The 57,671-nt window shown below is 69.4% G+C and carries 47 protein-coding genes, 4 pseudogenes and 1 riboswitch (1 of these 52 cut by a window edge); of the genes and pseudogenes, 15 read left to right on the top strand and 36 right to left on the bottom strand.

The features are described from left to right. From V1460_RS15860 to V1460_RS15850, 3 genes are all read right to left on the bottom strand, one after another. Window positions 1-847, bottom strand: the 5' portion of a protein-coding gene (locus V1460_RS15860) for a DUF2993 domain-containing protein (protein ID WP_338674361.1). The gene continues 410 nt to the left of window position 1, outside the view; only the first 847 of its 1,257 coding nucleotides appear in the window; its start codon is at window positions 845-847; its stop codon lies beyond the left edge, outside the window. Window positions 848-929: 82 nt separating this feature from the next. Then, complete coding sequence (locus tag V1460_RS15855) at window positions 930-2,303, bottom strand: deoxyribodipyrimidine photo-lyase (RefSeq protein ID WP_338674360.1); 1,374 nt, start codon at window positions 2,301-2,303, stop codon at window positions 930-932. Continuing rightward, entirely contained in the window at window positions 2,300-3,895 is a 1,596-nt protein-coding gene (locus V1460_RS15850) for an SDR family oxidoreductase (protein ID WP_338674359.1), read from the bottom strand. Before V1460_RS15850 ends, V1460_RS15855 begins: the two co-directional genes overlap by 4 nt. 169 nt (window positions 3,896-4,064) lie before the next feature. Here V1460_RS15850 and V1460_RS15845 point away from each other — a divergent pair, with 169 nt between their 5' ends. After that, complete coding sequence (locus V1460_RS15845; RefSeq protein ID WP_338674358.1) at window positions 4,065-5,615, top strand: phosphatase PAP2 family protein; 1,551 nt, start codon at window positions 4,065-4,067, stop codon at window positions 5,613-5,615. A gap of 17 nt (window positions 5,616-5,632) precedes the next feature. On the opposite strand, the gene V1460_RS15840 is transcribed toward V1460_RS15845, so the two are convergent. Further along, the gene (locus V1460_RS15840) at window positions 5,633-6,025 is read right to left on the bottom strand and encodes a DUF2267 domain-containing protein (protein ID WP_338674357.1); all 393 of its coding nucleotides are present in this window, start codon (window positions 6,023-6,025) and stop codon (window positions 5,633-5,635) included. A 205-nt stretch (window positions 6,026-6,230) separates the two neighbouring features. Between V1460_RS15840 and V1460_RS15835 the strand changes: the two genes are divergently transcribed. Continuing rightward, window positions 6,231-7,064 (top strand): metallophosphoesterase, encoded by an 834-nt coding sequence (locus tag V1460_RS15835; RefSeq protein WP_338674356.1) that lies wholly within the window; start codon window positions 6,231-6,233, stop codon window positions 7,062-7,064. Between the two features lie 227 nt (window positions 7,065-7,291). After that, on the top strand, window positions 7,292-8,407 hold the full coding sequence (locus V1460_RS15830; protein WP_338674355.1) for a mechanosensitive ion channel family protein: 1,116 nt from the start codon (window positions 7,292-7,294) through the stop codon (window positions 8,405-8,407). Window positions 8,408-8,510: 103 nt separating this feature from the next. Here the strand turns inward: V1460_RS15830 and V1460_RS15825 are convergent, their stop codons facing one another. Then, complete coding sequence (locus tag V1460_RS15825; protein ID WP_338674354.1) at window positions 8,511-10,553, bottom strand: DUF1996 domain-containing protein; 2,043 nt, start codon at window positions 10,551-10,553, stop codon at window positions 8,511-8,513. Window positions 10,554-10,834: 281 nt separating this feature from the next. On the opposite strand from V1460_RS15825, the gene V1460_RS15820 reads away from it, so the two are divergent. After that, window positions 10,835-12,259: an IS1380 family transposase gene (locus tag V1460_RS15820; RefSeq protein ID WP_338672180.1), complete on the top strand. Its 1,425-nt coding sequence runs from the start codon at window positions 10,835-10,837 to the stop codon at window positions 12,257-12,259. Between the two features lie 138 nt (window positions 12,260-12,397). Here the strand turns inward: V1460_RS15820 and V1460_RS15815 are convergent, their stop codons facing one another. After that, complete coding sequence (locus V1460_RS15815) at window positions 12,398-12,628, bottom strand: trypsin-like serine protease (protein WP_407077464.1); 231 nt, start codon at window positions 12,626-12,628, stop codon at window positions 12,398-12,400. Between the two features lie 67 nt (window positions 12,629-12,695). Next, a pseudogene (locus tag V1460_RS15810) lies at window positions 12,696-13,093 on the bottom strand (transposase); the annotation flags it as partial. Between the two features lie 11 nt (window positions 13,094-13,104). Here V1460_RS15810 and V1460_RS15805 point away from each other — a divergent pair. From V1460_RS15805 to V1460_RS15795, 3 genes and pseudogenes are all read left to right on the top strand, one after another. After that, window positions 13,105-13,379, top strand: a pseudogene (locus V1460_RS15805) (IS6 family transposase); the annotation flags it as partial. 272 nt (window positions 13,380-13,651) lie between these two features. Then, a complete protein-coding gene (locus V1460_RS15800; RefSeq protein ID WP_338674352.1) occupies window positions 13,652-15,019 on the top strand; it encodes an APC family permease in 1,368 nt (455 codons plus the stop codon). Between the two features lie 425 nt (window positions 15,020-15,444). After that, window positions 15,445-17,067 carry a pyridoxal-dependent decarboxylase gene (locus tag V1460_RS15795; RefSeq protein ID WP_338674351.1) on the top strand — a complete coding sequence of 541 codons (1,623 nt, stop codon included), beginning with the start codon at window positions 15,445-15,447 and terminating at the stop codon, window positions 17,065-17,067. A gap of 642 nt (window positions 17,068-17,709) precedes the next feature. Here V1460_RS15795 and V1460_RS15790 read toward each other — a convergent pair. From V1460_RS15790 to V1460_RS15760, 7 genes and pseudogenes are all read right to left on the bottom strand, one after another. Further along, window positions 17,710-18,006 carry a hypothetical protein gene (locus V1460_RS15790; RefSeq protein WP_338678393.1) on the bottom strand — a complete coding sequence of 99 codons (297 nt, stop codon included), beginning with the start codon at window positions 18,004-18,006 and terminating at the stop codon, window positions 17,710-17,712. Between the two features lie 55 nt (window positions 18,007-18,061). Further along, window positions 18,062-18,247: pseudogene (locus tag V1460_RS15785) on the bottom strand (transposase family protein); the annotation flags it as partial. Window positions 18,248-18,313: 66 nt separating this feature from the next. Continuing rightward, the gene (locus V1460_RS15780; protein ID WP_338678065.1) at window positions 18,314-18,745 is read right to left on the bottom strand and encodes a transposase; all 432 of its coding nucleotides are present in this window, start codon (window positions 18,743-18,745) and stop codon (window positions 18,314-18,316) included. Window positions 18,746-19,349: 604 nt separating this feature from the next. Beyond that, the gene (locus tag V1460_RS15775; protein WP_338674350.1) at window positions 19,350-21,056 is read right to left on the bottom strand and encodes a transposase; all 1,707 of its coding nucleotides are present in this window, start codon (window positions 21,054-21,056) and stop codon (window positions 19,350-19,352) included. Between the two features lie 624 nt (window positions 21,057-21,680). Then, window positions 21,681-21,836 (bottom strand): DUF6131 family protein, encoded by a 156-nt coding sequence (locus V1460_RS15770; protein WP_338678064.1) that lies wholly within the window; start codon window positions 21,834-21,836, stop codon window positions 21,681-21,683. A gap of 148 nt (window positions 21,837-21,984) precedes the next feature. Then, window positions 21,985-22,179: pseudogene (locus V1460_RS15765) on the bottom strand (cyclase); the annotation flags it as partial. Window positions 22,180-22,276: 97 nt separating this feature from the next. After that, window positions 22,277-22,708 carry a transposase gene (locus tag V1460_RS15760; RefSeq protein ID WP_338674349.1) on the bottom strand — a complete coding sequence of 144 codons (432 nt, stop codon included), beginning with the start codon at window positions 22,706-22,708 and terminating at the stop codon, window positions 22,277-22,279. A 445-nt stretch (window positions 22,709-23,153) separates the two neighbouring features. Between V1460_RS15760 and V1460_RS15755 the strand changes: the two genes are divergently transcribed. Further along, the gene (locus V1460_RS15755) at window positions 23,154-23,567 is read left to right on the top strand and encodes a TIGR03618 family F420-dependent PPOX class oxidoreductase (RefSeq protein WP_338678063.1); all 414 of its coding nucleotides are present in this window, start codon (window positions 23,154-23,156) and stop codon (window positions 23,565-23,567) included. On the opposite strand, the gene V1460_RS15750 is transcribed toward V1460_RS15755, so the two are convergent. The 8 genes from V1460_RS15750 to V1460_RS15715 all read right to left on the bottom strand — a co-directional run bounded on the left by V1460_RS15750 (window position 23,527) and on the right by V1460_RS15715 (window position 35,198). Further along, window positions 23,527-23,838, bottom strand: coding sequence for a hypothetical protein (locus V1460_RS15750; RefSeq protein ID WP_338674348.1), 312 nt, complete (start codon window positions 23,836-23,838; stop codon window positions 23,527-23,529). The genes V1460_RS15755 and V1460_RS15750 overlap by 41 nt on opposite strands. Before the next feature lie 105 nt (window positions 23,839-23,943). Next, window positions 23,944-24,951: an NADP-dependent oxidoreductase gene (locus tag V1460_RS15745; protein WP_338674347.1), complete on the bottom strand. Its 1,008-nt coding sequence runs from the start codon at window positions 24,949-24,951 to the stop codon at window positions 23,944-23,946. 162 nt (window positions 24,952-25,113) lie between these two features. Next, window positions 25,114-28,491 carry a pyruvate carboxylase gene (locus V1460_RS15740; protein ID WP_338674346.1) on the bottom strand — a complete coding sequence of 1,126 codons (3,378 nt, stop codon included), beginning with the start codon at window positions 28,489-28,491 and terminating at the stop codon, window positions 25,114-25,116. 589 nt (window positions 28,492-29,080) lie between these two features. Continuing rightward, entirely contained in the window at window positions 29,081-30,253 is a 1,173-nt protein-coding gene (locus V1460_RS15735) for a glycosyltransferase (protein WP_338674345.1), read from the bottom strand. Window positions 30,254-30,261: 8 nt separating this feature from the next. Beyond that, window positions 30,262-30,834, bottom strand: coding sequence for a peptidylprolyl isomerase (locus V1460_RS15730; protein WP_338674344.1), 573 nt, complete (start codon window positions 30,832-30,834; stop codon window positions 30,262-30,264). A gap of 621 nt (window positions 30,835-31,455) precedes the next feature. After that, entirely contained in the window at window positions 31,456-33,699 is a 2,244-nt protein-coding gene (locus tag V1460_RS15725) for a glycosyltransferase family 39 protein (protein WP_338674343.1), read from the bottom strand. After that, on the bottom strand, window positions 33,696-34,007 hold the full coding sequence (locus V1460_RS36325; RefSeq protein WP_407077463.1) for a hypothetical protein: 312 nt from the start codon (window positions 34,005-34,007) through the stop codon (window positions 33,696-33,698). The genes V1460_RS15725 and V1460_RS36325 overlap by 4 nt, the downstream gene beginning before the upstream one ends. Before the next feature lie 231 nt (window positions 34,008-34,238). Continuing rightward, on the bottom strand, window positions 34,239-35,198 hold the full coding sequence (locus V1460_RS15715; protein ID WP_338674342.1) for a UTP--glucose-1-phosphate uridylyltransferase: 960 nt from the start codon (window positions 35,196-35,198) through the stop codon (window positions 34,239-34,241). A gap of 120 nt (window positions 35,199-35,318) precedes the next feature. Between V1460_RS15715 and V1460_RS15710 the strand changes: the two genes are divergently transcribed. From V1460_RS15710 to V1460_RS15700, 3 genes are all read left to right on the top strand, one after another. Next, window positions 35,319-35,708: a hypothetical protein gene (locus tag V1460_RS15710; RefSeq protein ID WP_338674341.1), complete on the top strand. Its 390-nt coding sequence runs from the start codon at window positions 35,319-35,321 to the stop codon at window positions 35,706-35,708. A gap of 21 nt (window positions 35,709-35,729) precedes the next feature. Continuing rightward, window positions 35,730-36,788 (top strand): hypothetical protein, encoded by a 1,059-nt coding sequence (locus V1460_RS15705; protein WP_338674340.1) that lies wholly within the window; start codon window positions 35,730-35,732, stop codon window positions 36,786-36,788. A gap of 230 nt (window positions 36,789-37,018) precedes the next feature. After that, complete coding sequence (locus tag V1460_RS15700; RefSeq protein WP_338674339.1) at window positions 37,019-37,444, top strand: chaplin; 426 nt, start codon at window positions 37,019-37,021, stop codon at window positions 37,442-37,444. Window positions 37,445-37,627: 183 nt separating this feature from the next. Here V1460_RS15700 and V1460_RS15695 read toward each other — a convergent pair whose 3' ends face one another. Together V1460_RS15695 and V1460_RS15690 are read right to left on the bottom strand one after the other, a co-directional pair. Next, window positions 37,628-38,791, bottom strand: a complete 1,164-nt coding sequence (locus V1460_RS15695; protein WP_338674338.1) for a GDSL-type esterase/lipase family protein — start codon at window positions 38,789-38,791, stop codon at window positions 37,628-37,630. 448 nt (window positions 38,792-39,239) lie between these two features. Continuing rightward, window positions 39,240-39,776, bottom strand: a complete 537-nt coding sequence (locus V1460_RS15690) for a hypothetical protein (protein ID WP_338674337.1) — start codon at window positions 39,774-39,776, stop codon at window positions 39,240-39,242. Between the two features lie 281 nt (window positions 39,777-40,057). On the opposite strand from V1460_RS15690, the gene V1460_RS15685 reads away from it, so the two are divergent. Further along, window positions 40,058-40,576: a DUF1990 domain-containing protein gene (locus tag V1460_RS15685; RefSeq protein ID WP_338674336.1), complete on the top strand. Its 519-nt coding sequence runs from the start codon at window positions 40,058-40,060 to the stop codon at window positions 40,574-40,576. 393 nt (window positions 40,577-40,969) lie between these two features. Here the strand turns inward: V1460_RS15685 and V1460_RS15680 are convergent, their stop codons facing one another. The 4 genes from V1460_RS15680 to V1460_RS15665 all read right to left on the bottom strand — a co-directional run bounded on the left by V1460_RS15680 (window position 40,970) and on the right by V1460_RS15665 (window position 46,516). Beyond that, the gene (locus V1460_RS15680; protein ID WP_338674335.1) at window positions 40,970-43,825 is read right to left on the bottom strand and encodes a type 2 lanthipeptide synthetase LanM family protein; all 2,856 of its coding nucleotides are present in this window, start codon (window positions 43,823-43,825) and stop codon (window positions 40,970-40,972) included. Between the two features lie 100 nt (window positions 43,826-43,925). Then, entirely contained in the window at window positions 43,926-44,126 is a 201-nt protein-coding gene (locus V1460_RS15675) for a DUF6229 family protein (RefSeq protein WP_338674334.1), read from the bottom strand. An 870-nt stretch (window positions 44,127-44,996) separates the two neighbouring features. After that, window positions 44,997-46,031 carry an ABC transporter substrate-binding protein gene (locus V1460_RS15670; RefSeq protein WP_338674333.1) on the bottom strand — a complete coding sequence of 345 codons (1,035 nt, stop codon included), beginning with the start codon at window positions 46,029-46,031 and terminating at the stop codon, window positions 44,997-44,999. Window positions 46,032-46,126: 95 nt separating this feature from the next. Beyond that, window positions 46,127-46,516 (bottom strand): (2Fe-2S) ferredoxin domain-containing protein, encoded by a 390-nt coding sequence (locus V1460_RS15665; protein WP_338674332.1) that lies wholly within the window; start codon window positions 46,514-46,516, stop codon window positions 46,127-46,129. Window positions 46,517-46,555: 39 nt separating this feature from the next. Next, a riboswitch (cobalamin riboswitch) is annotated at window positions 46,556-46,758 on the bottom strand. Window positions 46,759-47,095: 337 nt separating this feature from the next. Here V1460_RS15665 and V1460_RS15660 point away from each other — a divergent pair. Next, window positions 47,096-49,030 (top strand): glycoside hydrolase family 15 protein, encoded by a 1,935-nt coding sequence (locus tag V1460_RS15660; protein WP_338674331.1) that lies wholly within the window; start codon window positions 47,096-47,098, stop codon window positions 49,028-49,030. A 190-nt stretch (window positions 49,031-49,220) separates the two neighbouring features. Here the strand turns inward: V1460_RS15660 and V1460_RS15655 are convergent, their stop codons facing one another. Then, window positions 49,221-49,526, bottom strand: a complete 306-nt coding sequence (locus tag V1460_RS15655; RefSeq protein ID WP_338674330.1) for a hypothetical protein — start codon at window positions 49,524-49,526, stop codon at window positions 49,221-49,223. Window positions 49,527-49,775: 249 nt separating this feature from the next. On the opposite strand from V1460_RS15655, the gene V1460_RS15650 reads away from it, so the two are divergent. Then, window positions 49,776-52,235, top strand: a complete 2,460-nt coding sequence (locus tag V1460_RS15650) for a SpoIIE family protein phosphatase (protein ID WP_338674329.1) — start codon at window positions 49,776-49,778, stop codon at window positions 52,233-52,235. Between the two features lie 89 nt (window positions 52,236-52,324). Here the strand turns inward: V1460_RS15650 and V1460_RS15645 are convergent, their stop codons facing one another. The 6 genes from V1460_RS15645 to V1460_RS15620 all read right to left on the bottom strand — a co-directional run bounded on the left by V1460_RS15645 (window position 52,325) and on the right by V1460_RS15620 (window position 56,831). Continuing rightward, window positions 52,325-53,575 carry a DUF6545 domain-containing protein gene (locus tag V1460_RS15645; protein WP_338674328.1) on the bottom strand — a complete coding sequence of 417 codons (1,251 nt, stop codon included), beginning with the start codon at window positions 53,573-53,575 and terminating at the stop codon, window positions 52,325-52,327. Window positions 53,576-53,643: 68 nt separating this feature from the next. Continuing rightward, window positions 53,644-53,970 (bottom strand): hypothetical protein, encoded by a 327-nt coding sequence (locus V1460_RS15640; RefSeq protein ID WP_338674327.1) that lies wholly within the window; start codon window positions 53,968-53,970, stop codon window positions 53,644-53,646. A gap of 391 nt (window positions 53,971-54,361) precedes the next feature. Then, window positions 54,362-54,541, bottom strand: a complete 180-nt coding sequence (locus tag V1460_RS15635) for a DUF6480 family protein (RefSeq protein ID WP_338674326.1) — start codon at window positions 54,539-54,541, stop codon at window positions 54,362-54,364. A gap of 758 nt (window positions 54,542-55,299) precedes the next feature. Continuing rightward, on the bottom strand, window positions 55,300-55,824 hold the full coding sequence (locus V1460_RS15630; RefSeq protein ID WP_338674325.1) for a MepB family protein: 525 nt from the start codon (window positions 55,822-55,824) through the stop codon (window positions 55,300-55,302). 343 nt (window positions 55,825-56,167) lie between these two features. Beyond that, window positions 56,168-56,347, bottom strand: a complete 180-nt coding sequence (locus V1460_RS15625; protein WP_338674324.1) for a hypothetical protein — start codon at window positions 56,345-56,347, stop codon at window positions 56,168-56,170. 31 nt (window positions 56,348-56,378) lie between these two features. Then, the gene (locus tag V1460_RS15620) at window positions 56,379-56,831 is read right to left on the bottom strand and encodes a GNAT family N-acetyltransferase (protein ID WP_338674323.1); all 453 of its coding nucleotides are present in this window, start codon (window positions 56,829-56,831) and stop codon (window positions 56,379-56,381) included. Between the two features lie 99 nt (window positions 56,832-56,930). On the opposite strand from V1460_RS15620, the gene V1460_RS15615 reads away from it, so the two are divergent. After that, window positions 56,931-57,248, top strand: coding sequence for a hypothetical protein (locus V1460_RS15615; RefSeq protein ID WP_338674322.1), 318 nt, complete (start codon window positions 56,931-56,933; stop codon window positions 57,246-57,248). A gap of 122 nt (window positions 57,249-57,370) precedes the next feature. Here V1460_RS15615 and V1460_RS15610 read toward each other — a convergent pair whose 3' ends face one another. Continuing rightward, window positions 57,371-57,601 carry a hypothetical protein gene (locus V1460_RS15610; protein ID WP_338674321.1) on the bottom strand — a complete coding sequence of 77 codons (231 nt, stop codon included), beginning with the start codon at window positions 57,599-57,601 and terminating at the stop codon, window positions 57,371-57,373. Window positions 57,602-57,671 lie beyond the last annotated feature (70 nt).

The raw sequence follows: 57,671 nt of genomic DNA, 5'->3' as shown, positions 1-57,671 counted from the left end.
CGGCCTCCCGGCTGACGCGCTGCGCCGCCTCGGCGTGCAGCCTCAGTCCTGAACGCTCCGGATCCTTGCCCGGGCGGTAGGTGAAGAGACCGGGCACATCGAGGCTCATGTCCTTCACCGTGGTGGACACGGCCCGGTCCCCGTCCTGCCGGACGTACGCCCGCGCCCGCAGACTCACCTCCCGCCCGGCAACCGGAAGTGATCCGGCGATCCGGATACCGCCGGATCCGGTCTCGGTGAACTTCACCTGTGATGCGCCGAGTTCGCGGTTCAGATCGTCGAACGAGAGCAGCACGTCGCCGTCCATCCGGTTGACCACCGCGCCTTCGACCGCGGTCGGCAGGTCCCCGACGATACGGATGTCCTCCGCGGTGGCGTGCACCTCGGCGATCGAGATCTTGTCGGCCGCCACGTCCGGGACGGTCACGTCGGCCCTGTCGATCCGCTGACGCAGAACCTGGGTCAGAAAGGGAAAACCCTGGATGTCGACCTCGGGCCGGGCACCCCCGCCGAGCGACTGCCGGATCTTCTCAGCCGCCTTGTCCTCGGCGTACGCCACCGACAGCCGGTCTCCGGCGAGGAGGAGCGTACTCGCCACCACAACGGCGACGGCGAGCCTGAACACCACGGGCAGGCCGGCGAGCCGACTGCGGCCCCGGTGGTTCGGGGGCGTCCACTCCTCCTCGTCGCCCTCGTGCGGGCGGATACCCGGTGTGGCGGAGAGAGCAGGGCCACGACGCGGCGAGTAGTCGCCGGGCCCACCCGACTCGGGCTCCGGATCAGCGAGTTGAGCGAGCTCTTCGTATGGGTTGCGGTGCTGTGCGGTGATGCGTGTGGGGGGTCGCATCAGCTCATCCCATCATGCGCACCACCCTCGAACGCAAATTCGCCTGATGTGGGTTCACTGCGTCGCACGCCCGGCTCAGGGCTCATTCGATACCGCGGCCGTGGCGGAAGCGCTCCAGTCCCTCCTCCAGGGTGACCATCCGCTCGGGATACGCATAGCGGGCCCGCTCACGTTCCGGCAGCTTCCAAGGCTCGTGCACGGCAGGCCCTTCGATTCCGTCGAGTTCGGGCACCCAGCGACGCACATAGGCACCGTCGGGATCATGGCGCCTGGCCTGACGCACCGGGTTGAGCACCCTGTTGGGGCGAGTGTCGGTGCCGGTACCCGCCACCCACTGCCAGTTGAGCTGGTTGTTCGCCAGATCACCGTCGACGAGCAGGTCGAGGAAGTGCGCCGCGCCGACGCGCCAGTCCACGTACAGGGTCTTGGTGAGAAAGCTCGCGGTGAGCAGCCTGCCGCGGTTGTGCATCCAGCCTTCGTGGCACAGCTGGCGCATGGCCGCGTCGACAACCGGGTAGCCGGTACGCCCCTCCTTCCAGGCCTGCGTGTCCTCCTCGGCACGACCGTCGGTGCGCCAGCGGTCGTGCCGGGGTCGGTAGTCATGGGCCGCGGTGCGTGGTCGCGCGTCGAGCACCTGTTGGTGGAAGTCCCGCCAGCACACCTGACGCACGAAGGCTTCCGCCCCTTCGCCCGCCCCAGAGCGCGCCCGGTGTACGACCTCGGCCGGTGAGAGCGTGCCGAAGTGCAGGTGCGGCGAGAGGTGCGAGGTCGCGTCGTCGGCGAGGTCGTCATGGATCGCTGCGTACCGCGAGATCCCACTCCGCAGCCATGCGTTCAGGAGTGCGCGCCCCTCCGTCTCCCCGCCGCGGGCCAAGCCCGGCGAGACACCCGTGACGTCCGCACGCGAGGGAACGCTCTCCGAGCCCACGGCTTCGGGCACCCGCACCGACCGGGGCGCGCCGATGGTGCCCCGGATGTCCTGCTGCGACCAACGGCGGAAGTACGGCGTGAAGACGGCGAAGTGGTCGGATCCCGCCGGTGCGACGGCACCCGCGCCCAGCGCGCTGACGACCGCGTCATGGACGCGCAGCCGCCGCCCCTGCCGCTCCAGGGCCTGGCGCAACCGGGACTCGCGGGCGTGGGCGTATCCACTGGGTCCGGACGCCATGTGCACCTCATCGGCCCCGGCTTCGCGCGCCACCGCGCACACTTCTTCGGCCACGTCCCCCGAGCGCACCACGAGCCGTCCGCCGCGCTCGCGCAGCCCGCGATCGAGGTCGGTGAGGCAGTCGGCGAGAAACGCCCTCCGGTTGGGGGCGCTGAAGGGCAGGTTCCCGATGTCGCGGTCACGCACGAACAGCGGCACCACCTCGTCGCACGACGAGAGCGCGGAGCGCATCGGCGGGTGGTCGTGCAGGCGCAGATCGGCGGTGTAGAGGACGACCGCTGTGGTCATGGAGTCACCTCCTGGTCGGTGCCCGTGAAGCGGGTACCGGATTCGTCGGCACGTACGGCGGCCCTGGCGATGTTTCGGGCCATTCCACCGAACACAACGGCGTGGAACGGGGAAACGCTCCACCAGTACATATGCCCGAGCAGACCGCGCGGGTGGAACAGCGCCCGCTGCCGGTAGCGTGACCGCCCGGCCCTGCCGGCCCCGTCCGTTCCACCCACCCCGTCCCCCTCCGCCGGGTCTTCTGGCTCGGCGTACATTTCGAGCCATGCGAGACCCGGCAACCGCATCTCGGCCCGCAGCCGCAGCAGCCGGCCCGGCTCGATCGCCTCGACCCGCCAGAAGTCCAGGGAATCGCCGACCCGCAGGTGCGCCGCGTCCCTTCGGCCGCGGCGCAGACCGTCCCCACCGGCCAGCCGGTCCAGCCAGCCGCGTACGGCCCAGGCGAGCGGGAAGGAGTACCAACCGTTGTCGCCGCCGATACCCTCGATGACCCGCCACAGTGCCTGCGGGGATGCGTCGACGGCGAGCGCGCGGCGGTCGCTGTAGAGGCTCCCGCCTGCCCAGTCGGGGTCGGTGGGCAGGGGGTCGCTCGGGGCGCCCGGCAGCGCGGCGGACGACCAGCGGGTGGCGACCTGCGCCTCCCGCACCCGCCGCAGGGCCAGGGCGAGGGCCCGGTCGAAACCGATCGGGCTGCCGGGCGGATCGGGGACGTATCGAGCGATGTCGTGCTCACCGCAGACGACCTCATGGCGCAGTGACTCGGCCAGCGGACGAGCGAGTGACGGCGGTACCGGGGTGACCAGGCCGATCCAGTGGCTGGAGAGCCGCGGGGTGAGCATCGGCACCCGCAGGATCAGCCGCCGGGGCAGCGCGGCCACCGCCGCGTACCTCCGCATCATCTCCTCGTACGTGACGACGTCCGGACCGCCGATGTCGAACGCGCGGTTGGTCTCGTCCGGCATCCGCGCGCTGCCCACGAGATAGCGCAGCACGTCCCGGACGGCGATCGGCTGGATCCGGGTGCTCACCCAGCTCGGGGTGACCATGACCGGCAGTCGTTCGGTGAGGTAGCGCAGCATTTCGAACGAGGCGGAGCCCGAGCCGATGATGACCGCTGCGCGCAGCACGGTCGCGGGTACCCGGGCCCTGAGGAAGATCTCCCCGACTTCGGCGCGGGACCGCAGATGGGGTGAGAGCCCCGCCGCGGGTACGTCCACCGGGGTCAGCCCGCCCAGGTAGACGATGCGCCGTACACCGGCGGCGGCGGCGCGCTCCGCGAAGAGCGTGGCCGCCTCCCGGTCCGTCTCCTCGAAACCGCGTCCGGTACGCAGGGCGTGCACAAGGTAGTAGGCCACGTCCACACTGTCGAGTGCCCTGCCGACCGCGTCCGCGTCGGTCACGTCCCCGCGGACGACTTCCACGCTGCCCGCCCAACGGTGGTCGCGCAGTTTGTCCGGGGACCTCGCCATACAGCGCACCCGGTAACCGGCCGCCAGCAGCTCGGGCACCAACCGGCCTCCGATATAGCCCGTGGCGCCTGTCACCAGGCAGCGCGGGCTCCGCTCATCCAGGTGTTCCTCGCGGCTGTTCATCGCTGTCTCCGTCCTTCCTCGCGCTGCTCGCGGTCCCTGCCGTCCTTCCGTGCCTCCCCGGCCCCTTCCCATTCCTTCGGGATGTGCGCGTGCGGGCATGAACGCCCGTGAGCAGGCGTGACGGGTGAAGAGGCGTAGTGGAAACGCGGCGGCTGGGTATGGGGAGCCCATGAACACACTCCGGGTGGGAAGAATTCGACAGCGCCTGCACGCCAGGGATGCGGCCCTGTTCGGCAGGGTCGCCTCCCGACGCTGGCCGGGCGCTGAGCCGGTGCTGCCGCGGCTGAGCACCAGCGCCAACCACGGGCTGCTGTGGTTCGGGATCGGCGCCGGCATCTGGGCCCTCGGCGGAGTGCGGGGGCGCCGGGCCGCCGTACGCGGGGTCGCCTCCCTCGCGCTGGCATCGGGCACCGTAAACACCCTGGCCAAGGGGGCGGTGCGGCGAGCCAGACCGCTGCTGGACGACGTCCCGATCATCCGGCATCTGCCGAACCAGCCGGTGACCAGCTCCTTCCCCTCCGGGCACGCCGCCTCCGCCGCCGCGTTCGCGACCGGTGTCGCCATGGAGTCGCGCGGCTGGGGCGCGGCGATCGCCCCGGTCGCCGCTTCGGTGGCCTTCTCGCGCGTCTACACTGGTGTCCACTTCCCCAGCGATGTACTGGTGGGCACCGCACTGGGGGTGGGAGCGGCGTACGCGGTGCGGGGGATCGTGCCGTCCCGTTCGCAGCTCCCGGCTCCAGCCAGGCCCCGGGCCGACGCCCCGGCCCTTCCCGAAGGCAAGGGCCTCACCGTGGTCGTCAATCCGTCCTCCGGGGCACAGCCGCAGCTGATCGACCCGGTGCGCCAGCTCCAGACGGCGCTGCCGCAGGCGCGTGTGGTGGTCTACGACCCCGAGGCCGGCGCGTTGCCCGATGTGCTCGCCGAGGCGGCGAAGGCCGCGGCCGAGTCCGGCGGCGCCCTCGGCGTGTGCGGCGGAGACGGCACGGTGAACGCGGCGGCCGCATGTGCGCTCCGCTTCGACGTCCCCCTCGCCGTACTGCCCGGCGGTACCTTCAACCACTTCGCCGCCGATCTGGGGGCCGACACGATCGCGGTCGCCTGTGCCGCCGTGGAAGCGGGCAGCGCGGTGCGGGCCGATGTGGGCCGGATCAGAGTGCTCGCCGGTGCGGAGGCAGGGCGAGGTGCCGAAGAGCGGCGCCCGAACCGGCCGGATGCGAACGAGCCGCGCTACTTCCTCAACACCTTCAGCATCGGGGTCTACCCGGAGCTGGTGCGCGTCCGGGAGCACTGGTCGCCACGCGTCGGCGGACCGGCGGCAGCCCTGATCGCCGTACTCCAGGTGCTGCGTACGGCCCGCCCGCTGCGCGCCAAGGTCAACGGGAGGGCCAGGTCCGTCTGGCTGCTGTTCGCCGGAAACGGGGCCTACCAGAGTTTCGGTATGGCCCCGACTCGGCGACATGACCTGTCCGACGGCCTGTTCGATGTCCGTATCGCGCACGGCGGGCGGTGCGCCCGCACCCGGCTGCTGGCCACCGCCGTCGCCGGCGGGCTCGCCCGCACCCGGCTGTACGCCTCGGCGCGGCCGCGCCGGCTGGTGATTTCCGGTCTGCCCGATGGCACGAGCATGGCGTTTGACGGCGAGGTCGTGCCCGCCCCGTCCTCGCTGCTGCTCGACAAGCTGGACGAGGCCTTGACGGTGTACCGCCCTGTGGTGGACTGAGCGTTGCCGCCGGTTGGTCAGACCGGTTCCATCCGGCCGAACAACCCGGCGTGACCGGGCGGAAGCTGGGTGAGGATACGCCGCAGCAGGGCGTCGTCGGCGGTCTCGGCGACGACGCCCAGCACGGCGGTCACCGCACGCCGGGCTTCGCCGAAGTCCCCGCGGTCACGTGCCGCCACCGCCGCGATGAACCCCCGCGGGGTCAGCGGCTCACTGGAGGGCTCTCCTTCGGTCAGCAGCGGGCCGCACTGCCGCGGCAGCAGCCTGGCGAGATCACTGCGGTCGTCACCCACCAGATGAGCTCCCAGGACGTCCAGGACGGTCTCGGTAGCGTGTGCTGCCTCCTGCCGCCGTGCGTAGCGGCCTCGTTCCTGAACCTGATCAAGCAGCGTTTCCAGGGGGATGTTCATGTCCGCTCCTTGTCCTCGCCGCCCTGCGGCGGCGTGCCCGTTTCGGTACCCCCGGCGGGGTGCGCTACACGACCCGTCACCCACATGCCCCAGGAGCCGTGCAGCGCGGATCCGACGTATCGCCGCGGCCCGTTCCGTATGATCGCTGGCAGGGGCGGCACCACGGGGGGTCCGCTCCCTGCGACCTCGGGGGCGGGCGATCTGCATGGACACAAGGCCACGACTTCTGGCGACCAGCGACCTGCACATCTCCTACGAGGAGAACCGCTCCTTCGTGGAGCAGGCCCGTCCCACCACCGATGAGGACTGGCTGATCATCGCCGGTGACGTGGCCGAGAGGACAGCCGACGTCGAGTGGGCGCTGCGCCGCTTCAGCGAGCGGTTCGCCAAGGTGATCTGGGTGCCGGGCAATCACGAACTGTGGACGACGGCGCAGGAGCAGGACCGGCAACGCGGAGAGGCCCGCTACCGGCATCTCGTGGACATGTGCCGCTCGCTGGGTGTGCTCACCCCCGAGGATCCGTACCCGGTCTGGCGTGGCGCCGACGGGCCGGTGGCCGTGGCGCCGCTGTTCCTGCTCTACGACTACACCTTCCGCCCCGATGGCACGTTCACCAAGGAGCAGGCACTTGAACGGGCGTACGAGGCGGGCGTGGTCTGTACCGACGAATTCAGGCTCCACCCCGACCCCCACCCGGACCGCGAGTCATGGTGCCATGCCCGGGTGGCGGAGACCGAGCGGCGGCTCGCGGCGCTCGACCCGGGGCTGAGCACCGTCCTCGTCAACCACTGGCCCCTGCTGAGGGATCCCACCCGGATGCTGTGGTATCCGGAATTCTCCCTGTGGTGCGGCACGGAGCGCACCGCCGACTGGCACCGGCGGTTCAGGGCCTTGGCCGTCGTCTACGGCCATCTGCACATCCCGCGCACCACCGTCCACGACGGCGTGCGCTTCGAAGAGGTGTCCGTGGGCTACCCGCACGAGTGGCGGCGACGCGGTCTGCCGCGCGGCATCCTGCGTGACGTCCTGCCCGCCTGACTCCCGGCCGAAGTCCGTCGGTCCGGGGGCCTTCTGACGGTTCCACACCACGTACGGCAGGATGTCAGATCCCGCCGGTCGGAGCCTCTGCTTCCGTTCGCCCCGGCGTGACCGTACGACCGCACTCCCCCAGAATCCACAGGTGGCAAGGTGACGAGACATCACATCCGGCTCAGAGCGGCGTCCAACACCGCGGGCGTGCTCCCCCGTGCCACGGGAGGGAAGCGTTGAACCGGGACCTCACCCCGCATGATCTGATCGTCGCCGGAATAGCGCTGGCCGCGGGCGTGGCCGCGGCCCTGCTGCTGCGCCTGCTCCTGAAATGGCTCGGCGTGCGTGCGAGCCGGACCCGCTGGGGCGGCGACGACATCATCGTGGACGCCCTGCGGGCTCTGATCCCATGGGCAGCGGTCACCGGAGGCGCGGCGGTGGCGGCGTCGGCGCTGCCCCTGACGGCGCCCGTCGGACGCAACGTCAACATGGTGCTCACCGCGGTGCTCATCATGGCCGCGACCCTCACGGCCACCAGGATCGTGGCCGGTCTCGTGCAGGCCCTCGCGCAGTCCAGGTCCGGTGTCGCCGGGTCGGCCACGATCTTCGTGAACATCTCCCGTGTCGTGGTCATCGCCATGGGCTTCCTCGTGGTCCTGGAGACCCTGGGCGTCTCCATCGCCCCGCTGCTCACGGCTCTCGGCGTGGGCGGTCTCGCGGTGGCACTGGCACTTCAGGACACTCTGGCCAACCTGTTCGCGGGTGTGCACATCCTCGCCTCCAGGACGGTGCAGCCCGGCGACTACATCCGGCTCAGCAGCGGCGAGGAGGGGTATGTCGTCGACATCAACTGGCGCAACACCGTGGTGCGCCACATCTCCAACAACCTGGTGATCATCCCGAACACCAAGCTGTCCGGGACCAATATGACCAACTACCACCGTCCCGAACAGCAGATGACGCTCACCGTTCAGGCTGGGGTCGGCTACGACAGCGACCTGGACCATGTGGAGAAAGTCACGACGGAGGTCATCGACAGTGTGATGGCCGATGTCGACGGCGGTGTGCCGGAGCATGAAGCGGCCATCCGCTTCCACACCTTCGGCGACTCGCGCATCGGCTTCACGGTGATCCTGGGCGTCGGCGAGTTCAGCGACCAGTACCGGATCAAGCACGAGTTCATCAAGCGGCTGCACCGGCGCTACCGCGCCGAAGGCATCAGCGTTCCCGCGCCGATGCGGACCATCTCGGTGGAGCATGGGGACCTGTTGGTCCCCCACCAGCGCTCCACCGAGCACGCGGTGAGCGTGCACGCTCCCGTCCACGGCGCCCCCGCCACTCCCCCGGTGTGAGCGCCCCGGCCGTCGCGGGGTGATACACACGGCGATAGCACATCAGCCCCTGTCCCGACCGTACTCGGTCGGGACAGGGGCTGACTGGCGGAAAGGTACGCCGCTATCGCCGACGCGTGCCCTCGCCTCGACCACGCGCGCGCAGCAGCACGACGCCCGCGATCAGCAGCAGGGCTCCGGCCGCGGACGGCCACAGCTGGGCACCGGTCGAAGCGAGGCTGCCACCCGCCTGGGACTGGCTGCCCGTGTCGACCACCTGGTCGGCCGACCCGCCCTGTTCGGCGGTCTTGTTCTGGTCGTCACCGCCGTTGTCCGGAGTGGTGGCGGTCCCGGCGGGCTGTTCGGCGGCTGAGCCCTTGGGGGCATCTGTGCTGTCCGAACCGGCCGCCGCGGCGCTCGGCTTGCTCTTCACCACGGGCTGCCCCGCAGCGGAGCCCGGCTGAGCGTCGGGCTGCTCGGCGTCGCCGCCCGGAGCCTGCGACTGGTTGCCACCGTCCTCCTGGGCACCACCGTTGTCCTGGTTGCCACCGTCCTCCTGGGCACCACCGTTGTCCTGGTTGCCACCGTCCTCCTGGGCACCACCGTTGTCCTGGGCACCACCGTTGTCCTGGTTGCCACCGTCCTCCTGGGCACCACCGTCACCTTCGCCGGCACCCGGGTCGCCAGGGGCCGGGGGGTTCTGCTGGTCGTCGCCACCTGCCGGAGGGGCTCCCGCGTCGCCGCCGACGCCGCACTGGCGACCTTCGTTGATGCAGCTCACGACCTCGTTCATCAGATTGTCGTCGAACACGTTGATGAAGTCGCCGTGGTCCGTGACCGGCTTGTGCAGCTGCTCGGGGAACGAGTCGACCGCGAAGACGCTCGGATTGTCCCCGTCGAAGACCGGCGGCGGCACGTTGTACACGATCCGCTGCACGAGCTGCGGAATGGCCTTGAAGCCGTTCTGGCAGGCACCGTTCTGGTCGGCGAAGGCGACATGCGTGCGGTGGTTGGCGCTGTCCGTGTTCTGGCCGTCCCAGCAGCTCTGGAACTTGAACGAACGCACCACCTTGCTGCCCTGCGGGCAGATCGGGTACTTGTCCTTGAGCTGGCGGTCCTCGAAGCCCGTGCAGCTCCAAGACGCGTTCGCGTTGGCGTTGCCGTTCACGAACGCCTTGGCGTCACCGGTGATGATGCGCAGGAACCGGGGCATCGCGGTGACCTTGCCCACCGGGCTGCCGACGAAGTTCAGCGTCACCTCGGACGGCGTCTGGATCTCGCCGACGTTCTTGTCCTTGCCGCCGCCGTCGGCCTGCGCGTCGTTCTCGTCCTGGCCGTTCTGCACACGCAGCACCGGCCAGTAGTAGGTCGACTTGTCACCCTGGTCCTGACAGGTCGTCTGGCCGTTGGCGAGGTCGTCGTCGCTGGCGAAGGCGTCGTTGGCCTGGTTGCCCACATAGTCGTGCATATGGTGGGCGCCGTTGCTCACACCCGGCGCCACGATGACGTTGTCCGGGTTGAACTTGCCGTTCTGGTTCGTTCCGCAACTGGTCGCGAAGGTGCCCTGTGAGGCGCCCTGCTGCGGCTGCGGGTTCTGCACGTTCGGCTGGATGGACTGGATGTCCACGAAGTCGGAAGCCTCGGGGCCGTTGCCTGCCTGACCACCGCTGTCGCCGCCCTGCTCCTGGCCACCGCCCTGTTCCTGGCCGCCGTTCTGCCCCTGGTCCTGTTCGCCGACGTCGGCGTCATCGACCTGGAGGGCACACGGGGCCAGGGCTTCCAGGTCCTTCGGACGATCCCCGGCCACCCGGCCGATGGCGATCGAGATCCGTTCGATACCGGCGGCACGCTTGGCCTTCAGCGGATCGAGTACGGCGTTCTGGGCCCACTGCGGATCGCGCGCCATCTGATCCTTCTCGTTGGCGAAACGCTGGTACGCCTCCGTGATCTGGCTGTCCATCGCGGCCAGTTCACGGTCTACCTGCCGCCTCGCGCCGTCCGGCACCTCGGGCAGCCCGTTGGCCACCTCGGGGCACTTGATGGTCGATGCGGAGGCACCGGCACTCTGCGTCTGGTTCTCCCCGTTCCAACCGCTGGGCCAGGGCCCACCGCCTTCACCGGCGGAAGCATAGGAGTTGACCGCGATCAGGCCACCCCCACCCAGCATGAGAGCGATCGAGGCAACAAGCGCTCGTTTGCCCCGCTTAGACCGTCGCCGCACTGTGCGTCCCAATTGGAGCTCCTATGTTTCCTTGCCGGTCTGCCGTACACGCGCGCTGATGTGAGAGCTGCGTCCAGCTACATACGGAGGTGACACGTGGGGCGTTCAACCCTGAACAGTCAGCGGAATTCGATGATCTGACGGCCCGGTAGCAGAAAAGGTGCCCTGAACTGCGAGGATGCGACTGTCGAGGAAGCATCGGGTGCAGGAGTCAGGACACCTTTCTGGTGAGCGAGCGTACAGGGTGGGACCGGGGCCTGGTCGTGAGGGCTGACGGGAAAGGCCTGGTCGGGCATGCCGGGGTGGTGTTGCTGCGGCGCCTTGCGGACCGGTCGGGGCTGACCGGGGCCCTGTCCGGGGTGTTCCCGACCGGCGGTCCGGGCTGGCGGGACCGGGCAGTGGTCCTCGTCCACCTGGCGATATCGATCGCGCTCGGCGCCCGCAGTGTGGCCGAGGCCGGACAGCTCGCCTGGCACCATGAGCGGGTGATGGGCCCGGGCGTCTCGGACTCCACGGTGCACCGCACCCTGAACCTGTGTGACGCCGACCGGATCGCGGCGATCAACCGGGCCCGGGCGCGGATCCGCCGTACGGTGTGGTCGTGGCTGGCGCTGCGGCCCGGCGGATTTCCCTGGCTGACCATCGCCGGGAAACGCCTGCACCACTGGGTGATCGTCGATATGGACGCAACGATCATCACGGCCGCCTCGAAGAAAGAGGGCGCGGCGGCGACCTGGAAGAAGAGCTTCGGGTTTCATCCTCTGGCCGCGTGGTGCGCGAACACCGGCGAGTGTCTGGCGATGCTGCTGCGGAGCGGCAACGCGGGCTCGAACACGGTCGCCGACCACAAGGCGGTGCTCGCCGATGCGCTCGCCCAGATCCCGGGCTCCTCGCGCGCGAAGATCCTCGTGCGGGTCGACGGGGCCGGCGCGACCCACGGCCTGCACGAACATCTCCTCGGCTTGAACACGCGTCGGCGCACGGTCCGCTTCACCACCGGCTGGACCATCACCGAGGCCGACGAGCAGGCCATCGCGAAACTGCCCGAGGCAGCGTGGGAGGCATCCCTCAACCAGGACGGCAGCGTCCAGGAGGGCTACTTCGTCGCCGAGTTGAGCGGACTGAACGGACGCGAGGGCTGGAGCCGGGGCCTGCGGCTGATCGTCCGCCGGGTCAGACCCTCCAGCCGCCACCTGGCGAACCTGACCGACTTCGAGAAGAAGACCGGCTGGAAGTACTCGGTCATCGCCACGAACATCAACAAGATGACCCGGGTCGTCGGCTCCCACCAGATCCAGTGGCTGGACGCCGTGCACCGCCACCATGCCGTGGTCGAAGACCGCGTGCGCACGAACAAGGCCATGGGCTTGCACAACCTGCCCTCGAAATCCTGGCAGAACAACACGAGTTGGATGCTGACCGCGAACCTCGCGGCCGACCTCGACGCCTGGCTCCGTCTCCTGGCCCTCCACGACCAGGACGGCCTCGCCGACGCCGAACCCGACACCATGCGCTTTCGGATCTACCACCTGCCCGCCCGCCTCGCCCACCACGCCCGCCGCCGGCACCTCCGCCTCCCTGCCGACTGGCCCTGGGCCAGGGCATTCGCCACGGCCTGGCGGCGTCTGACCGAGCTTTCCGCCGTCACCTGACGCGCGGACCCCGCCCCGACGAAGACCAGGAAGGAGAGACCGGCACCACCACCGGGACCGTGGAACCCGGCGCAGCCGCAGCGACACGCGACGGCCCCACCCGCCAATACGCGGGACAAACAGGGCGAGCCGAAGACGCTACCCGGCAGTGATCACCGCTGACAGATCGAGGTCAAAGCGGCGGGAAATTCGGGCCGAATCCCGTACAGGTGTGCCGCGTCGCCGTCGGCGGGACGCGGCACACCGGGTCGCCTCCATGCCGGTGACACAGTGGGCCGCAGTCATGACCACGTTGGCGCTGATCAGGCTGCCGCAGCAGAACTGGCGTTTCAGGGCACTGCCCTTGCCCTTGGTGAGCAGCGCGGCCATGAAGGGGTACGCGTCGCCGGACACTTCGGTGCCGCCGATGATGCGAGCGCCGGGCTTGGGCTCGCCGGACGCGGGCATGGCCGGTGAGGGCGAGCATCGGCATCCAGGCCGGCAGGTCCAGGGCGATCTGGACGATCTCCAGCCAGATCTGGTTCTGCGCGGCGTCGTACAGGGGGAGATTGCGCAGGCCGGCGCGCGGGCGGCACGGATACGGTCCTCGGCGCGGGCCCGCTGCCGGTGGCGCAGCTCCAGCTCGGCGATCGGGGTGTTCTTGGTGTTGGCGGCGAAGCAGGTCAGGCGGATGCCGTCGGCGTCGGCGCGGCGTCGGCGAGACGCAACTGAGCGCCGGGATAGGGCTGTTCCCTCTAAACGATCAGCCGTATCGCCTGGCCAGCCCTTGAGGCAGTCGCCGTCGAGCTCGACCACCCAGGCTTTGTCACGGATTTCGCCGTCGGGCTCGACGGCCCGGCGTCCACAGGCTCCGCTCCTGCGGCGCAGCTCACCCTGAGGTCCTGCCCTCGGTGGAGCACGCTTCGTACAAGGGGCTGAACAACCGGGCGGAGAAGGGTCATCAGCCCACTCGCCGGCGCGAACCGGCGATGAAGGGCTCCGCCCCGCTGGAGCAGCCCAGCGGTTCCCATCCGCGTTCAGCGGCATCCCACCCCACTTCCGGCCCAACCGCCACCGGATGACCGCACACAACTGCCGAGCCGGGATGACCCTCCGCTTCATGAATCGGAAACAGGCCACCCGGAGTCACCGGTCTGCCCACCAAGGGCTGGGCGACAACCCGGAACCGGGCTTCGCCACGCCCCGACGGGCCGCCGGACACGCACGTACCCAACAACGTGACAACGCCCGCCGACACGCGTGATCAGAATTCACACGGTGTATCGAGGCTCAGTATCCTAGGCGAGGGTGTGCGGCGCGACGATCTGCCATTCTGGCGCCTGTCTGACGCCCATGTACCCGCCCGGTGAGCTCACCGGTGTTTCCGCCGCCGCACATGAAAGCAGGGGAGGATTGCGCGATACAGGTGACACGCTGTCCCGGTTCGGATACAAGCAACAGCTCAGCAGAACCCTCGGCTTGCGCGATCTGCTGACCTACGGCTTGATCTACATCGTTCCGATCGCACCGTTCATTATTTTTGGCGTGGTGTTCGACGCCTCCAAGGGCATGGTGGCGCTCACGTACCTCGTCGGTATCGTCGCCATGACGTTCACGGCCCTCAGCTATAGGGAGATGTCCAGAGAGTTCCCTATCTCGGGCTCGGTCTACGCCTACGCGGGGCGCGCCCTGAGTCCGGAGGCCGGGTTCATCTCAGGATGGATGGTGCTGCTGGACTATTTGCTGGCGCCGACCCTGCTCTATGTTTCCGGAGCCGTCGCGATCCAGTCCGTGATCCCCTCCGTGCCACAGCACGTGTGGATCGTGCTCTTCGTGGTCTTCAACACCACCGTCAACCTGATGGGTGTCGCCATCACGGCCGCGATGAACAAGGTGCTGCTGGTCGTGGAGCTGACCGTGCTGGTGCTCTTCATCGTGTTCGCCGTCATCGCCATCACCCAGGGCAAGAACGGAGCGCACTGGAGTCTGACCCCGTTCTACAACCCATCAGAGTTCTCGATCGGGCCGATCTTCTCCGCCCTGTCGGTCGCGGCATTGTCGTTCATCGGCTTCGACGCCATCTCCACACTGGCGGAAGAGGTCAAGGGCGGTCCCAGGGTCGTCGGCCGCGCCACGCTGCTGAGCCTGTTCGTCGTCGGCGCCCTGTTCGTCGTGCAGACCTACCTGGCCGCACTCCTGCTGCCCGGTGAGACGAGCCTGCCCAGGGAGGCCGCGGAGGACACCGCGTTCTACGACGTGGCAGGGGTCGCCGGCGGGACATGGCTGAAGAGCCTCACCGCCGGCACCACCGTCCTCGCCACGGCGGTGGCGACCTCGCTCGTCGCACAGACGGCCACATCGCGGCTGCTGTTCTCCATGGCCCGTGACGGCCAACTGCCACGCTTCCTGGCCCACGTCAACCGCAAGCATCGCGTACCCGAACGGGCCCTCGTCTTCGTGGCTGCGCTCAGTCTGGCCCTGGGGCTTCCCCTGGCCGGCCGGGTGGACCTTGTGGCCTCGCTGGTGAACTTCGGAGCCCTGTTCTCCTTCCTGATGCTGCAGTTGTCGGTCGTCTTCCACTTCCTGGTCCGCCGCCGTGCGCGCACCTATGGCATGCACCTGGTGGTGCCCTTTTGTGGCCTCGTGATCATCGGCTACGTGCTCTACCGCGCCAACGCGCACGCCCAGATCGTCGGCAGCTGCTGGTTGGTCATCGGGCTTGCCGTCCTCGTGGCACGCCGCTCGACGGGCCGCTCCGTCACCCTCGGCAGCGCTGAATGAGACTCGGGGCGACCGGCAGGGAGGGCGTCAGGTCTGGCAGAGTCCTCGCCCGGTACCGACGTCGAGCGGGCCGGCCGGCCGTGGTCATGCTGTTGCGGCTCGCAGTGACCCGGCATGTCACGGCCCGGCAGCCGCCATGCGCTGCTCGCGCGCCTCACCGGACGGATACGTGGCGCACGAGTTGCACCACTTTCACAGACCCGGAAGCATGGATGATACGCACTGGAGGGGTCAGGACCGGATCACCGGCCGAACGCTTGTGATCCCCGGTAGCCCCAGCTCATTGCCAGGGTGAGCCAAGAGCCGAGAGCCGACGTGATCGTTGCGTGGTACGCACCGACACCTCCCAGGTGGGCCGTACGTCCCGGACCCGGCAGCCGGCATCGCGTCTGGAGCAGCGAGTGAACGAACCTTACCGAGACATCTTGGCGGGCCTGCGCAACGCGTTTCCGCAGCCCTTCAGTGCGGCCTTCCACGACTCCTACGTCTGCCACACCGTGCTGCGTGCGCTCGACAGCCTGGACGATCTCAAGAACGAGACCCCTCTGCTCGGTGGCCGCGAGCCTCTGGACTACGACACCGCTCGCACGGTCACGCTCCGGGAAGAGGGCGCGTCGGTGGAGGAGGTGGTCAAAGATCTGGTGTCGTTCTTTCACGGCATGACAATCTGGGGCCATCCCCACACGCAGCAGAACGTCATTCCCCCGTCGACGCTCCCCTCGGTCGTCGGCATGACGCTCGCACACCTGTACAACCCGAACATCGTCTCGGACGAGTTCAGCCATCGCGTGGCCCTGGCCGAAGTCGAAGTGGTCGCGGCATGCGCGTCACTGCTGGGATACGACCAGGATGAGGTGGGCGGACTGTTCTCGTTCGGTGGCACCGCGACGAACCTCTACGGTGTGAAGGTCGGGCTGGAAAAGGCTCAACCCGGCGCGATGCAGAGCGGTGTCCGCGAAGGCCTCGTGACCTTCGCCAGCGACAGCAGCCACTACTGCCGTCTCACTGTCGCGGGGTGGTTGGGCCTCGGCACGGACAACTCGATCACCATTCCCACCGACGACCGGGGAGAGATGGACGTCGGCGCGCTTCGCACGGGCTTGGAAGAGGCAATCGGTGCCGGTAAGAAGATCGCCGCGATCATCTGCACGATGGGCACGACGGACTCCTTCGGTATCGACGACCTGGAAGCCGTCGTCGACCTGCGCGACGAGCTGGTGGAGACACACGGCCTGCAGTACAAGCCTCATGTCCACGCTGATGCGGTGAGCGGTTGGGCGTGGGCCGTGTTCAACGACTACGACTTCGAGGTGAACCCCCTGGGTTTCGCAGCGCGCACGTTGCGGGCGCTCGCGGGCGCCCGCCATCGCATCAAGGCGCTGAGTCTGGCCGACTCCGTAGGCATCGACTTTCACAAGACCGGTTTCGCGCCGTACATCTGCAGCCTCGTGGTGTTCAAGGACGGCCACGACCTGCAACATCTGGGCAGGAAGCCGGAGACGATGCCGATGCTGTACCAGCACGGCGACTATCACCCGGGCCTCTACACGCTGGAAACATCGCGCATGGGAGGCAGCGCCCTGGCAGCCATCGCCAACCTCCGCCTGCTCGGCAGGCAAGGCTGGCAGTCCGTCCTCGGTTACATCGTCGATCTGTCACAGCACCTGCGCGACCTGCTGGAAGGGCAGCCGCACATCCGCGTGCTCAACCGGGACAGCGTCGGTATCGTGACGCTGTTCCGCGTGTACCCCGAAGGGGTCGACACCTTCGACATCGAGCGGCGTGAGCTGACCGATTCGGCCATGCGGGAGGAGGTCCGCACCTACAACGAGTACAACCACCGCATCGCCGACTACCTGCACGAACGGGCCATGCAGGGCAAGGGGGTGGCCATCTCCCGCACGGACGCGTATCGCGAGACCCTTTTCGGCGAGCCGGTTCTCGCGTTGAAGTCCTACCTGGTCTCGCCGTTCGACAACGAGGAGAGCGTGGAACTGGTGGTGCGGAACGTGCTCGAAGCGCGCCAAGCGCTGGCACGGGAAGACTGAGGCGCCCACCGAACCGCGGTGGACGACCAGGTCGGCACGGTCGGTTCTGTCCCGTTGTTGAACGCGCGATTTCCTGATGGCCCGTCGAGAGGCTGTGTACCGGGGCGATTTGCGGGTCTTGGGAGCCAGTGAGCTCAGTCCGGGTCAAGCAAGGGTCCTGTCGGTGATGCGACCGCCGTCGACCCGCAACAGGGTCTTCACCGTCGAGACACCGGGGACCCGAGTCGTCAACACGGCGGCGAGGAAACTCAGATGGTCCGCGACGGTGTCGTGCCCCGAGTTCCAGGATGCCCGCAGTAGTGGAGGTGACGTTCCATGCCTCCTGGACCCGCCTCCCGGCCCGGGACTCATGCGGAACCCGGGTACACACCATGCCGCTGGCCTTGGCAACATCAATCGCCGCGACCCTCTCCACCAGCTCCGATTCGAGATCGGTCTCTTCGCTCGCCCTCACCCTCGCCTCCCCACCCATCCGGTCGCACAGAACGGTGGCAGCCACCCGGGGGCCGGCGAGGGAAAACGAGAATCGCTCGAAGCAACAATGCGCAGCCCCTCTGGGCCGGCTCCAGCACCAGACTCATTACAGGCTCCAGGCCCACAGATCATCGGCGTCGGACGGGCAGCCACCACACCACCCCATTTTCACGGCTGCGCCGACGTCCGGTATGCCGGATACAGAGACTCGTTCGTCTTGTCCGGTACGGGCAGCTGGGTGACGGTGCGTCCGTCGCCGGTCATCGCGGCCAGCAGGTGCACAGCCGGGGCATCGCGGCGGCGCGAGCCGCGGGCGCTCTTGCCGTCCACTGCCACAGTGGTGGTACCGGCGGGGTCCTGGCCCGTCAGATCGGCCAGGCCGCCCGGACACACCGCGCCGACCACCCTGCGGATCGTGGAGAGCGACGACGCGACGCGCACGCCAAGGGCCGACGGCGCGGGCACCCAGCCGGGCTAGGGTCTCCTGCGGCACGGAGGGTGCCCACTGCCCGATCGCCGTCCACGAGCGGGCACCGGCTGTCACCGCGCACGCGGCGACCAGGAGCACCGCCACGATCGGGTGACGCACCCCTCGCCGTCGGCGCGGATCGGGCAGCACCGCCAGCCGGTCCACGAGCGACGGCAGTGCACGGTGCTGACGCGACGGCGACTTGGCCAGGCAGACGGTGGCAGACTGACGGCACATCGAAGCTCCGGTGATGGACGGCGACTTGGGAAGGGCATCCGGCTTCAACCGGAGCTCTCTTGAAAATCAGCGGCATGTTCCGGCGTTGGCCCAGGTCAAGCAGTGTCCTGGTGGGGCGCGATGGTCACGTCGTGGCCAAGTGCCGCGAGTTGGGCGAGCAGGCGTCGGGTTTGCCGTTCCTTGCCCAGTCGATTGGTGAAGTGATCTGCTCCGAGGTCCCGGGGGACACCGTCGTGCAAGATGTGCGACGAGGATGGAGTGCCCGACCGCAACGGTCGCCCGTTTCACGCCGCGGTGTGGCACCAGCCTCCGGAACTGGGCGCCGAGGTAGGTGGCCTTCATCCGGGCGGCACTGGAACCGGCCATGTACAAAGCCGTCTTGAGCCATGTGTCGCCGTGTCGGGTCCGGCCGGACATTCGTCTGCCGGCGGACTCGTTGTTTCCCGGGCACATCCCCGCCCAGGAGGCGAGGTGGCCGGCGGTGGCGAACCTGTTCATGTCCACCCCGATCTCCGCGATGATCACCTGAGCCAGACCAGGCTGACGCCGGGATCGTGGTCAGCAGCTCGACCTGACGCTGCAGCGGCTGCAGTTGACGAGCGATCTCCTGGCTCAGTTTCCCCTTCCCCGGAATCCGGATGCATACCTTGCATTCGGTCTTGCCCAGGTCGACCCCGGCGCAGCGTTCCTCGAACACGTCCATAGCGGATCTCCGAAGTTAAGCGGTGCGGCATGACCATGCCAATGCGATCGGTCGTCGACCGGGAGGGCGGTCAGGCCAGTCATTGCACGGGCAGCGCACTGCGTTGGCCGTCCACCCGGAAGCTGTCATGTACGCGCACACCGCTTAACTTCGAAGACCCTCCATAGCCGCCTCCTGACGACCGGTTCGGTCAGCTGGCGATGCCCGCCCTTCCGGGGCCACAGGATTCGAAGAAGCTCTCTTGCGTGCTCATGGCAACATCACCGGACTCCTGCACACGATCCCTGCGTCCGACTTCGTTTCGGGCTCAAGACTCGGCGCCAAGCTCCATCGACGTCCTCCGGACGAGCACCACCCGAATTTTCCCGGCCTCACGGATCCTGCTGGCCAAATGTGGGGTTATGCGGCGAGTGTGAGGTCGAGTCGGGCGAGGTGGCTGGTGCGGGTGTGATCGAGGGGCTGGCCGTTCCACCATGCGTCGAGGCGGATCAGGTTGAGAGCGACAGCGGAGAAGACATGCTCGAGATGGGTCTTCCCCAGCCCTCGGTAGTGACCATCCCGGCGGTTGCCGGTGACCGCCATAGCCTGGCGGATGGTGCCCTCGGCACCGGCTCGCAGCGCGTACGTCGCCCGCCAGCCCTCGTCGCCCTGGGCGGTGTGGTTGGCATGGATGAGGTCGTGCAGCGGTCTGGGCCGCAGGGTGAGTTGGCGGCCCCAGCGGGTGGCGTTGGTGCATTCGGCTCTGGCCGGGCATGGGACGCAGTCGGCCTGGTCGAAGCGGACCACGATCACTTCGCGGCCCTTCTGTCTGGCCGGGCTCCAGAACCGGCTGGAGGCGCCCTGGGGGCAGGTGGCCTGGCGGGCGTCCCAGTCGATGGCGAAGGCTTCGCGCTGGCAGCCGGCTTTCTCGCGCTGCTGGCGGGAGGTACCGCCCTGCAGCGGTGTGACTAGCGCGACTCCGAATGTGTTCAGGGAGTCGACGACGAGTTCGGCGCTCGCGTAGCCGGAGTCCAGGTAGTGCTCGCCGGGCAGCAGGTCCCGGCCATCGAGGGCCTGATGGACGGGCTCGACCAGTTTCACGTCGGGCACGGTCGCGTCCGTGGTCGCGACATGCGTGATCACATTCGGGACGGGAGGGCGTGCCCGTCGGCCGGGTCGCGGAGCCTCGTCGTCGGGCTGGGCCAGCTGGCAGACCTCGCTGATGTGCAGTTTGTACCCGGTCCAGCGCAGATCTTCCTTGCCGCCGTAGCGGGCATCGAGATCGTACGGCGAGGTCAGGCGCACTCTGCCGGGCGGGAGACCGTCCGTGTCCGCCTCCCGCCGCTTGACCGCCTCCACTCCGCTGCTGTCAGTGGTGATCAGATAGTTCTGCACAGTGACCTGCCGCAGCACCTGGACCGCGGGCAACTGACGCAGCCAGGCTGGTGCAGCCGGATGGTGGACCGTCCGCAGCAGGGCCACCGCGTCGCGGCCGTAGTCCAGGGCGAGCTGGTCCCGCTGGGTCTGGGAGCCGGGCGGGCGCCAGTTCGCGTCGATCCGCCGCCCGTATCGCCGGTTCCACCCGGCGATGTCCAGCATCTGCGCCACCCAATCGGGGGCCGCGGCGGACAGCGCCTCCAGCGCGGCCCGCACCGTCTCCCCGGCCAACTCCAGCCGGTTCAACTCCCGCACCGCCGCCAGCACGTGCGTGGAATCGGTACGCTGCTTGCCTCCTGCCTTGACCAGGCCCTTCTCCTTCAACACGGCCAGCAGCAGATCCAGCACACGCTCCTCCAAGCCGTGCTCGACCACCCGGGTGCGGAACTCCGACAGCACCGACGCATCGAAACCGACGTCCTCCAGCTCCAGACCCAGGCAGTACTTCCACGACAGATCGAACCGGACCCGCTGCACGGCGGCGCGGTCGGTCAGGTTCTCGGCCATCTGCAGCACGGTCACCATCGCGAGGCGCCCCGGCGACCATCCGCGCCGGCCCCGGCGGCCGAACGCCACAGCGAACTCCGCATCCGCGAACAGCGCGCCGAGCTCGTCCCGCACCCGCATCGCCAGCGGTACCTCCCCACGCGCCGCCGCGGCCCGTGCGACTCGCGCCGTGAGCTCGGGCACCTCAGGCCATTCCTCCGGCCGCGACGACATGACTCCCAACCCAGCGGCCGGGGAACGACAAGACCGGCCACCACAGTGCCAACAGCGTCCCCACACCCCAGGACACGACATTTGGCCAGCAGGATCCACGGGGCGGGCCCGCCAGGGGCCGGGGCGACTTCGTTGCATCCGTGGCGGCCTTCCTCCCGATCGTCACACCGTCGTGACCAGGCACCCCACAAGATCACCACGACTTTGAATCGGCCCTGGTACACAGGGGCGCGAGGCACACCCGTACTGAGCTGACTGACTTGCCCGACAACAACGTTGAGAGACGCCAACGGAATTCACCCGAAGGCGTCAAAGAGTTCCCACAGGAATTGGCCAGATGGAATACGACGAATGACGAGGGTTCAGCTCTCTTCCCGTTCCGTCAGACGCGGAATCGATGGGCGAGGTTCACTGGGGCGTGGAGTTTCTTCTCCCGCCGTACCCGCTGTCGCCTCCCCTCGATGAGGGGAGGCGACAGCGGGTACGGCGGGAGAAAGAGCACCCCTTGCGCTCGCCCGTGCCGGTCGGGTCCATGGACGCGCCCTTGGGCGTCGCCGCTGCCGACTCACGGCGGGCATTTGGCGGCTGCAGCACTCAGTAGTAGTGCCGACGTCCACCCACCGCGTGGCCCACCGCGCCGAGCACCCACAGCACCAAACCGATGGCGACCAGAATGATGCCGATGGTCCAGAGAATGCTGATACCGGTCACTGCGCCGATGATGAGCAATATGAGTCCGAGGATGATCATTTGATTCCTCCGATCCTGGAGTGCTCCTATTAGCGCGTTTGCCCGCTCCGGGCCGCACCAAACGGCTTGATTCAGGGTGCCGCCGACCGTATCCGGACCGGAACCGAACGTGTCCATGAGGCCGTCGCCGGCGCCTTCCCTCCAGGTCTCAGCGCGGGCTCACACGGCCGCGCAAAGCGCCGGTCGCAGCGCCACGCTGTTCGATGTACTGCTTGAAGCGGCGCATGTCGCCCTTCACACGGCGGTCGATCATTCCGGCCATGGCCGCTGTCTTCTCGGCCGCTCCCACAGGTTCCACATCCATGATGAGTTCGACACGTGTGCGTGTCGCGTCCAACGACTGAGCGACTCTGACGCGTAAATAACCGCAGGTGGGTGGCATTTCGGGCACGACGGTGATCCCAGCGGGGCCGTTCCCGCCGGGTTTCGTTCCGGTTGGTTCATCCGGCGGCCTCCATGGGGTCGAGGGTGACCCGGTAGCCGAGTTCGTTGAGGCGGGTTACGGCCCGGCGTGCGGCGCGTTCGGGGTCGCGTCGGGTGAAGTAGTCGCCGCCGAGCTCGTGGTAGGCCACGTTGTCGGTGAGCATGTGCCAGATCGCGGTGATGATCGAGTGCTCGACGGCGATGAGTGCCTTCATCGGTCCGCGGCGGGCGGTCAGTCGCTTGTAACGCGCCTGGAGGTAGGAGCCCTTGGTGCGTGCGGCGCCGAATGCGGCCATCCCCAACGCGCCCTTGAGATGGGCGTTTCCGGGGCGGACCCGGGTGCTCCTGACCTTGCCGGCCGATTCGTGGTGTCCGGGGCACAGTCCGGCCCAGGGGGCGAGGTTTTTGGCCGAGGCGAACCGGGCCATGTCACCACCCGTCTCGGCCACGATCACCTCGGCTTCTCTCCCCCTCGGCCGACGTAACACCGATCCGTCAGCTCACGACGAGTCGACCGTGGATCCCACTCGGCACCGTCGCCGACTGGGCACGCAGTTCGTCCACGACCTCCGTCTGCCTCATCGCCCCGCTTCTCGATCTCGCGGGCCGACCCCGATGGACCGCATCAGCGCCACCAGCGACGCCCGGTCCTCGGCGATCTCGTCGGCGATGCGCGCCATCTCGGCAGCACGCGGCGAAGAGCGATGGACCGCGCGATCCGAGGGACAGCTCGACCCCGGCCGTCGCACCCGCCGGATGGTCGTCGAGATGGACGGTGAGAGCATCGTCGTGCCGGAAGCCCGCGTTCGTACTTCCTGCCCGCGACAGCGGTCCCCGGTTCGACTCGCGGTACCGCCGCCTACCGGACCCCGCCCATCGGAGGAGACGCACACCATGACGACCGAGGACGAGGCCGGGATCACCGAGGGAGAACGCTTCTGGCGGGAACGCCGGATCTGCTATCTCACCACTCCCCGCCCGGACGGCACCCCGCACCTCGTGCCCGTGGGTGTCACCTATGACCCGCACTCCCGGATCGCACGCGTCATCACCAGCGCGGGCAGCAGGAAGGTCCGCAACCTGCGTGCCGCAGGCCCCGACACACCGGTGGCCGTGAGTCAGGCCGAGGGGCGGCTGTGGTGCACCCTCGAAGGCACCGCCGTCGTCAGGGACGACCCCGAGTCCGTGGCCGATGCCGAACGGCGCTATGCCGAGCGCTACAAGCCGCCGCGGCCCAATCCGGAGCGCGTGGTCATCGAGATCGCCGTCACCCGCGCCATGGGCACCGCGAAACCAGTCGGCTGGTGAGCCGCCCGGCCGTCCCGTCGGCAGCCTCGCGCTCCGCTCCGCCCTTCCAGCGTGCCAAGGCGCTGCGACCGCAACCACGCAGCTGCGACGGGCACACCCGGGCGCGCTGACCGCCGCTGGTGATGAGGGCGTTCACCGACGTCATGGGATCGGCGCCCATCGACTTCGCCACCAGGACGCCCACCACGAGCGGCAGCAGCGCGGTGGCGAGCGCCGTGCCCGTCATGGTCACGTGCTGGATGCGGAGGGTGCGCGGGACTTCGGGATCCATGACTCCCATTCCAGCCCCGCGCCCGCCGGTGCGGATCGGCTGACGTACTCAGTACAGGTGTCCCCAGGTACTCAGATGGCCACCGGATGTCCGCGTACTCGGGAGTCAGCCCACGTCGAGGACGAGCTTGCCCACATTGTCACCGCGGAACAGCATCTGGAAGGTCTCCGGGAAGTCGTCCACACCGCCCTTGACCACATGTTCCTTGACCTTGATCCGGCCGTCGCCGATCCAGCCGGCGATCTCCTGGGCGGCCTCCGCGTAGCGCTTGGCGTAGTCGAAGACCACGAAGCCCTCCATACGGGCGCGGCGCACCAGCAGGGACAGGTAGTTCGAAGGGCCACTGACCGGTGTGGTGTTGTTGTACTGGCTGATCGCCCCGCAGATCACCACGCGGGCGTGCATCGCCAGCCGGGTCAGCGCGGCGTCCAGGATGTCACCGCCGACGTTGTCGAAGTAGACGTCGATTCCGTCGGGGGTCAGCTCACGCAGGCGCTGCTTGATGTCCCCTTCGCGGTAGTCGATCGCTGCGTCGAAGCCCAGTTCGTCGGTGAGCAGTGCGCACTTCTCGGGCCCGCCGGCGATGCCGACCACCCGGCATCCCTTGATCCTGGCGATCTGTCCCACGATGGAACCGACGGCACCCGCGGCCCCGGACACCACGACCGTCTCGCCCTCCTTCAGCGCGCCGACGTCGAGCAGGCCGAAGTAGGCGGTCATGCCCGGCATCCCGAGCGCGCCGAGGTATGTGGACGCCGGGGCGAGCGAGGTGTCGATCTTCATCGCGCCCTTGCCGTCGGACACGACGTACTCCTGCACCCCGAAGGTACCGAGGACCTGGTCACCGGGCTGGAACCCGGGATGGTCGGACGCGGTGACCTCGATGACCGACCCGGCCCGCATCACCTCGCCGATCCCCACGGGCGGAAGGTACGAGGGCCGGTCGTCGAGCCAGCCGCGCATGGCCGGGTCCAGCGAGATGACCTGTGTCCGGCCGGCGAACTGGCCGGGTCCCGGTTCCGCCACAGGTGCCACATGGTGTTCCCAGTCCTCGGGGCGCACCGTGCCGGAGGGGCGTGCTGCCAGGCGGATCTGGCGGTTGGTCGCAGTCATCAGGCCTTGCCTCCCGTAGGTTACCGACACCTCCGACCATACCGACCAGTAGGTATGAGCGCGAGTCGGTCGTACACCCACAGTGCCCCCGCGCCTATGACATGCGCCACCCGTGTCCGACAAGGGCTCGCCGACTCTTGTGGGACGCGGGCGTCAGTCGCCTCAGTCGATCTCGATGAGCAGATCGCCCGCCTCTACCTGCTGGATCCTTCCGATGGCCAGGCGCGCGACCGTGCCGGAGCACTGTGCCGTGATGGAGGCCTCCATCTTCATCGCCTCGATGGTGGCCACCGTCTGCCCCGCGGACACCGTCGCGCCCTCCTCGACCTGGAGCGTCACCACACCCGCGAACGGTGCGGGGACATGCCGGTCGTTGCCGCGCTCGGCCTTCTCCGCGGCCTTGACCTCGGTGGCGATGGACTTGTCCCGTACCGACACCGGGCGCAGTTGGCCGTTGAGCGTAGCCAGCACGGTGCGGATACCGCGCTCGTCGGCCTCGGAGATCGCCTCCAGTTGGATCAGCAAGGTGACACCGGCACCCAGGGTGACGGTGTGTTCGACATCCGGCTCGAGCCCGTAGAAGAAGTCCTGCGTGGGCAGCACCGACGTGTCGCCGTAGGCCTCGCGATGGGCGTCGAACTCCTTGGTCGGACCGGGGAACAGCAGCCTGTTCAGCGTCGCCCGGCGGTCCCGTCCGAGTCCCTGGCGGTCGTCCTCCGAGAGTGTGGGCGCCACCGCCTGGGCAGGACGCCCCTTGAGCGCCCTGGTACGGAACGGCTCGGGCCAGCCTCCGGGCGGGTCGCCCAGTTCACCGCTCAGGAACCCGATCACCGAGTCGGGTACGTCGAACTTGCCGGGGTCGGATTCGAAGTCGGCCGCGTCGACCCCGGCTCCCACCAGGTGCAGGGCGAGGTCGCCCACCACCTTCGACGAGGGAGTCACCTTGACGAGCCGGCCCAGCATCCGGTCGGCGGCGGCGTAGCAGTCCTCGATCAGCTCGAAGCGGTCGCCCAGGCCGAGCGCGATGGCCTGCTGCCGCAGATTGGACAACTGCCCGCCGGGAATCTCGTGGTGGTAGACCCGCCCGGTGGGTGAGGCGAGCCCGGACTCGAAGGGCGCGTAGACCTTGCGCATCGCTTCCCAGTACGGCTCCAGCGCGCCGACCGCCTCGAGCGAGAGCCCGGTGGCACGCTCGGTGTGGTCGGTGGCCGCGACCAGCGCCGACAGCGAGGGCTGGCTGGTGGTGCCCGCCATCGAGGCGACCGCCGCGTCGACCGCGTCGACGCCCGAGTCGACCGCGGCGATCAGGGTGGCGAGCTGGCCGCCTGCCGTGTCATGGGTGTGCAGGTGCACCGGGAGGTCGAAGCGCTCACGCAGCGCGGTGACCAGTGTGCGGGCAGCGGGCGGGCGCAGCAGCCCGGCCATGTCCTTGATGGCCAGCACGTGCGCCCCGGCCTCGACGATCGCCTCGGCCAGCCGCAGGTAGTAGTCGAGCGTGTAGAGCTGCTCGGCGGGGTCCGACAGATCGCCGGTGTAGCAGAGGGCGACCTCGGCCAGGGCGGTTCCGGTGGACCGAACGGCGTCGATGGCGGGACGCATCTGCGCGACGTCGTTGAGTGCGTCGAAGATGCGGAAGACGTCCATACCGGTCGCCGCCGCCTCGGCTACGAAGGCGTCGGTCACCTCGACCGGGTACGGCGTGTAGCCGACGGTGTTGCGACCGCGCAGCAGCATCTGCGTGCAGATGTTGGGCGCCGCTTCCCGCAGTGCCGCGAGCCGCTCCCAGGGGTCCTCGGCGAGGAAGCGCAGCGCGACGTCGTAGGTGGCGCCGCCCCAGCACTCCAGGCTCAGCAGCTCCGGCGCGGTGCGGGCCACATACGGGGCGACGGCCAGCAGATCACGTGTCCGCACCCGGGTGGCCAGCAGGGACTGATGGGCGTCGCGGAAGGTCGTGTCGGTCACCGCGACGGCGCGCTGTGCGCGCAGCTCCGCCGCGAACGCTTCGGGGCCGAGGGCCGCGAGACGCTGCCGCGAGCCCGCGGGGGGCTCGCCGCCCAGCGAGGTGGCGGGGAGCTTCAGGACCGGGTCGATCACCAGGGGACGTGGACCGTGCGGGCGGTTGACCGTGGTCTCGGCGAGATAGCTGAGCATCCGGCTGCCCCGGTCGGCGGACGGACGCGCCTTGAGCAGCTCCGGATGGTCCGCGATGAAACTCGTCGTGACCCGGCCTTCACGGAATCCCGGATGGTCGAGCACCGCACCGAGGAACGGCAGGTTGGTGGCGACTCCTCGGATGCGGAACTCGGCGATCGCCCGCCGTGCACGGCGGGCGGCGTTGGTGAAGTCATGCCCGTGGCAAGTCAGCTTGACCAGCATCGAGTCGAAGTGTGCGGACACCTCCGCACCGGTGTGGACGGTGCCTCCGTCGAGCCGTACTCCGGGGCCGCCCGGGGATCGGTACGCGGAGATCATGCCGGTGTCGGGACGGAATCCGTTGGCCGGGTCCTCGGTGGTGATGCGGCACTGGAGGGCCGTGCCGTTGAGCACGATGTCGTCCTGACTCAGCCGCAAATCGGGCAGGGTCATCCCCGCGGCGATCCGCAGCTGCCCGATGACCAGGTCCCGTCCGGTGACCTGCTCGGTGACCGTGTGCTCCACCTGGATACGCGGGTTCATCTCGATGAAGACATGGTTGCCGCGCTCGTCCACGAGGAACTCGACGGTGCCCGCGTTGACGTAGCCGATGTGCCTGGCGAAGGCGACGGCGTCGGCGCAGATGCGGTCGCGCAGGTCAGGGTCGAGGTTCGGTGCCGGGGCGATCTCCACGACCTTCTGGTGGCGCCGCTGCACCGAGCAGTCCCGCTCGTAAAGGTGGACGACGTTGCCGTCGCCGTCGGCGAGGATCTGCACCTCGATATGGCGGGGGTTGACGACGGCCTGCTCGAGGAAGACGGTGGCGTCGCCGAAGGCGGACTCCGCCTCGCGCATCGCCGCGTCGATCGACTCCCGCAGTTCTCCGGGCTCGGAGACATGCCGCATTCCCCGTCCACCGCCTCCCGCGACGGCCTTGACGAAGACCGGGAAGCCGATGGCCTGCGCGGCGTCGAGCAACTGGTCCACGTCCGTGGACGGTTGCGACGACTTCAGCACGGGGACCCCCGCCTCACGGGCGGCGGCCACCGCACGGGCCTTGTTGCCCGTCAGGTGCAGCACGGATGCCGGGGGCCCGACGAAGGTGATCCCCGCGTCGGCGCAGGCGGCGGCGAGGCCGGGGTTCTCGGACAGGAAGCCGTAGCCGGGGTAGACGGCGTCGGCACCGGCCTTGCGCGCGGCTTTGATGACTTCGTCGACCGACAGATAGGCCCGCACGGGGTGGCCCTTCTCACCGATCTGATAGGCCTCGTCCGCCTTGGCGCGATGAAGCGAGTTGCGGTCCTCGTAGGGGAACACCGCCACCGTGGAGATGCCGAGTTCGAACGCCGCGCGGAAGGCGCGGATCGCGATCTCGCCCCGGTTGGCGACCAATACCTTGCGGAACATCGAAGTCCCCTGTCGTGTTGCGGGCGCGCGGCCTCAAGGTGAAGGTGACGATGCCGACCCGACTGCCGGGGCCGGCATTCGCTGTTCCCGTGGACGCTACCGATTCACCGGCGCCCGCGTCGATCTCCCGCCGAAGGGAGCTACGTCACGCAGAGTACGTCCTGGTAGTGCCGGATTGTGCCGGTTGTCGCCTACTCCGCGTGGCGCTTCTTCCCACCGCGGCGCCTACCCGGAACGAGTCGCCGCAACCGTCACCGGCAGCGGCGCGGACACGGTCTCCGGGGTGTCGTCCGTCTCGGTGCTCACCGCGATCCACACCGCGTAGCCGAGGCGGAGAGGAACAGCGAGAGACCGGAGTGGATCGCCGGCCGCCAGTCCACACCACTCGCCCCGGCGTGTGGCACACCCGGCGGGTCCTTCCGCTTCGGAAGGCCCAGCCCAAGCCGCGGCCGGAGGGTGCCGAGGAACAACGCGTTCATGACCTGGCCTGTTCTCTGGTTTGAGACCTGGAGGGCGCTCGGGCGACGGACACTTCGGGGTGGTGTCTCCGCAGGACGGCGAGCCGGGCCACGGGGGCGCGCCGGACGCCTCAGCCGCCCACGGGCTGAGGCCGGTGGGAGGCCGAAGCCTGCGGCTGCCCGTCCGCCCGCGGGGCGGGCTCGGACTCGGGCTCGGGCTCGCTACCGCCCTCTGTCCCGGCGTACTTCTCGACGGCGAAAGCGCGGTTCTTGATGACCTGTTCGCGAATGTTCCCGGGCAGATCGGGCATCTCCAGCAGCGCGTCGCACGCGGCGACGGACTCGTCGTAGGACCCGACCCAGTAGGCGTTGATCGAGTACTCGAAGAGGAGTCCCCACCGGTACACCCAGGGCTGGGTGAACAGGATGTCCTCCGAGGGCAGGGGGCTGCCGACCACACCGCACAGCAGGGCGAACGCGGTGTGGTAGCGCCCCTTCCTGCGCAGCCGTGAGGCGAGTTCGTAGCAGGCCTCCAGGCGCTGCGGACGAGTCTCCCAGGCCTTGACGAAGGCCTCAGCGGCGTCCGGCCAGTGCGCGGCCGCCGCCTCGAGGATGCCGACTTGGAGCAGGGCGAAGTACACCTCCTCGGCCCATCCGCCCATGGCGGCGCGTCGCTCGTAGAGTTCGATCGCTTCGGCGTTCCGCCCCAGATCCCGCATGGTCTGCGCCAGGTAGAAGACGGTGCGCGGATTGTCGGGGTCGCGCTGGAGTTCGAGACTGAGCAGCCGTGCGTCACGCTCGAACTTGTCGTGCTTGGAGCCACCGTCGCCGTGGTCGCGGATCACCAGGGCGTCCGTGTTCTCCTGGCGCACTTCCCGGTCGCAGGTGAGGAACTCGTGGGTGACGCCCTCGTACCGCCACGGCAGATCACCGCGGACCAGCCGCCGGATGCGGTACGAGGTGTCGCAGTCGTGCCGCAGCATGTACGCGTCGGCGGTCAGCAGGGGGAGTTCACCGTCGCTCCGGACTTCCAGGTCCGCGTCCAGCAGCAGTAGGTAGTCGGCCTTCCCGATGGCGTGCCGCATGTTCAGGGTGCGGTTGTGCCCGAAGTTCACCCAGGGCTCTTCGTGGAGCTCACCGGGAATCCCGTCGAGAGCCGAGCGGATCAGGTCCCGGGTCCCGTCGGTGGAGCCCGTGTCGGAGATGACCCAGTAGTCGATGAGTCCCTTTGCCGCGTCCAGGCAGCGCTCGATGACCTTCGACTCGTTCTTGACGATCATGCAGAGACAGATGGACGGCTTCATGGAGTTCCTCACCGGACGGTCACCGATTCGACTACCACGGGGTCCTTCGGCTTTCCGACAGGGCTCCCGCTGCCGGTTCCGTTCGCCCCGATCTTCCTGAGCACGTCGAGGCCGCTGCCCTCGGGGTCCCCGCATTCGAGAACGAAGATGTGCCGGGTGGACACACGGTGGCAGGCGCTGCCGTCGTAGTAACCCTGACGGGCCAGGTGCACGAACGAGTTCGTGGCGCACGGAGCGTCGCCGCCGAACGACTCGAAGACGACACTGCCCGCGTTCGTGTCGAGTGTGACGCTGTACGGACGGGTGGGGACCTTGGCGCCGGTGGGCGGCAGCGACACCCGTTCATCGGGGTCGCTGAGCGTGTACACACACGACGTCATCGCCTTCGCCACGGGCCCGGGGGCAGCCTGTTCCGTGGTGAGGCCGACGGCGGCCCAGGTCAGGGACGCGCACCCCAGGGTGACGGCGAGCGCGGTCGCCGGCCCGCGCAGCATCGCGTCTCGCGCTCCGCGCTCGCGGATGCGGCCTTCTCGGGGAGGTGCGGCGGATTTCGGTTCCGGCTGCGATTCACTCTGGGACATCTGCGCCTCGGTCGGATGGATGACGGCAGGACATAAGCCCTCACACGCCGTGCCCCGTCAACCATCAACGGCAGGGCCGTGTCACCCGATCCGACCCGTGCGAGTGACATGCGTGTCTGCCGCTTGGCGATGTCCGCCACCGTTCGGAAGCCATGCCGATCGCCCGGGGTGCCGTCTCCGTCCCGCGCTGCGCTCATCGAGGTATGCCTGCGACGTCGCCCGCCGCCGGCCGGAGGGACCGGGGCGACGGCACGTCTACTCCGTTCGAGGTGTGCGCTGCCTCCCCGATGTCGTCAGCGTGGTCGCGGTGCCCCTGTAGCAGCCCACGGTGTATACGGGCCATCGACAGCATGCCGCCGGTGACCAGGGCCACCCAGGTCACCAGCCGTCCGACGCCCCTGGTCCACCGAATCCCGGCTCCCCCGTGAGGAGCCGGGGAGGACGTTCCGTGGTGCTTTGCGCATGCGTTCCCACATGCTCGAATGGCAATTCGATGGAACGTCAAGTGCGTAGCTCGCTCGGGTGCGTCAGCAGGGCCTCGGCATCGGTGCTCTTCTCGGCAGCGGGGCGGACACGCCCTCGCGGACGGCGGCACAGGGCCGCCGTCCGCGAGGTGGTTTCTCAGGAGGTGATCCGCTGGGTCAGGTCGTAGAGGGTCGTGTCGCCGACGTCGACCTTCTTGAAGTTCTCCTGCACCCAGGTGTTGATCTGGCTGCCGGCACTGTCACCGCTGCCGCCGCCCGGGCCCCGGGCATTGCCCGGGATGAAGTAGTGGATCTCCCCCTTGTCGACCATCGACTTGAAGCTGTCCAGGGTCGGAGAAGGGTCGTTCCCGTTGAATCCGCCGATGGCCATCACCGGCTTCTCGGTGGCGATCTGGTACGAGCCCGTGGAGTGCGAGGCGACTCCGGCGGCGACCCAGGTGTACTTGCTCGCGTCCTTCAGCAGCAGTTCCTCCACCTCGTTGCTGATGGTCGCGTTCTCACCACCGGGACCACCCATGCCGCCGCCCGGCGTGCCCTGGCCCATCCCGCCGCCGCCCGGCGTGCCCTGGCCCATCCCGCCGCCGCCCGGCATGTCCTGGCCCTGGCCCCTGCCTTGGCTCTGGCCCATGCCCTGGCTCTGGCCCGTGCCACCGGGAGGCTGCTGCCCCATGCCTCCGTAGCCGGGCATCCCGTCTCCGCGGACCCCTTGGCCCATGCCCTGGTTCTGGCCCTGCGCCTGACCCCTGCCTTGGTTCTGGCCCATGTCGGTCGGCGGCTGTATACCCATCGGAGGCTGGCCCCTGCCGCCACGCCCGTCGCCGAACGCGCTGGTCGACGAGGGTCCGGCCGTGGGCATTCCGCCCGTGTGCACCGTGTTGAGCGTGGTCAGCGTGTAGGCGAACGGACCCGCCAGGGACGCGGCGAGAGCCAGTCCCGCGACACCGACGACCGCACGCCGTCCGAGCCGGGCGGCGAACAGGAGCCCCGCAGCCGCGGCGAGACCGGCCACGAGCACCAGCCACTTGAGCGGACCGTAGTCACTGGTGCGCCCGAGCAGCACGTACCCCCACACCGCCGTCACGGCGACCGTGGCACCGAGTACGGGAACGGCCCACTCGGCGCCGGCGCGCTCCCGCCACAGGACAGCCACGCCCATGCCGACCAGGACGGCGAGATACGGAGCCAGCGCGACCGTGTAGTACTCGTGGAAGACACCCGAGGCATAGCTGAAGACCGCGGCGCTGGTCAGCAGTGCGCCGCCCCAGAGCAGGAAGGCCCCACGGGTCGCGTCGGCCCGGCCGGCCTTGCGGGTCAGGATGAGAGCGGCGACCAGCAGGATCAGCGCGGCGGGCAGCAGCCAGGAGATCTGGCCGCCGAGGCCGCTGTTGAACAGCCGGTCGACTCCGGTTTCGCCCGTGTTGCCGAAACCGCCGCCACCACCGGGACCGCCGCTCCCGCTGTTGCCGCTGACACGGCTGAGGCCGTTGTATCCGAAGGTCAGCTCCAGGAAGGAGTCGTCCGTGGAACCGCCGATATAGGGGCGGGACGACTCGGGCCACAGCTCGACCAGGGCCACCCACCAGCCGGCCGCGACGAGCAGCGCGAACCCGGCCGTCAGCAGCTGCCACAGGCGCTTCAGGGGCCTGACCGGCGCGCAGACGGCGTAGACCAGCGCGAGCGGCGGCAGCACCAGGACGGCCTGGAGCTGCTTGGTCAGGAAGGCGAAACCGATCACCGCACCCGACCACACGAGCCACTTCGTGCGCCCGTCCTCCAGAGCCCGCTGCACGAAGTACACGCTGAGCGCGAGGAGCAGCGCGAGAAGTGCGTCGGGGTTGTTGTAGCGGAACATCAGCGCGGCCACCGGGGTCAGCGCCAGTACCGAACCGGCGAGCAGCCCGGCGCCGGGGCCGAACTGGCGCCGGACCGACGCGTTCACCAGGGCCACGGCCAGTACACCCATGATCACCTGGGGGACGAGGATCGACCAGGAGTTCAGCCCGAAGATCGACACCGACAGGTCCATCGGCCACAGCGAGACCGGCGGCTTGTCGACCGTGATGGAGTTCGCGCCGTCCAGCGAGCCGAACAGGAACGCCTTCCAGCCGGTGCTGCCGGCCTGGGCAGCGGCGGTGTAGTAGGAGTTCGCCCACCCGGAGACACTGAGGTTCCACAGGTAGAGCAGCCCGGTGGCCAGCAGCAGCCCGATCAGCGCGGGGCGCGCCCAGCGGGGGTCACCAGGCCGGCCCTGCCACAGCCGGGCCACGCGGGAACCGTCGCGGGCGGGCCGGGCCGGAGTCGACGAGGCGGCGTCATACCCCGGGTTCGGCGGCGGGCCTGCCGCACCGGTGTCACTGCGGTCGGCGGGGGTGGTGGTCATCGCGGGTTCCTTGCTGTGTGGTCGTCGGGGCGTGGTCGTACGGTGGCGTTCCAGCTCGTGTCCGCGGCGTCGTCGGCGCGGCCGTGCTGCGCGTCGCCGCAAGGCGAGGCGGCCTCTGCGTAGTAGTGCGGCAGGGGGCGGTAGTCGTCGATCCAGTCGACCGGCACCTCGTGGATCCGCAACCCGGCGCGCTCGGCGAGTACCAGAATCTCGGTGCCGAAGAACCGGTTGGTGTCCTGGACCAGGGGCAGCAGCACCTGCGCCGCATCGCCTTGAACCCGCACTGCGAGTGCAGTCGGCGCACGCACCTTTCGATGTCCTTCTCCTCGTTGCGGACCGGCACCACCACGTCGAGAACGGGTGGTCCGGGTATCGCTACGGGGATGTGGTCCCGCGCCGGGAGAGTTCCCATCCAGGAGTCCGTGTGCATGGTTTCGACCCTCCGGTAGTGCCCTGTCACATCGATGTGGTGAAGCTGTGCGGCGCCTGTGAAACGCGGTCGCGCCGGGCACCGGGGGCTCGGCGCGACCGGTCCGCTGTCAGCGGACCGGTGCCTCGTGGCCCGCCCGGACGAAGTCCGTCAGCCAGCTCCGGAAGTCGGGGCCGAGGTCGGGCCGCTCGCAGGCGAGCTCGATGACGGTGCGGAGGTAGGAGGCACGGTCGCCGGTGTCGAAGCGGCGTCCGGAGAAGACCACTCCGTGCACGGGGTGGTCGCCCGAGACCGCCAGTTCCCTGAGGGCGTCCGTGAGTTGGATCTCGCCGCCGTGGCCAGGCTCCGCCTTCTCCAGTAGGTCGAAGACGACGGGGTCGAGTATGTAGCGGCCGATCACCGCGTAGTTACTGGGAGCGGTCCCCTGAGCCGGCTTCTCCACGAGGTCGATCACGCGGACCAGCGCATCCTCCCCGTCATGTGCGCGGCCGTCCACCGGGCCCGCCTCACCGGCCCGCTCGACCGCCGCGCATCCGTAGAGGTGTGTCCGGTCGGGTTCCACCTCCATCAGGGCGACGACACTGCCGCTGTAGGCCGCCCGCACCCGCAGCATCTGCTCGAGCAGTCCTTCGCCGGGGCCGATGAGGTCGTCTCCCAGGAGTACGGCGAAGGGCTCGTCGCCGACGTGGCTGCGCGCGCACAGCACCGCGTGGCCGAGGCCGAGCGGCCGGCCCTGGCGGACGTGATGCATACGGGCCAGACCGGTCACCCGGCGCACGGCGTCCAGGCGGGCGGTGTCACCCTTGGCGGCAAGTGCCTGCTCCAACTCGGCGTTGTCGTCGAAGTGGTCCTCCAGTGCCCGCTTGTTGCGCCCAGTGATCATGAGGACGTCCTCAAGCCCGGCGTTCGCCGCTTCCTCCACGACGTACTGGATCGCCGGTTTGTCGACGACCGGCAGCATCTCCTTGGGAGTCGCCTTGGTCGCCGGCAGGAACCGCGTGCCGAGTCCGGCGACGGGGATCACGGCCTTGGTCACCGTGGCGGTGGGAGTGTGGGTGCTCGCGTTCATGCCCGCAACACTCGCCCACGAGATTGGGCACAACCTGTGGGACACCTGGGGCCGGACCATGTGTTCGCACCGGCCGGGACCGGCGAGGCTGCTCACCTGTATGCCCGCCTGAGGTGGCCGGTGCTCATCGCCCACCGGATCTTCATCGACGTGGACCCTCCTGGGAGCAGCCAGGGTGACGAACTCGTCGCCACCGGCAGCCTTCTCCAGGACAGTGGTGCGGTGGGGGAGTTCGACGAGGGCCTGTACGGTGACCCGCCCGGGAACCGAGGGCCCGAACGCCCTGCAATGCCAGCCGCGCGCGCCGGGCGGCCCTATGTGCACCATCCGGCCACCCGGCCCGGTCGTACGCACCACGGCGGCACGGGCGCCAAAGGGTGCACGGCCGCGTGGACGAGGAGCTCCCGGCCCGGCCGCTCGAGGTCCGCCGCCGGATCAAGCCTCGTCACCGGAACGTCTTCGGCCGTCCCCGGAGGGCGCTGCGCCCGGCAGATCAAGGCGCTGAAGTAAAGAGGCGCGCGCCGATCCCAGGTGACTCACAGTCGGCTCACACTCGACCAGACGCTACGTCCTGGAGGAGGCCGTGGCGGTCCCACGGACGTCTCCCCGGCCAACCCCCGGATCACCAAGCGGCGGTTCAACGTGCCGGTGGCCATCGAGGGCAATGATCTCCTGTTCACCTTGCGCAGCGACAACGCCGCCGACATCCAGGACGTCCTGGGGTGGCTGGGCGGCAGCAACAGACTGGCCGGCCGCCCACAGGCATCGCCACTCCTGTCCGACCTGCTGGCCTTCACCTCCAGCCGGGCGATGTTCACCCAGATCGGCCTGCCGAGGAAGATCGCGGACGCCAACAACCTGGTCTACGCGTTCATGGTCAACCCCGGATCGCCGATGTGGATGGGCTTCGCCGACCAGCAGACCTCGGGTACCAGCGCCGCTGATGCCGTCACCTTCCAGTCGAGCCCGCTGACCACGGCCCGGCCGGGCGACTACTTCGGCAACGGCTCTATCCAGCACCTCTCGCACGTCATCATGGACCTCCAGCAGTTCTACGACGTGGACGACACCGGCGTCCCCCAGGACGACGCCATGTACACCGAGCGCGTCCCGTACATGTTCCGCTCCACGCCTCCGCCCGCGGAAGGCAACGCGGACCGGTACACCGACGGCGGCGGACCGGCCTTCCTGGAGAACACCTTCCAGGGCACGGACGACGCGCTCCGCAGCGCCCAGGGCATCGGCACACCGGAGGGCGAGCACCGTATCGGGCACCTCTCCGGACTCCAGCGCTCATCGCGTACCGCATCCGGACTGCCCCTCCACGTGCGCATGGACGGGCCCGGCTACGACAGCATGGACGTCCCGGACGGCTCCGCGCAGCCCAAGCTCCAGTTCACCATCTCCGTACCGACGGCCGAGTTCTTCCGTGTCATGCGCGGCAACCAGGCATCTCTCGACCTGGCCGAGGAGGACGACGTCACGGAGGACGAGAACGGCCTCGAACGCTTCCTGACCGCCACCAGGCGCCAGAACTTCCTCACCCCACCGCGGCTCCACCGCTCCTTCCCCCTGGTCGAGTTCATCTGACCGACACTCTCCCCCGCCCGGCCCTCCGTGACACATGCGGAGAGCCGGGTGCACCGCCGGACCGGGACGCCCGCAACCGCTCCCTCCCACTGGTCCGTTCAGGGGCTTACGCGACGCCGCGACCCGTTACCTTCGGACAACTCGCCAAAGTGCTGATAACAACCCATACGTAACTGAACGGACAGATACGCGAAAAGGCGACCTGTCCAACCAGCACTGTGGAGGTAGCGATGTTCCGTCTCGTCAAAAGCGCGGTCGTGGCACTGGCCGTCGGTGCGGCCACCATCGGCGGCGCCTCGGTCGCGTCGGCCGACGCCGGAGCCCAGGGCGTGGCCGCCGACTCGCCCGGCATCCTGTCCGGCAACGTCATCCAGGTGCCCATCGACGTGCCCATCGCCGCCTGCGGCAACTCGCTCGGCGTGATCGGCATGCTCAACGGCACCGCCGGAAACACCTGCTTGAACGGAGACATGACAGACGGTGACGACGGGTCGACCGGCGCCATGGCAGTCGGCGCGGCCTCCGGCTCCCCGGGGATCCTGTCCGGCAACGTCATCCAGGTGCCGGTAAGCGTCCCCGTGGCCATGTGCGGCAACTCGCTCGGCGTGATCAGCATGCTGAGCCCGGCCGCCGGAAACGCCTGCGTCAACTCCTGACGGCACGCGCGGCGGTCCGCCCCGGCTGTGCCATGGCGGACCGCCGCCGCTCCCGCGGCGGCGGTCCGCCCGGCTCCCATACCGTCCGAAGCCCACGACGCTGTCGCCCGACTGCGTCCCTGACCTGCGCAGTCGACCGACCCGCCGACCCGTCGACGGGGCCGGATCGGATGCGGCGGACCCTCAGGAGACGCCGGTGAGATACATTCCCGAGTCGCCCTTGCCTGCCGTGTTCTGACAGGCATAGTCGCCGGTCGGCTTCGCGTGGATCAGAGCGAGGCACCGGCCCAGAGCGCGCTGGGCGTAGTAGTTCGGGTGGAACGACTCCTGCAAGGTCCCCTGCGCCACGCCACTGACCAGGAAGCGCGCCCATTCGCTGGTGGCCGCCGAGGGCCCCTGCGACGACGTGGCCAGGCGGGTCGTCTTGGCACAGACCTCACGCCCCTGGAGCATGTCCTGGAGGTCGAGGAACTGGACTCCCTCGGACTCGGCGACCTCCTTCACCGCGGCGGCGTACTCGGGGATGAACTCGTCCCGCGCCCAGTCGGCGTCCTTGTTCCAGAACGGGCAGCCGCCGGTGGTCAGTCTGGACCAGCCGCTCTGCGAGTACCGGTTCTCGGAGCTGCGGGGGATCGGCGACGGTGCCGACTGGAGGACGATGCGGTAGTCGCCGGTCGAGTATCCGGTTGACGACATCACGGCCCTGATCTCCTGGACGGACTTGGCGATGCCGGCCATGGCCGAGTCCATCCGGTCGTCGACCTTCTTCCCCTGGTCGTCGTGGCAGTAGGAGTACAGGATGGTGTAGTCCTCGACGCAGTTGGTGATGACGTCGCTGAAGCCCAGGTCGTTGCCGCCGATCGAGAGGGCGATCAGCTCGACCCGGTACTGCGCGGCGACCGCGGCCAGCCGGTCGGCCTGCGGGGACTCGCCCTTGAGCGACTCGCCGCCGTTGACCGCACGGAAGACATGGTCGGTGGTGGCGCCCGAGCACGCCAAATTGATCGCCACGTCGGCGATCCCGGTGGCGCTGAGCACCTCCGCCGAGTCGGAGCGGTCGCACCCGCTGGCATAGGTGCTGCCATAGATCTTGGCGGGGTCGTAGCCACCACCGGAATAGGCCCGGTCGGTGCCGCTGCGGCTGCCGGACTGCGTATTGCTGTTGCCCTGCCAGCGGCCGGCTTCTCCGGAGATGAAGCTGTCCCCCATCGACACCACGGCGGTCTGCGCACTTGACGTGCTCGCCTGTGCGGGGGTGGCACCGCCGGTGAGCGCGGTGGTGAGGAGGAGCGTGGACGTGAGGGCGGCGGCAGGCAGCCGCAGGGGTGCGATGTGGAATCCGGGCATGGCGATGCTCCTGCATCCAGACCGTGCCGACACGGATGGTCAGCACGGAGCATTGACGGAGAGGCACGCCGGCCGAGCGCGAGAGGAATCTGACACGGCCCATTTGTTACCGCAAGGTAGCTGCACGGATTTCATATCCGCCTCATAGGGGCTACCGGATCTCCCTTACCACCGTTGGCGTCGCGGCAACTGAACAGCGGTTCAGGACCTGCCGATAGAGCCCCTTCACCAGGGACGGGCGGCGGCGCGGACAACTCCGTTCACCACACGGCCACTTCACGGTGTCCCCTGCCTGCCGCACCGGGGCCGATGCGAGCGCCCTGCCGGGCTGCACCGACGAGGCGGACCACTTCTCCCACCGCGGAGCCGTAGTGACGCAAGCGCGTTCGTATACCGATTCGAGATGTGCCGACCGGACCGGCGCGGTCTCACAGGGGGGTGCGGAACGTCAGCCCTTGTCCGCGCGGCAGAGAGCTTCGGTGATCAGACGGGTGGCGAAGTCATGGTCCTCGGTGAGGCGGTTGATGTGGTCCGCGAGCAGGAAGGTCGTGGCCTCCAGGGGAGTCAGCTCCTCCTCGGTCCAGTATCCGTACTGCTTGCGCCAGAGATTGGGGCTCAGGCCGGTACCCGCTGCGACGACCAGGCCCACCATGGTGGGGATGACCTCGGGGGGAAAGCTACGGGGCATCACGCGCATCGTGGCCACGAGGCTGGGGATCACATACTCGACGGGATCCTTGTCGTGGTCCTCGTAGGCCATCCGCAGCCACCGCATGTACATGTAGATGAGTGTGCAGGCGCCGTCCAGCAGGTCGTCGATACCTTCAGGGTCCAGCGATGCGGCGTACTGGTCGATCAGTTTCTGCTGTTCGGGGTCGATCTCGTCCTTCTCGTCGTAGATGCTCCTGAGCCGAGAGTCGATCATCATGAGCGCTGCACCCACATCACCGGCGGGAGCGTGCTGGGGGTCACAGGGCGATGGCACAGGTTCCTCCTCGGCTGACAGCGGTGAGCTACACGGTGTGTACGTACAGTAGACCCGGGGTGGGACGGGGGTCAGGCGAACGCCGACAATGCCGCCTTCCGGATCGGCCCGGGAACGCAGCCCGCCCGCCGCGGTGACGGCGCGGCGCGCCCGGGAACCGTGGCAGCCGGCGAACTCGGCCGCCGCCCCGGGGCCTTGGCACCGCTCGGGCACGACATCGCCGGCGGGTGGCGGTACCCGGGGCGACCACCGCCCGGGTACCGGCCCTACTCTTGTGTCCCATGCCCGAGGCATCCTTCACTTACGAGCCGGTCGGCGCGACCCGCGACGACCTGACCTTCTGCCCGCCCGGCTTCCATCCGACGTACGGGCGCACCCGACTCGGCGAGGGCACCGAGGTCTTCCGCCGTGCGGCCGACGCGGTCCTCACCTGGGAGATGCACCGTGCCATGGGTGTCCGCATAGACTCCACCGCCGAACGCGCGACTCCCGGCGTGGACCTCACCGTGACCCTGGGCAGGCTGATCAAGGCGCCCTGCCGAGTGGTGTGGGCGGTGGAGGAACCCCGCCGCGCCGGCTGGGCCTCCGGCACACTCGCGGGCCACCCCGAATGCGGCGAGGAAGCCTTCCTGGTCGACCGCACGGGTGATGGCACCGTCTGGCTGACCGTGGCCGCGTTCAGCCGAGCGCAGAAGTGGTATGCCCGCGCGGGCGGGGCCGCGACACGCGGGTTGCAGCACGCGTACGCACGCAGGTGCGGCGCCGCTCTGCGAAAGCTCTGCGCGGGGGTCGAGGAGTAGATCCGCGGCGCCCCGCCGCGGCAACGGCCCTCACGCGGGTACCACATGCGGATGATTTCCCCAGGTGCGCCCGCGATCGGGAAGCCCAGGGTCCGGGGCCCCGCACCGCGCGGGACGGCTCGGACTCACGCCGGTCGTGTCCGTGACCCCGCCGGATTGGGCGGGGTCACGGACATGAGGCCCCCGCACCAGGCCCCCGCGTCAAACCGGCCGGACTCAGGAGACGATGCCGTGCTCCCAGGCCCAATCCGCGATTTCCACGCGGTTGCGAGCCGGGAGTTTCTCCTGGATCCGAACGGATGCCGGGACGGCAGAGCCGGCGGCGATCGCCAGGGCGGGAGCGGCAAAGTGCCGTTCCCGCCGTCCGGCGGGATCCTCGTGGTCGAGCCGACTTCAGTCGAGCAGCAACGGATCGGGCAGTTCGGACTCGGGGTGCATCCGAAGCAGGGTGTGCACGACTCCCGCCAATCCGGACATCAGACTCGGCGAGAACGCCTCGCGGGCCAGTCCCCCGACCGGGCCGCGCTGTTCGAGGCCGGTGAGGATCTCGGCGTCCAGGTCGGCACGGTCGGCGAAGTCCAGGGCGGTGAGCAACTCCCAGGAGCCCAGGTCGCCGTGGCACAGGGTGTGGCTCCAGCCGAAGCCGTCGGCGGCGCACGCCTGCGCGGCGCGCCGGGCCATGTCGAGGCGAGCGGCTTCGCCGGTACGACGGTGCAGGTCGAGCATGCCGATGCCGATTCCCGCGCTGCCGTGGCACCAACTGGTGAAGAAGTCCTCCTCGGCTCCTATGCGCACATCCAGCCAGTTCCCGTACTCCGGCCGGTACAGGGACTCCTGGTAGGCGAAGGCCAGTTCGGCGAGGTGGGACCAGTCGCGCCGGTCCGATGCGGAGCCCGCGCCGGCGAGCGCGAGCCGGGCCAACGCCCAGCCGATGCCCGTGGCGCCGTGCGCGAAACCGCCGATGCCCTCCGGGTTGAGCCGGGTCGTCCATCGGGCGCCGCTCGCGTCGACGGTGGCCAGGCCGGTGAGCCGGCGGCCGATGTGGGCGGCGGCTTCCAGCCAGCAGTCCTGCCCGGTCGCCGCGGCCAGGCCGAGCAGCGGGACGATGCCGCCCGCAGCTCCGTTGAGCAGGTCCACCTCCACGTCGTCCTCGACGAGAGGGCTGTCCGCCAGGAGCACGGCCCGTTCGGCGGCCCGCTCCAGCAGGTGCCGTCCGCCGAGCACGCGGTGCAGTGCCAGCCACGTCCACACCTGTGAAGCTGCACCGCTGAACGCCCCGGCGGACGGTGTCGGCGTGTGTTCCTCGGTGCCGATCAGCACACGCAGGGCTCCCTCGTAGGTCTCGGCGACGCCGGGCACCTTGTCGGCCCGCCCGACCCGTACCTCGGCGAGATACTCGGCGAGGGCCAGGGCCACTCCGCCCTGCCCGGTGTAGAGGTCGGCGGGCAGCACTCTGATGGACCATCCGGCGGGAGTGAAGACGGGGCTGATCCAGGTGGCCGTGCCGTCCTCGCCGCGCACCGCACCGTCGCACAGGCGCCGGACCATCCGCACGGCCAGATCACGGCGACGCCGCTCCCGGTCCTGGGCGTGCGGCTGCCACGCGGGCGCTCGCACCCTGCCCGGCAGGGTGCGTTCGTTGAGGTAGGCGCCGACCAGTGCGTCCTGGATGACCGCCTCCTCGAACGCCAGGTCGGCGTCACGCCAGTCCTCGACCGTGGCGTGCACGGCGGCCGTGTCCACGGTGAAGGTGCACATCGGCACGTCTCCGGCCAGGAGTTCCGCGATCTCGCCGTCGATGGCCGCCCGGTCGCGGGGCGCGCCGGGCAGTACGTCGGCATTGCGCCTCAGGATGTCCCGGGCGCGTTCGACGGCGGCCGGCTCGTCGTAGAGGGACGCCGGGTGCCACAGCATGCGGCCGATGTCGACGTACGCCTGTGTGGGCCGCAGGATTCGGCGTGCCTGGGCGCCCTCGAAACGGCGCAGCAGCCGGTACGGGTCGGTGCCGGGGCGGCGCAGATGCGCGGTCATCTCACGGAAGCCGGCCAGGATCCGGTCCCAGTACGTGCTCAGCACCGGAGTGGGGCTGGGGTGGTTGCCCGCGATGGGCATGGCGACGAGGTCCACCTCGAAACGGGCCGCACCGGTGCCGCCGTCGGCGATCACGGGGTTGGGAATCAGCGGCTGCTGGCCGGGGAGCGCCCCGATCCCGGAGATGTCGACTCCGCCGAGGGCGAAGCCGGTACCGCGCACGGGCAGCAGTCCGGTGCGCAGAACGGTGCGCCGGATGGCGGCGGCTGCCACGTCCACGGCGTCGCCCCGGCCGCTGGGCGGGAAGGGGGCGGGGGCGTCGAAGAGTGTTTCTGCGTCCACGATGACCGGTATCGGCCCGGTCGCGATCATGTTCTCCGCGTGCATGTCGGTGCCGCCGGTGAGACGGAGCACGGCCAGCCAGTGGCCGACGTTACGGTAGAACGCGGCGAGTTCGGCGTCGTCGGCGCAGTAGCGGTGGGCGACGAACTCCGCCCAGCCGTAGCCGTCGCGGGCCAGGGTCCGCGGCACCCTGATGCGTGTGTGCGGTGCCGGGGCGGCGGGGAAGTCGGCGTAGATGTCGTCCAGTAGCTCGCCGAGCGCGAGATCGGCCCGGGACGGGCGGGGTTTGTACATGACGGTCCCGCCGGTGAAGTCTGCCCGGCTGACCGTCAGGCCGCCCCGGTGGCTGTCGCCCTCGCCGAAGGCGACGGCCCGCAGTCGACCGGGGGCGGCTCCCAACAGCGGCGCGAGCAGTTCGCGGTCCGCTGCGATGCGCTCGGCGAAGATGGCGGTGGCCTCGACGGAGAGCCGCGCCACCGAGGCGACGCGGCGGGCGAGGGTCGGGTACCGCTCGGCGGCGAGCCGGTCGAGATAGCCGTCCTCACCCGCCTGTTCGATGAACGCGTCCCAGGTCCGTGCGGTCCCCTCGGCGGCGGGGCTCTGTCCTGCGGTCATGCGCAGGGCGTGCAGTTCGATGAGGAAGAGTCGGGACAGCTTCGCGTGCAGGGACCTCAGCAGGGTGGTATGGCCGGCTTCCAGGAGCGTGTTCCGCTCGTCCGGGTCCAGTCCGCGGATGGCGGCCAGCCGCCGTGCCAGTGTCTCCCGCCAGGGCCGGGCGACGGACCGCACAGGCCGGTCGAACCACTCGGCCCCGCCCCGGTCGTCCGGCTCCTTCGCCGCCGGTTCCCCCGGCTTGTCCGTCGTCGATCCACTCACTGTCCGCCGTCTCCCTCTCCGCCCGCGCGTACGCCCCGTGAAGGGCCTGGACAAGCGAGGGAACCGCGCCCACGAGCGCGCGGTTCCCTGTGGTCACGTGTCAGCAGCACCAGCTGCCGCGCGAACCGCTCGGGCTGGAACAGAAGCCGTAGAGCGAGTCGCTCGGGTCGGTGAGGGCGGCTTCGGCGGCCGCGCCGCCGACATAGAGAGGACCTGCCGGGTTCGACAGGCCGTACGCGGTGTCGGCACCGGTCAGCCATGCTTCGAGCACGGCTGCGGTGTGCACACTGGTCTGGGGCATGGATGGCCTCCGGACGTAGGGGTTCGGGCGGATTGCCCAGCCCCGAGTATCACCGTGTTCGAACACCCGTCAGATGACGAATCCGGCCACAGTCGTATGGTGCCGAGGGTGCGCATCGGCATCTCTGAGGCGGTTCGGATGCCGACGCTGAGGGCCCATGAGCGCGTGTGCACGGCCGAGCCCGGAAAACGAGTGGCCTCTTTCGGTTGTATGCCGCGCCCCGCGGCCGGGGACGCGGCGGGCAGCGTGCCGTTCAGGCGGGCCGCGTCGGATCCGACGTCACCGGGCAGGCGGGCGGGCGGATTCCCAGGTGGCGCCGCGAGTGGAGCGTTCGACGCGGTATGACCCGGCAGCGACGACACCGTGTCCAGGCCGTATCGGTCGACCGGGTGAGTGGAGCCGAAGTCGCTCCGCTGACGGTCGCCGCCGCTCCGGGCTCCGGTCCGGCGCTTCCCGGGCGCTGACGACGGCGCGGCCCGGCATCCGGCTGACGGAAGGATTCCGCCGAGTCGAGCTGGCCGAAACGGGCGCTCGCGTCGGCGAGTCCCGTCGCGGCGCGGTGGAATACGGTCGCCTGCCCAAGGAACGGAGCGAGGAATCGGAGCGCGGAACAGGCCGTTCAGCGCTCGGGCGCCGTCAGGAAGCGCGCCGGCCGGCCGCCGACGCCCTCAACCCCGTACCGCGACGATCGAGGAGGCCATGATGCTCGTCGTGCGGGGTCTGCCGGAGGGCTGCGGCCCCGCGGTCCAGGGCCGTTTGAGGTAAGGATCGTGAAGGTGGTCATCGAGGGTACGGTCATCCGCACCGTGCCGGACCTCCACGGCTTCCTGTCCCGAGCCCTGGATTTCGGCCCCTGCTACGGGGCCGATCTCAGCGCCCTGTGTGACCGGCTGACGACGGAGGTCGAACGGCCGGTGGAATTCGTCCGGAAGGACGCGGACCTCGGCATAGGGAATCCACGCCGGACGGGACCCGGACGCCCAGCACCGTGGACGACAGCGGCAGCACGGCGAACCGCTTGTTCTTGATGGCGGGTACGTCCTTCAGCGCCGGGTTCGCGAGGAGGAACTTCTTCTTGTCCTCGACCGACTGGTCGCCGTAGTCGTAGATGACGATCGCCTCGGGCGCACGCTCTGCCACCTGCTCGAACGACACGTCACCGAACGCCTTGTCCAGGTCGGTGAAGAGGTTCATCCCGCCGGCCAGCCTGATCATCTCATTGCCGATGCCGGCGCCACCGGCGGTGAATGCGGTCTTGTCGCCGCTGTCGTAGACGAAGATCTTCATCGGCGCGGTGTCGGCGAGTCTGTCCTCGACGCTGTCCAGGGTGCCGTGGAGCTTCTTCAACTGCAGCTCCGCCCGGTCCGGCACACCGAAGATCTTCGCCACGTTCCGGATCTCCTGGTCCATGGCGGCCATGGTCACCGGCCCCGACGGGCACTCCTCGATGTTCAGATAGGAGTTGATCCCGGCCTTGGAGAGAGCGTCGCGGCCACGCCCTTCCTTCTCGTCGAAGGTGCTGGCGAAACCGCCGTAGGCGAAGTCCGGTTCGGCGGCCAGCAGTGCCTCGAACGAGGGGTACTCCTTCGCCAGGACCTTGATCCCGTCATAGGCGCCCTGGTACTCCGGCAGGATCCTGTCGTCGAGGCAGGAGGTTCCCACCATGGACCTCTCCAGCCCCAGTGCCAGCATGACCTCGGTCGCGTGCTGGTTCATCGACACCGAACGCTGCGGCGGACGCTGATAGGTCGTCTTCACACCGCAGTTGGACACGGTGACCGGGAACCCCTTGGCAGCGTGATCGGCTGACGGGGCCTCCTTCCGCTCCACGGTGCCTCCGCAGCCGGATATCAGCAAGGCCGCGGCCATGGCCGACAGCAGGGATACCGGGCGCCGGCCCATCATGTGGAAGGTCCTCTCCCGCAGGAGTGGTCCTGTGCGTCCGGGCATCGGCCGGGAGCGCTCGGACTCAGGAGGGTGGAAAGAGCGGTGGCCGCGACTCAGCGCGCGCCACGGGGCATCTCGGAGCGGGCGCGCCGAGGCGGGGCGAAGGCGTGGTCATCGAGGAGGACGGGCCGAGCCGCGACGCCCGGTCCACCCGCCCGCACCCAGGCGGCGATGCCCTCAGTGGCGGCGGTGTCGTTGACGAGGGCGAACCAGGCCGCCCGGCCACCGGCTGCACGCCCATCCGACGAGGGCTGCACAACGATCACGTTGGCCTGGTCGCACACGTCGAGGCAGTCCGAGACGCGAACCGGCGCCTCTTCGGCGAGGCGCGCGATCTGTTCGCCGTGGTCGACACCGGTCACTTTGGCGCTGCCACAGCAGCAGTCCCGGCACACCACGACCCGGCACGGAACCGGACCGGCTGTCGATGGTCTTCTGGGCATCCCGACGAGCCCTCCTCTCCGGGGAAATCCGCCCCAGTCACTTCGAGGAGGCGACCGCGTGAGTCTCCTGGCTCTCGGGTCGATGCTCGTCCCGACCTTCCCACCCGCATCCGGGCAGTGGTCTGTTCGGGGTCCGCTCGCCGATCACAGTGGCGGGACCGCGCCGGATTCACACCGGCTTCCTCGTTCCGCCGTCGCCTTTTCGCCTGACATCATGACAGACGCACACGACAGGCCATAACCCCGGGTGCGTACCGGCCGGTGGCGAAATGTGGCACGCGGGCATCACGCGACCACGGCCGCTCGCGCCGTGCACCTCCGTGTGCTCTCAAACACCTCGTGTACGAACGGGACGGTCCGCGCTCACGCCGAACGGTCCGCGCCACCGGACAAGGCGGCACGGTGCCATCCCCACGGGGCCCTCGATCTGTCCGGTCCCGGCCTTCGCGGCACGGTTCGACGCCGGTTCGACGCAGGTGTGCGCGGCCCGGATTGCGGGACCACGGCACGGGCGTAGGCTGGGAAAACAACGGTCGGCCCGGCCACAGCGGACGTATCCCGGGCGAGCCGGGAGCGAGCGTGAACGCATCCATGAGTGCCGAGGGATTCCCGCCCATCTCCGACTTCGCCTTTCTCAGCGACGGGCACTCGCTGGCACTCGTCGGACGCGACGCGTCGGTGGAGTGGGCCTGCTTCCACAGATTCGACGGGCCTTCCGTCTTCGCGCGGATACTCGACCGGGAACGCGGGGGGCACTTCCGCATCGCCCCCACGACCGACGCGTACACGTCGACTCGGCGCTATCTCCCCGACACCAACGTCCTGGAGACCACGTTTCGTACGTCGGGCGGCGTCGTCACGGTCACCGACTGCCTGCCCGTCCACGTGGACCCGGCGCGGCCCGGCCACCCGGCCCGCAAACCACCGGGGCACGTGCTCCAGCGGCACGTTCACGGTGTGTCGGGCGCGGTCGGCCTCACCCTGGAGTTCTTCCCCGCCTTCGACTACGCACGGTCCGATGCATCCTTCACGCCTGCACCGGACGGAGCCCTCCGGGCCTCCGGTGGCGGCGAAGTGCTGCTGCTGCGGAGTGGTCTGGGCCCACTGGAACCCTCGGCCCGGCAGACGGGGAACGACGGCTTCGTGTCGCACGCCACCGTCCCCGCCGGTGCGGAAGTGGACGTGGTCCTCACCCGGCTGCTCCCAGGCGCGCCCGAGCCGGAGCCGCTCAGCGCCCGGGAGCTGGCCGACCGCGTCGAGGCAACGGTGGCGTACTGGCGTAGGTGGGCCGCCCGGTGCACCTACCGAGGCCCTTACCGGGAGGCGGTGGTGCGCAGTCTGCTGGTGCTGAAAGGGCTCGTCTACGCGGACACCGGGGCCGTGATCGCCGCGCCCACGACCTCGCTGCCGGAGGAGATCGGCGGTGAGCGCAACTGGGACTACCGCTACACATGGGTCCGCGACGCCACGGCCGTACTCGCCACCCTCACCGCAACCGGCTACACGGACGAGGCCCGCCACTTCGCCGACTGGCTGCTGGAGACCACAGCCGGCAGTGCGAAGGAACTGCGGACGATGTACGGCGTCTCAGGGGACAGGGCCCTGTACGAGACCCGCCTGGACCATCTCGGCGGCTACCGCGGCTCCCGTCCCGTGCGGGTCGGCAACGAGGCATGGATGCAGTTCCAGCTGGACATGTACGGCGAAGTGCTGCTCGCGCTGAACTTCGCGCTGCGGCTGCGCGGCGATCGGATCCGGCCGGAGCGGGTCGGATTCGTGCATGACCTCGTCGAGCTGAACATCGCCCGGTGGCGGGAGCCGGACGAGGGCATCTGGGAGTTCCGTTCGGGACGGCGCCACTTCGTGTTCTCGAAGCTCATGGCCTGGGCGGCCGTCGACTCCGGCATATGCCTGATCGACCGGTTCCCGCAGGTGAGCAGAGACCCCGAGCTGCGTGCCCGATGGGTGCGGGCGCGGGAGGAGATACGCGAGGAGATCGAGAGCCGCGGGGTGGACCAGCGGACCGGGGCGTTCGTCCAGGATTTCGGCGGCGACGCGCTCGACGCCTCCGCCCTCCAATTGATCCTGCGAGGATTCCTTCCCCTCGGCGATCCGAGGATCGATGCCACGCTCGACCGGATCGAAGCGGAACTGACGAGGGAGGGGCACGTGTACCGCTACCTCGGCGCCGACGGGCTGAACGGCCACGAGGGGAGTTTCCTCTTCTGCACGCTGTGGCTGGCCAGTGCGCTGGCCTACACCGGTCGTATCGACGAGGCGGGGAAGCGTCTTGCCACGGTGCTCCGTTCGGCGAGCGACCTCGGTCTACTCGCGGAAGAGTTCGACCCGGTTTCGGGCGAACAGTTGGGGAACTTCCCGCAGGGTTTCAGCCATCTCGGTGTGGTGGCCGCGGCACTCGCCATCGAATCGGCGAAGCGTAAACGGGACGGCAAGCCGGGCGGCGCTCCCCTGGACTTCATCGATGCGCTGATCCTGGCGAAGCGCGCGGTCTGAGCACGAGCAGCCCCGTACTGCCACGTCCCCCGCGCACTGCCACCCGCCGTCCGAACGCTCGACACCACAGCGCCGCGCACCTGCCCGCGGTGGACGTCCCTCAGCCGGAAGCCGCCGAGCGGCCCGCAGCGGGGGACGGAGCACGCCTCGGTCCCCGCACCCTTGCGGCACGGTCGTCCGCGGCCCCACGTCAGGCTGAAGCGGTCTGCCGCACCTGTGGTGCGGCGGTGTGCGCGTGCCATGCCTGGCTCGCGCGGCACGGGCTCCCGCCGAAGCACCCCTGTGGGGACACCTGCCCGGCGTCCTCGATCTCGTCGCGCTCAGCGCGGTACTGCGCGTCAGGGTCCTCCGGGGTCCCCTGGGGCAGGCCCACCTCCTCGCGGTCGCGGATCGCGCGCTGTTCGAGTTCGTCGGCTTCAGGCCGCCGTGGGAGTCCTCTGCTGTGGCCGTGGTCCGGATCGCTTTCGACGGCGCGGTTCGGCTTGTGGTGTCCCATCCGCGAAGCCTCCTCCGGGATGCATGTGTGAGCACGCGTGTGGCCTGACAGGTCCCCTTTCCGTCCTGCACACCGTCGGCCGTGTCGCCATCCGGGCGACTGCGGTCCATGACTGCTCACGGGGGCATCGCGTGTCGTATCCAGGAAGTGTTCGGCGGTCACCCTGGGTGATCACGGTGGATTGGCGCGTGCGGTTGTCGTCCGTCTTGCGGCACGGGATGCTGGGTGGGCACGAAGGGAAGCGGTGCCATGGATCGTTTTCCGAATGCGGCGAACGTCGATTTCCACAGTCCCCTGGACCCTTCCAAGGCCGCCACCGCGGTGCTGGACGACAAAGGCCGCGTCGTCGGGTGGGGGGTCTCTGCCCAGCGACTTCTCGGACACTCTCCCGAGGAGGCGCTCGGCCGGTCGACCGCCCCGCTGCTGGCGCCGACGTCCGGCCGCCGCCTGGCGGCCCTCTGCAAGGCGCACCAGCCCCGCAGTGTCGTCCTGGATCTCCGCCACCGGGACGGCCATACGGTGCGCGCGGCCGTGACGTTCAGCCCGCTGTCGCACCGCGACGGAGCGGCGGCCGTCGTGATGACCGCGGCCGAACTCGACGCGCTGCGCGGCTGGGAGGCGCAACTGGCGATGCTCCAGGCACTGGCGACCGAGTCCGCCGTGGGCTTGACGATCTTCGATACCGAGATGCGCGTCGTATGGGGAAACGTCTCCACCGACCTGGAGCTGGGAGGAGTTGCCCAGTACACCGGCCGGTCGGCCGCGGATCTCTTCCCGGAAGGCGAGTTCATCTCCCGCCACCACCCCCCGGACGAGGAACAGGTGATGCAGCACGTACTGACGACCGGGGAGCCGGTGGTCGGCATGCACTACCGCGGGCGCGCCCCCGCCGACCCTGTGCGCGAGCACGTCTGGTCGTGCTCGTACCACCGGCTGCTGGACGCCCGAGGCGAGCCGCTGGGTCTGTTCGAGGAGTCTCTGGACATCACCGACCGCTACCGCGCCCAGGAACGCCTGTCGCTCCTGGTCCGGGCGGGAAAGCGCGTCGGCGCCTCGCTGGACGTGCGCCGTACGGCCGCGGAACTCGCCGACGTGGCGGTACCGCAGCTGGCCGACGAGGTGCTGGTGGACCTGCCGCCGGCGGTCATCGAGGGACGGGAGCCGCCGACGCGCTCGGCGCCGGGGCACGGGCTGCTGCGGATGCACGGCCGCGCTCCTGAGGAGTTCCGCACCAGCCCCGTCTCCTACCCGCCCTCGTCGCCGCAGGCCCTGAGTCTTGCCACCGGCCGCTGCATCGCCGACACATACCCTGCCGAGGCACCGGGCGAGCCCTGGTCGACCGAATCCCGGTCCAGCCTCTTCGTCCCACTGCTCACCCGCGAGGCCGTCCTGGGCCTCGCCACCTTCCGGCGCACCAGCAATCCCGATCCCTTCGGCCCCGAGGAACAGGCGCTCGCGGTGGAACTGACCGAGCGGGCCGCCGTCGGTATCGACAACGCCCGCCAGTACACCAGCCAGCATGCGGCGGCCCTGGTACTGCAGCGAAGCCTGCTGCCACGGCACCTGCCCCGACAGAGCGCTGTCGACATCGCGTACCGCTACCTTCCCGCCGACAGCCGCGTGGGCGTGGGCGGCGACTGGTTCGACGTGATCCCGCTGTCGGGGGCCAGAGTGGGACTGACAGTGGGCGACGTGGTGGGCCACGGTATGCACGCCGCAGCGACCATGGGCCGGCTGCGTGCCACCGTACGGACCCTTGCGCTGCTGGACTTGGACCCGGCGGAGCTGCTCACACGGCTGGACGACCTGGTCGCGCAGGAATCGCAGCCCGAAGGGGGTGACGGACTGAGCGGTGGGGCCATGGTGGTCACCTGCCTGTATGCGATCTACGACCCGGTCAGCGGCCGGTGCGTCTGGTCCAGTGCTGGCCATCCTCCGCCGATCGTCGCCGACGCGAATGGCTCGGTGGCCATGTCCGCGCTGACCCCGGGACCTCCCCTGGGACTGGGCGTCCTGCCGTACGAGAACGTCGAGCTGGACCTGCCCGACGGCAGCGTGCTGGCGTTCTTCACCGACGGCGTCGTGGAAGACCGGGGCCAGGACATCGACAGCGGAATCGACCGCCTGGCCGAGGTGCTCACCTGGCAGCGGTGCCCACTGGAGGAGTTGTGCGACCGGGCGCTGTCAGCCCTGCCGCCCGGACCGCAGGTGGACGACGCCACACTGCTGCTCGTCCGCACCCGGCGGCTCGACGCCGAGCGGGTGGCGGACCTGGAGCTGCCGTCCGACCCGGCCATGGTGGCTCACGCCCGCACGCTCACCGAGAGCCAACTCAGAGCCTGGGGCCTGTCCGAGCTCTCGTTCACCGCCGAACTTGTGGTGAGCGAGCTGGTCACCAACGGCATCCGCTACTCCACCGGGCCGGTCGTACTGAGGTTGATCAGGGACCGCTGCCTGCTGTGCGAGGTCTCCGACAGCGCACACACCGCACCGCATCTGCGGCGGGCGCGCCGGGACGACGAGGGCGGCCGCGGCCTGTTCCTCGTCGCCCAGATGTCCCAGCGCTGGGGGACGCGGTACACCTCATCCGGGAAGACGATCTGGGCCGAGCTGACCATCCCCAAGGACCTGCATCGGGATCAGGGGCAGGTCACGGAAGCCCCGCTGAGCGCGGCTCGCGGCACCGTGTCGGGCACCGGCGCCCGCTGACCTTCGGGACGAGCACCGGCGCCCCGCTGACCTTCGGGACGAGACGAGCGCATCACCACCTGGCACACCGCGCGCCTCCCTCTGCACCCTCAACTGCACGTCGTGGGTGTCCTCCGGTACGCGTGCCGGTCCGCGCCGCCGCGCCTCCGAGTGGTCGCCAGGGCGCGCGAGATCGAGACCAGCAGGTCACGGTCCGCCTGCTCGGCCCGGCGAACGGCGGCCACCACACCGGCGCCCCGATCCGGGGCGGGTGGAACCTCGCGCGCTCGGGCATCGGACGCCGCCGTGAACATGGCCGCCAGGCCGGCGGCCGTCGCTTCGCGCTGCGAGGCACCGCTCCGCCTGGCCCGAAGGCAGGCCTGCTCGCGAATGTCGTCGGCGCAGTGGACGGACAGATCGCGCATCCAGTCGTGAATGGTCGTCATACGGTAGAGCAGCGTCTGCTCGGGACCTGCGTACCACGGCGGGGGCAGGAAGATGCTGTCGTTCCGGGTGTTCGCGGGGCTGCTGACCAGGCGCCACAAAGGCCGCAGGGCGGTGATGCCGACCAGAGGCTGCCACACGCGGTCGATCAGCGCGGGTCCGTACGCCGGCACGAGCAGCCCTACGCCGACCATCATTCCGCTGGCCGACATGAAGGGCGGCAGGCTCTCGTTCAGAGCGTCCCAGTCCCGGCCCGCCCAACGGGCTGCGATGGCCGCAAGCTTGAAGGAGCCGAAGACCACATTGGCCAGGGCCGCGGTGACCAGGACCATGAGCCCCACCCGCAGGCACGAGTCGACCGAGGTACGGGACCTGTGGGCCGTCTTCCCGCGGACGTCGAGGATCCAACCCCAGCACACCACCCCCGTGGCCACACCGGCAGCGACATACACGAGCAGGTACAGCACGAGCATCTGGCTGATGAAGGGCGTCGCGGCGTAGTAGGTGTCGAAGTCACGCGGACGCTCCACCGGGACGTCGCCCAGCGCGAAGAGCCCCGCCAACACGGCGATCACGCCACAGCAGCCGGTCTGCCACACCCGTACGCGCCGACGCGTGCGCGCGAGGTCTCCCGGCTCCCCTCGCCAGTAGGCCAGCAGCACCAGGGACGCGCACGCGAAGGCGGTCATGATGCAGTGGACGAGCAGGGCCGAGAGATTGCTGACAGCGGAGATCCGGTTGACGTACGCGACGGTGGGCGGAGCGGAGAGGACGAAGCCCGCGCAGGGAAGGAACAGCAGGGCGTACACCGCCCGGACCGTGGGGTTGCGCCACCCGCGAAGCAGCCCGGGCGACTTCACGAGCAGGGCCGCGCCCAGCACGGCGGCCGCGATGTAGTAGTCGGTGCCGTCCTGCATCAGCGTCCTCCCAGGGAAGCCCAGATGCGGCCCACCCGTTCGTCGGGAGCGGTGTGGCTGCGCCTGCCCTACAGGAAAGGCCGGAACTTGGCCGCCAGCAGGCGGCCGAACGTCTCCGCACGCCGTTCCTCCTCCAGGTCGTAGTCCGTGCGCGCGGCGGCGTACGCGACCGCGTCACCGAGATCCCACCGCTCTGCGAGCAACCGGGCAGCCGCGTCTCCCGCGGCCGGGTGGGGCAGACCGCGCCCGCGCTCCTTGCGGTGCCACAGCTCGTGTCCCAGGATCACCATCTGGTGCAGAGGGAGGGTGTGCTTCTCCACCGCGACCACTTCATGGTCACCGAGGTCGAGCCAGAGCCCGCTGACCGTGTCCGGTGGGAAGCAGTCAAGGATCACCTTCGATCGGAGGTCATCCCGCTGGTGCGGACACTGTCCCAGGAGGCGGTCATGTCTACCTCTCCTCGTATACGACTCTCCCTGTCCACGCCGTGGCCGTGTTCTCGGCGGTCGGCGGGCTGTCCGGCTCGGCCACGGCTGCCGCCGCTCACACCGCCACCGTCGCGTCGCGGGACTCGACAGGGCACGTGTGGTCCGGGGGCTTCTGCGGTCCTACGGATGGCCGCCTTCCCGCCGGGCACCGACGCCTCGGAAGCGGCCTGGGACTTCTTCGACGCGCGCACTGCGGGCTGAGCCGGCTGAACGTCGACGTGACCGAGCGCGGGGCGGCGGGCCTGCCTCGCCGGAACAGCCTCGGCCTACGGCCCGCTGACCTCGGCATACGGCTCGCTCAGAGGCTGATGGCCCAGCCGATGAACAGCGCTGCAAAGATCACGCTGCAGGCGACGATCAGCGAAAGGATCATCACGGGGTGCTCCCAGAGACCACCGTCCGGACGCTCCTGATGGGCCTCGGCGGTGGATGCCTCCACCGGTGGCGTCTCCTGAGGCGGTACGAGTGGATCGACCATCGCTCTCTCCCGTCGCTCACGACTCGAGGAGTGCCGCACCGGCTTCCCGGCACGCGAGATGCCGACAGCGGCTCTCCGGCCCCGACCCGCTGCCCCGGCGGGTCCTCGCCCCGGCGAGGCGTGGCCGGCTTCCGCAGCGGAGACGGGCTGTCTTCCCACTATGCGACACACTTCCGCGCCGCGCGGCCCCTGAGAGCCGACGCCGCTCTGCGTTTCGCCGTGTGGGGAGCCTCGCGATTCTGACCGCCGGTGCCTTGGGCGGCACTCGGGGGCTGGTCGCCCTGACACTCGGCACGCTGCTCCTCGACACCGCGATGCAGTGCGGAATGGTCGCCAACCAAGTCCGCGTCTATGCCGTGCGCACCGATGCCCGCAGCAGGCTCAACACCGCTTACATGACCTGCGCCTACCTGGGCGGCAGCGCGGGATCCTGGCTCGGCGTGCGGGTCTGGAGCAAGGCCGACTGGTGGGGCGTGTGCGTGTTCGTCGCGCTGCTCGCCGCACTCGCCTTGGGCCGGCACCTCATGGCACTGCACAAGCAGCCGCGACGCACCGACGCTCGGAGCGTATGTAAACCCGCCCTGGGCTCAGCGTCCGGGCCGACGTCGACCAGCCCTCAGACCCGGCCCCAGCCCCAATCCCGACCCGGCTTTCGAGACCGGAGCAGCCGGCGAGTACGGCCCTCAGCTGCAGCCGGTCCCCTTCGGGAGGGAAGCGGCGTTGACCCGCCGTTCGGAACGCCATCGAGCGGCGGGCACCTACGGGTGGTAGAGGGCATGGGCGAGAGTCGGGTCGGCAGGCCCGTCCTGACCGAGGTCGAGGAAATAGTCCACCTGCCATGCCTGCGTGCTGCGGGCCTGCCGGTTGGCCGCGGTCACCCACGGCGGGTACACACGGAATCCGCGTTTCCCGCCGGAGCCTTCACCGGAGACGATGTTGCGCTCGCACAACACCCTGCACGGGAACACGAACTGTCCGAAGCCGTCGCCGTCGCGGCTGCTGATGACGAAGAGGTCCACGCCGTCGTCGGCGTCGAAGGGCCGGATCGGCCCCTCTTCAGACCGCTGCCACACGGTGACGAACTGTCCCGCCTTAGCCGGAGTGGTCTTGGCCGCGCGGAACCGAACCGAGCGGTCATCCAGCGCGAACGAGCAAGCCGCGTACTCAGCACTCTCCGGCTCGGGCGCCGGCAGCGAGCAGACGAAACCACTCGGGTCGTACACCAATGCCTTTGCTGCCAGCAGGTCATTGTGAAGCCCCGCCCACGGCTGATTCGAACCCATACCGTCATCCTGCCATCGCACCCGCGTACACGGCTTCGGCCCCGTATGGGGCTGTCGTCCATCAAGAAGGGATCTTGCTGTGCGGACATGCTCAGGCCATGGTCGGCGCGCCCGTCCGGCCTCGCCGGTGTCCGATCGACGACATACGGCTACGCCCCTGTCGCGTGCGTCATCACCTATGTGTTCCCGATGTCGGGATCACCGTGGAGGAAGAGCAGCAGCTTCAACTCGCCGTGCCGATCGCGGTCCACGTAGAAGGACCATGCGTATGTCGATGGATGTCGATGGAGCCTCAGGCCGCCCAGGCCGCCGCACATGGCCGCACCCCCGTCCACACACGCTCTCAGCCTGGCTGCCTGATGCTCTCGAAGATTCGGGCGAAGCCCTCCCCTCCGTGGCCCGCATCGATCTGGCGTCGGATGAGGCGCTGGACCATGGCGACTGCTTCGGAGCTGATGCCCTGGTCGGAGCTGGCGGTCAGAAGGTCGCCGAGGTCCGAGAACCGGTCCCGAAGACAGAACACCAGGGTGTCGCACCCGGTGGCACACCACCGTTCAAAGTTGGTACTTGAAGCCGATGTGTGATCCCACGAAGCCGAGTCGCTCGTAGAACCGGTGGGCCTCCGGCCGCGCCATGTCCGAGGTGAGCTGGACCAATGAGCAGCCCTGGCGGCGGGACTCCTCGATCGCCCACTCGATCAGCTGCGCACCGAGTCCCTGTCCGCGCTCCGAGCTGTGTACCCGCACACCTTCGATGACCGACCGGGTGCTGCCGCGGCGGGAGAGGCCGGGAATGACGGTCAGTTGGAGGGTGCCGACGACCATCGGACCCCGCACCGCCACCATGAGGAACTGGTGGGGATCTGTCCGCAACCGCTCGTATGCGGCGAGATAGGGACTCAAGTCGTCCGGAGACTCGCGTGCGGCTCCCCGTGTGTCGTCGGCCAGCATGGCGACGATGGCGGGGATGTCGCCCGAGACGGCGGTCCTGATGTCGATGTCTGTCATGCGCCGCATGATATTCGGACGCGCTCCGGCAGCCTCCCGGGATGCGGGATCTCGCTGCACCGGTTCGTCGACGGCGAGCCCGAGACGCTGGATGAACGGGTGACCAGGGAGGTGCTGGCACCCCACGCCGTGAAAGCGGATCCGGACACCGTGGAGGTGCTGATCCGGGCAGCCGAGGGCGGAGAGGCGGAGCTGAGCGTGAGTGCCGACGGCATCATCGTGCACCGCTTCCCGGCCGGTGGAGTCGTGGACATCGTCGCCGAACTGGCCGACCGTCTCGGCGCAGCTGTCGTTCTGCCGGACGGTGTCCTGGTCAGTGGCGAGGAGCAGCGCGCGAACCTGCCCGACGGACTGCGGGAGATGGCCGTCGTGGTCGAGATGACGGGTTCGTCGCTGCAGGGCGCGCTCGACGAGTGAGTGGTGCGGGTTCCGCCGTGGGTGGCCGGGGACGCCGGTGGCGGGCGGACGGATCGTTTCGGTACTCGGCGGCGGGTGCTCGGTGGTGGGGGTCGCGCCTCTCCCGGATCCGCGAGCACGAGTCAGTGTCCCGCACCGCCCGGTGCGAGGGTGTACAGCAGCTGCTGGGTCTGGGCCACGACGCCACCGAGCGAGGTGGCCTCCTCCTGGTCCTCCCTCGTGACCCAGGTCTTCAGCTTGCGGTGCGCCTGCCGGGCCTCGGAGAGACTGTCGGCGCGCCGCGATCGCGGGTCGTCACCCTCCGCCGGGGCGCCCTCCCGCGGCAGCGGTGCGGAGGCATCCCGGGGCGCCACGGCAGCCCGCCGGCGACCACCACGACTCCGTAGGGCCGACGTTCCCAGCCTGGCACCGGCCATCCCGCCG

The sequence above is a fragment of the Streptomyces sp. SCSIO 30461 genome, from assembly GCF_037023745.1.
Classification (GTDB): domain Bacteria; phylum Actinomycetota; class Actinomycetes; order Streptomycetales; family Streptomycetaceae; genus Streptomyces.
Note: the sequence above shows the minus strand (reverse complement) of the source record. Positions and strands in the feature narration are given on the sequence as shown.

What these genes read in the sequence shown, in the direction of transcription:
- V1460_RS15855 (WP_338674360.1), bottom strand. Translation starts at nt 2,303, where the DNA reads ATGACCACAGCGGTCGTCCTCTACACCGCCGATCTGCGCCTGCACGAC.
- V1460_RS15850 (WP_338674359.1), bottom strand. Translation starts at nt 3,895, where the DNA reads ATGAACAGCCGCGAGGAACACCTGGATGAGCGGAGCCCGCGCTGCCTG.
- V1460_RS15845 (WP_338674358.1), top strand. Translation starts at nt 4,065, where the DNA reads ATGAACACACTCCGGGTGGGAAGAATTCGACAGCGCCTGCACGCCAGG.
- V1460_RS15840 (WP_338674357.1), bottom strand. Translation starts at nt 6,025, where the DNA reads ATGAACATCCCCCTGGAAACGCTGCTTGATCAGGTTCAGGAACGAGGC.
- V1460_RS15835 (WP_338674356.1), top strand. Translation starts at nt 6,231, where the DNA reads ATGGACACAAGGCCACGACTTCTGGCGACCAGCGACCTGCACATCTCC.
- V1460_RS15825 (WP_338674354.1), bottom strand. Translation starts at nt 10,553, where the DNA reads ATGCTGGGTGGGGGTGGCCTGATCGCGGTCAACTCCTATGCTTCCGCC.
- V1460_RS15815 (WP_407077464.1), bottom strand. Translation starts at nt 12,628, where the DNA reads ATGGCCGCGCTGCTCACCAAGGGCAAGGGCAGTGCCCTGAAACGCCAG.
- V1460_RS15780 (WP_338678065.1), bottom strand. Translation starts at nt 18,745, where the DNA reads ATGAACAGGTTCGCCACCGCCGGCCACCTCGCCTCCTGGGCGGGGATG.
- V1460_RS15770 (WP_338678064.1), bottom strand. Translation starts at nt 21,836, where the DNA reads ATGATCATCCTCGGACTCATATTGCTCATCATCGGCGCAGTGACCGGT.
- V1460_RS15755 (WP_338678063.1), top strand. Translation starts at nt 23,154, where the DNA reads ATGACGACCGAGGACGAGGCCGGGATCACCGAGGGAGAACGCTTCTGG.
- V1460_RS15750 (WP_338674348.1), bottom strand. Translation starts at nt 23,838, where the DNA reads ATGGATCCCGAAGTCCCGCGCACCCTCCGCATCCAGCACGTGACCATG.
- V1460_RS15745 (WP_338674347.1), bottom strand. Translation starts at nt 24,951, where the DNA reads ATGACTGCGACCAACCGCCAGATCCGCCTGGCAGCACGCCCCTCCGGC.
- V1460_RS15740 (WP_338674346.1), bottom strand. Translation starts at nt 28,491, where the DNA reads ATGTTCCGCAAGGTATTGGTCGCCAACCGGGGCGAGATCGCGATCCGC.
- V1460_RS15735 (WP_338674345.1), bottom strand. Translation starts at nt 30,253, where the DNA reads ATGAAGCCGTCCATCTGTCTCTGCATGATCGTCAAGAACGAGTCGAAG.
- V1460_RS15730 (WP_338674344.1), bottom strand. Translation starts at nt 30,834, where the DNA reads ATGTCCCAGAGTGAATCGCAGCCGGAACCGAAATCCGCCGCACCTCCC.
- V1460_RS15725 (WP_338674343.1), bottom strand. Translation starts at nt 33,699, where the DNA reads ATGACCACCACCCCCGCCGACCGCAGTGACACCGGTGCGGCAGGCCCG.
- V1460_RS15715 (WP_338674342.1), bottom strand. Translation starts at nt 35,198, where the DNA reads ATGAACGCGAGCACCCACACTCCCACCGCCACGGTGACCAAGGCCGTG.
- V1460_RS15700 (WP_338674339.1), top strand. Translation starts at nt 37,019, where the DNA reads ATGTTCCGTCTCGTCAAAAGCGCGGTCGTGGCACTGGCCGTCGGTGCG.
- V1460_RS15695 (WP_338674338.1), bottom strand. Translation starts at nt 38,791, where the DNA reads ATGCCCGGATTCCACATCGCACCCCTGCGGCTGCCTGCCGCCGCCCTC.
- V1460_RS15685 (WP_338674336.1), top strand. Translation starts at nt 40,058, where the DNA reads ATGCCCGAGGCATCCTTCACTTACGAGCCGGTCGGCGCGACCCGCGAC.
- V1460_RS15675 (WP_338674334.1), bottom strand. Translation starts at nt 44,126, where the DNA reads ATGCCCCAGACCAGTGTGCACACCGCAGCCGTGCTCGAAGCATGGCTG.
- V1460_RS15670 (WP_338674333.1), bottom strand. Translation starts at nt 46,031, where the DNA reads ATGATGGGCCGGCGCCCGGTATCCCTGCTGTCGGCCATGGCCGCGGCC.
- V1460_RS15665 (WP_338674332.1), bottom strand. Translation starts at nt 46,516, where the DNA reads ATGCCCAGAAGACCATCGACAGCCGGTCCGGTTCCGTGCCGGGTCGTG.
- V1460_RS15655 (WP_338674330.1), bottom strand. Translation starts at nt 49,526, where the DNA reads ATGGGACACCACAAGCCGAACCGCGCCGTCGAAAGCGATCCGGACCAC.
- V1460_RS15650 (WP_338674329.1), top strand. Translation starts at nt 49,776, where the DNA reads ATGGATCGTTTTCCGAATGCGGCGAACGTCGATTTCCACAGTCCCCTG.
- V1460_RS15645 (WP_338674328.1), bottom strand. Translation starts at nt 53,575, where the DNA reads ATGCAGGACGGCACCGACTACTACATCGCGGCCGCCGTGCTGGGCGCG.
- V1460_RS15635 (WP_338674326.1), bottom strand. Translation starts at nt 54,541, where the DNA reads ATGGTCGATCCACTCGTACCGCCTCAGGAGACGCCACCGGTGGAGGCA.
- V1460_RS15630 (WP_338674325.1), bottom strand. Translation starts at nt 55,824, where the DNA reads ATGGGTTCGAATCAGCCGTGGGCGGGGCTTCACAATGACCTGCTGGCA.
- V1460_RS15620 (WP_338674323.1), bottom strand. Translation starts at nt 56,831, where the DNA reads ATGACAGACATCGACATCAGGACCGCCGTCTCGGGCGACATCCCCGCC.